This is a genomic window from Janthinobacterium saanense, assembly GCF_014200675.1.
Classification (GTDB): Bacteria; Pseudomonadota; Gammaproteobacteria; order Burkholderiales; family Burkholderiaceae_D; genus Janthinobacterium.
In genome coordinates, this window is the sequence record NZ_JACHCI010000016.1 from 57,310 (window position 1) to 114,980 (window position 57,671).

Here is a 57,671-nt window from a genome sequence, read left to right on the forward strand (position 1 = left end):
TCAGTGCGCCGATCAAGGCGCCCGAACGCGTCTTGCGCCCGCCCATGATGACGGCCAGCAGGAACAAGATCGTCAGCTCGAAGTTGTAGGTATTGGGCGAGATATACTCTTCCGAATACGCATACAGGCTGCCGGCCAGGCCCGCAAAGCCGGCGCTGATGACGAAGGCGTACACCTTGTAGCGGTACACGGACACACCCATGCAGTCGGACGCGATCGGGCTGTCGCGCAAGGCTTCGAAAGCGCGCCCCAGGTTCGATTTCAAGATACGGTGGACGATGATCAGCGAGATCACCATCAGTGCGGCCACCATATAGTAGTACTCGACCTCGCTCAATTGATGGCCGAACATGAGGGGTTTATTGATCTTGATACCCATCGGCCCTTCCGTCAAAAAGCTCATCTCGTTGATCAGTATCTGCACGATGGTGCCAAAAGCCAGGGTGACCATCGCCAGGTACGGGCCCGTCACGCGCAGGGCTGGCAGGGCCAGGATGGCGCCGAACAGCGCCGCGCCGGCGATACTGGCCGGTATCGCCAGCCAGAAAGGCAAGCCCAGTTTGAATACCAGCACGCCGGTGGCGTAGGAACCAATGCCGAACAGGCCCGCGTGGCCCAGCGACACCTGCCCCGTGTAGCCGACCACGATATCGAGACCGAACAGCAGAATCGCGTAAATCAAAATGGTTTCGGCCAGGTGAATGTAATACGGATTCGGAATGACGATGGGGTATAGCAGCAGCGCGGCCAGTCCCGCCGCGCTCAGGACCAGCATGGTGATTTTCTTGTTCATCTATCCCTCAGACTTTCTTGATCGCGGCTTTGCCGAACAGGCCGGACGGCTTGATGGCCAGCACCAGCAGCAGAAGCAGCAGTCCTGGCACTTCCTTGTAGCCAGTGGAAATGTAATAGCCGGTGGTGGTCTCGGCGATACCCAGGATCAGACCGCCGACGATGGCGCCCACGCCCGAAGTCAGGCCGCCGATAATCGCCACCGCAAAGGCTTTCAAGCCCAGCGAGGCGCCCATGGTGGCGCCCGTCAGGGTCAGCGGCGCCACCAGCACGCCGGCGAAAGCGGCCGTGGCCGACGACAAGGCGTAGGAAAACGTGATCACCCTGCCCGTGTTGATTCCCATCAGGCCGGCCGCATCGCGGTCATTCGCGGTGGCGACGACGGCCTTGCCATAGATCGATTTGCGGTTGAAGATTTCCACCGCCAGCATGATGGCCAGCGCGCCGACGACCACCGCCACCTGCATCGGCTGCACATTGGCGCCGAAGATGGTGAACGGTGCGGCAGACAGCGGCGAGGGGAAGGTCAGGTCATCCTTGCCCCAGATGTTTTCCGCCACATTTTTAAAGATGATGGCCAGCGCGATGGTCGACATGATCCAGCCGAATTCGGACTTGATCTTGATGGCGGGCCGCACGCCTATCCATTCGACGAACATGCCCTGCAAGGCGCCGAAGGCGATCACCAGGGGGATCATCAGCAGATAACCCATGTACGGGCCGCCGTGGATGGTGCCCACCAGCGAGAGGCCCACCAGGGCGCCCAGCATCAGGGATTCGCCCTGGCCAAAATTGAGGGTGCCCGAAGTGGCGAAGGTCAGCTGGTAACCGAAGGCGATGACGGCATAGATCATGCCCAGCGCGATGCCGCTGAAGACTAGCTGCAGGAAGATTTCCATGATATTCCCCGATAGACGAAGATAAGACAATGGCCAGCAAGGCTGGCCATTTCGCAACTAAAGACTTTCGCCGGGCTTACTTGGCGAGGATGACCTTGCCATCCTTGACTTCGCCGAACACGGTCAGGTCGGCCGTGATGGCTTCATGGTTGGCCTTGCTGAAAGGCTTGTTGTAGGTGGTGACGGCGCCATCGACCTTTTCGCTGAGGTTTTCCAGCGCGGCGCGCACTTTCGGGCCGTCCGTGCCGCCCGCCTGCTTGATGGCCGCGGCCAGCAGGTAGACCGAGTCATAACCCTGCGCGGCCGACACGGCCGACGGCATGCGTCCGCCCGACGGTTTATACGCCGCCACGTAGGCGTCGATGAAGGCCTTGCGCTTGGGCGTGCTGGCGTCCTGGATGAAGGTTTGCGGCATGCGCGTGCCGTCGCCATTCTTGCCCGCATTGTCGATAAAGTTACCCATGGCCAGGGTCCAGCTGCCGATCAGCGGCACTTTCCAGCCCAGTTTTTCCATGCCGTTGGCGATCTGCGCCAGTTCCGGGCCTATGCCATAGGTGAGCACTACTTCGGCGCCCGCCTGCTTGGCTTTCAAGAGCTGGGCCGTCATGTCGACGTCCTTGATATTGTATTTTTCAACGGCGACCGGCTTGATGCCTTTGGCATCCAAGGCTTTTTCCAGGTCGGCGCGGCCCAGCTGGCCATAATTGGTGGAGTCGGCCAGGATCGCCACTTTCTTGAAGTTACGCCGCGTGACGGCTTCTTCGACGATCATGTGCGACTGGATCTGGTCACTGGCCGCGTTGCGGAAGATGTAATTGTCCGGCTGGTCGGCAAATTGTTTGGTAATGATCGAGCCGGTCGCCACGTTGTTGATCACGGGGATCTTGGCTTCCTGATAAAAACGCTGCGAGGCCAGGGCCACGCCGGTATTGATGTAACCCACGGTGGCGGCGACTTTTTCCTTGTTGATCAATTCCTGCGCAATCTGCACGCCGCGCTCGTTCTTGGCTTCGTCGTCGCGTTCGATCAGCAACAGCGAACGACCCATGACGCCGCCCTTGGCATTGATTTCAGCTACCGCCAGCTTGACGCCGTCGCGCATGGACACGCCCATGGGCGCGGAACCGCCCGTGAAGGGGCCGGACACGCCGATCTTGATGGGGTCGGCTGCAAAAGCGACTTGAGAGAAACCCAAAACCAAACTTGCCACGAGCAACTTCTGTTTGAAATTCATTGTCATCTCCTGTGATACAACGTTTTTAGTCCTACTTATTTTTATAGTCGTACGCTGGATAACCGCCCCATCGATAAATCATTGTAGGTTAGTAAACATGCACCAGCAACAACTACATATGACGCGGCGCAGCATGCATAAAAAAGCCTGATTGCTTGCTCAAACGTCAGTTTTCTGTAAGGAAAATATGGGTGGAATTGCTGCGGCATGCGCTGATATTGTGGTGAAAAGCAGCGCCAGGTGCAAGCAAACCGGGCAATCGACCGGGCACTGATCTGGCGCAAATCCATCGCTGGCCAGCATGCTAAGTTCGGCAAGGCCGGCGCCCATACGCAGGCCATTCCAGCCACCCCACCGCATGGAGGCGATATGCAGCGCCCGTCGAGATTTACCCTTCCCACCTTGCTGCTGGCCGTCCTGCTGCTGGGCGGCTGCACGAATCTGGCGCCGGTGCGCACCTTCGCCGAGCAGACGCAAAAACTGTCGGCCAGTTTCGATCCCATGCTGGCCGGCACACTCAATAGCTGCACCGACAACGCCATGCGCAAGCGGCTGATCATGAGCGAGCGCTTCGATGCGCAGGCCAGCGAACAGGCGGCGCAGGCCGATTGCCTACCGATTGCCCAGGCCAGCATCCCGATCGCCAGGCTGAACGATGTATTGCTGCGCTATGCACAAACCCTGGCGCAAGTGGCGGACGACAAGCTGCCCGTGCACAAGCAGGAATTCACGGCGCTCGGCGATGCGCTGGGGGGCTTGACGCAGCCCGGCGGCGATACACCGCTGCTCGATGCCGGCAAGTTAAGCAAGGTGGTCAAGCTGAGCGAACACCTGAGCCGCCTGGCCACGCAGCGCCTGCAAAAATCGGCCTTGCGCGAATTGCTCGATGAACAGGAAGCCGTGACCATCGTCAGCAATGCGCTCAAGGAATATGCGCAGCGCAGCTACCGCGCCGGCTTGCAGGATGAATTGCGCGACCTGCAACTGCTGCGTAGCGCCGTCGATGGCGCCGCGCCGCGCGAACCGCTGGCCGCCAACTACATCCGCACCCGGCTCTACCTGGAAAGCCGGCAATTGCAGGAGCGGCAGAAAATCGTCGCCAGCTATGTGCGCGCCGTCGATTCGCTGCAAGCGGGCATCGCCAGTTTGCGGGCCAACCTGGACAGCCTGCAAGCGCCGGAACTGCAGCAGCAGCTGGCGCAGTTTACCGAGCACGTCGATGCGCTGCAGCAGCAAGCCGTCTTTTACGCCCCCGCCCGCTGGTGAAGTCGTACTATAAAAGGAGAACAGCATGGCCCAACTGACTGCATTGACGAAGGACCAGGCATACGCGATTGCCGACAGCCTGGCACAGGCATCGAGCCTGGTGCTGGAATTGCGTATCCGCGAACGCCCTTCACTGGCGCCCGCAGACCAGGACTTATTGGAACAATATGAAAACCATCTGGACCAGATGGTAGCCCTGTTTCGCGCCTACGGCATCAGCCTGATCGCCGAAGGGGCAGAACAGGCGCGCAGCGATATCGAGGGCGCCATCGCCAAGGGCAAGGCCCAGCTCAAGCGCATCGCCGACGTGAAAGCTGCCATCGGCGCCGCGGCCAAACTGGTCGACCTGGGCGCGGCCATTTTGTCGCGCGACCCGCTTGCCATCGGCGAGGCGGCCGCCAGCTTGCGCGCCAAGCCGGAGAAGGAAGACTAGCTTAGGGTTCGGGTTGGCGGTGCGTCATCGCATGCTCCGCCATTTTCAGAAATAGCGCAGCCTGCTCCTCATTGTGCACATAGCCCATGCGTCCTTCACCCAGGGCGACGGATTTCTGCTGCAGCGCTTCCGGGTATTCAGCCTCGCAGGCGGCATCGAGCCAGTAGCGGGCCTGTGCTGCATCGCTGTCAAACAGCATGTTCGCCACGATGAACATGGCGGGCACCACTTGCCGCTGCGCGGCCAGGATGAGCCAGCGCAGCGCAGCCGCCTGGTCTTGCGGGCCACCCATGCCGTTCTTGACCATCAGACCCAGGTAATAGGCGGCAGGACCGCTGCCCTGCCCGGCCGCCTCGGTGAACAGCAGGCGCGCCTGCGGCTGCTGCGCCGATGCGCCACGCATCAGGGCCTTCGCTTGCACCAGCTGCGCGGCAGGGTCGCCAGCCGCCAGCGCTGCCGCCAGCAGCCACGCCGCCGCCATCATTTCGACAGGTCGACCTGATACAGCGCAAAACCCTTGCCTGCGCCGTCGTCGGCCTGCAGCTGGGTCACGTTATCGATGCCAGCATCCTTCGCCAGGGCGATCACGTTGGGCGCCGAGTGGAATACCACCGGGCCTTTGGTGATGGCTTTGGCGAAGCGCCAGCTGCGCGCCGAACCGTTTTTCACGCGCGTCAGGTTTTTCTCTTTGCTGACATAGGCGATCAGGATTTCGCGGTTGTTGTCCGGCGAGGCGACTATCGTCTTGCTGCCATCGAGGCCAGGGAAATTACCACCGCCGCTGGCCCGGTAGTTATTCGTCGCGATCAAAAATTCCTGCTTGGCATCGACCGGCTTGCCCTGGTAAGTCAGGCCCTTGATGCGCTGGCCGGGCGGCTGCGTCACGTCGATCTGGTAGCTGACATCGGCACTGCTGATGGCGTCGAAGTTATAGCTGGGATGGGCCGCGTTGATCAATTCCTGCGCTTCAAGCTTGTTAGGGTCGATGGTATTGAAGCGGCGTGCCGACTGTTCCAGCCAGGCTGTCAATTCTGCGCCCGTCATCTTCACGCCATACAGGGCGTTCGGATACAGATACAGGTCGGCCGCGTTATTGAGGGCCACGCTGCCCGCCTTGACGTCCGTGTAATCGGATACACCGGCCGAACCGCTCTTGAAGGGCGACGACATCGACAGCACCGGCAAGCTGGCGTATTGCGGCAAATTGGCCTTGACGTAGGCCGCCAGGTAAGCGCCCTGCGCCTGGTTCACCACTTCGATGGCGCTGACATCGCCCACGTCGGCAAAATAGGTGTTCATGCGGAAGTCCGTCACGCCCACCGGTGTCTGCACATACTGGATGGTCGCTGCATGTTCCTCGGCCACCAGCGCGGCAAGCTCCGCATCGGGCGCCACATAGCTTTTGTCTGCATTCTGGATGCCGCGCGCTTCCACCGTGGTGCGGTTCTTGTCGACGATCCACTGCTTGCCGTCATATTGCAGGTGCAAGCCGATCACGCCCAGGTGCTTGCCCCACAAATTGGCCATCACGGTCGGCACGCCATTGACCAGGCCCTTTACCTTGTCGACGCCGGGCAGATTAAATTGCGGCACCGTGCTGGCCGCGTTCGGGAACAGCTGGTGCGAGTGGCCGATCAGCATGGCGTCCACGCCGGGCACCTGCGACAGATAGTAGTTACCGTTTTCCATGGTCGGTGAATACGGGCTGTTATCGAGGCCGCCGTGCGAAATCGCCACCACCAGGTCGGCGCCCCTGGCGCGCATCTCGGGAATGTATTTTTCTGCCGTCTCGCGCACGCCCTGGGTGTAGACGCGCCCTTCCAGCCAGCGCTTGTCCCAGGACAGGATGGTCGGCGGCGTGAAGCCGATGATGCCCACCTTGATGGTGGCCGCTACCTGCTTGCCATCGGGGCCGGTAGCCGTGATCTGCTTGTCGATGATGTGGTAAGGAGCGAACAGCGGCTTGCCGCTCTTGACGCTAACCACATTGGCCAGCACTTGCGGGAAGTGAGGGCCGGCGCAGCGCGGCTTGGCTGGATCGACGCTGTCGACGTCAAACTGGCTGCCCGTCACCTGGCTCAGATACGCCAGGCCGTAATTGAATTCATGGTTGCCGATGCCGCCGCCATCAACCTTCAACAGGTTCAAGGCCTTGTAGACAGCCAAGGTCTGGTCGCAGGCCACCGGTTTGACCAGCGCCTGGTAATCGGCCAGCGCCGTGCCCTGGATGGTGTCGCCGTTATCGAGCAGGAGGTTATTCGGGAACTCGGCACGCGCCTGCGCGATCACGGTCGCCGTGCGTTCCAGGCCGATCGACGGCTCGGCCTGGAGCTTGTAATAGTCATAACTTAATACATTCGCGTGCAAGTCCGTCGTCTCCAGCAAAGCCAGCGTGGCGCTGCTGCCGGCTTGTGGCTGGGCTAAGCCTGTCGCGGCGGGCGGCAAGGCGCCGCAACCGGCCAGCAGCAGCGGTAACAGGGCGAGACGAGGAAGTTGGCGCATGATGGTTCCCTATGGAAAGACAATATCGCCAGCATCATACGCAGCACGGCAGCCGCCATCAAGCCATAAAATATTGTCGTAAATACCTCAAAACAGTGATTTTATTCTCCCGTGCGGCAGTGTTTCATTGCTGCCGCCATCAGAAACGGCCCATGCTCGCGTATAATTCAGGGTTTGATTTCACCATAGAAGACCAGAATATTATGGAAGCCGAACGCATCAACGCCATCTCCGCCCTGCTCTCCGACCTCACGGTCCGCGAAGCCGAACTTCGGAGGTATCTTTGACTTCACTGTCAAGTCGGAGAAACTAGAGCAAGTCAACGAAGAGCTGGAAGATCCTACCGTCTGGAACGATCCCAAGCGCGCCCAGGACCTCGGCAAAGAGAAGAAGGCGCTGGAAGCCATCGTCTTTACCTTGACCAAGGCTGACGCCGACCTGCGCGACACCAAGGACCTGTTTGCCATGGCCCGCGAAGAAAGCGACGACGAGACGCTCGAAGCGATCGAGCAGGACGTGCAGGAAATCCGCAAGGTCATCGAAAGCATGGAATTTCGCCGGATGTTCAACAATCCGATGGACCCGAACAACTGCTTTATCGACATCCAGGCCGGCGCCGGTGGTACGGAAGCCCAGGACTGGGCCTCGATGCTGCTGCGCCAATACCTGCGCTATTGCGAACGCAAGGGCTTCAAGGTTGAAATCCTGGAGCAGTCCGACGGCGAGGTAGCCGGCATCAAGACCGCCACGCTGAAAGTCGAGGGCGATCACGCCTATGGCTTCCTGCGCACGGAAACGGGCGTGCACCGCCTGGTGCGCAAGTCGCCATTCGACTCGGCCAACGGCCGCCACACCTCGTTTACGTCGCTGTTCGTGTACCCGGAAGTCGATGATTCGATCGAGATCGACGTCAACCCGGCCGATATCCGCGTCGATACCTACCGCGCGTCGGGCGCCGGTGGTCAGCACATCAATAAAACCGACTCCGCAGTCCGCATGACCCACGGACCAACCGGCATCGTGGTGCAGTGCCAGAACGACCGTTCGCAGCACCGCAACCGCGCCGAAGCGATGGAAATGCTGAAGGCCAAACTGTACGAACATGAGCTGCGCAAGCGCATGAGCGAGCAGCAAAAGCTGGAAGACTCGAAAACCGACGTGGGCTGGGGCCACCAGATCCGTTCCTACGTGCTGGACCAGTCCCGCATCAAGGACTTGCGTACCGGCTTCGAGACGGGCAACACCAAGGGCGTACTCGATGGCGACATCGACGAGTTCATCTCCGCCTCGCTCAAGCAAGGCGTATAAGAGCTGCCGGCTCCGTGCGCTGTTCGCCGCAGCGCACGGCCATGCCTTAACACTGCGCGGTAAAACGGCGCATTAACACTGAATTAATCACCAAAGACAGACCCCATCATGACTACGGATATCCAAGAACAAGCCGCCGCCCCCGATGAAAACAAGATCATCGCCGAGCGCCGCGTCAAGCTGGCCGCACTGCGCGAACAAGGCATTGCCTTCCCCAACGATTTCCGCCCTGAGCACAAGGCGGCCGATCTGCACGCACAATACGACAGCAAGACGCGCGAAGAGCTGGAAGAGCATCCCGTAGCCGTGGTGCTGGCTGGCCGCATGATGCTGAAGCGCGAAGCCGGCAAGAAAGCCGCTTTCGCCACCCTGCAAGACGCCTCCGGCCCGAAAGCCGATGGCCGCATCCAGATCTACGCCACGCTGGACCTGACGGGTATAGCCGCCATGGCCGCGCTGCACCACTATGACCTGGGCGATATCCTGGGCGTAACCGGCACGCTGTTCAAGACCAAGACCGACGAACTGACCATCAAGGTCACGGAACTGCGCTTGATCACCAAGTCGCTGCGCCCGCTGCCGGACAAATTCCACGGCCTGGCCGACCAGGAAACCAAGTACCGCCAGCGCTACGTCGACCTGATCATGAGCGAAGAGACGCGCCGCACCTTCAAGGCGCGTACCGCCGCCATCTCGTCGATCCGCCGCTTCATGGAAAAGAACGAGTTCATGGAAGTCGAAACGCCGATGCTGCACACGATTCCAGGCGGCGCCGCGGCAAAACCATTCATCACCCACCACAATGCGCTGGACATGCAGATGTTCCTGCGTATCGCGCCCGAGCTGTACCTGAAGCGCCTGGTGGTGGGCGGCTTCGACCGCGTGTTCGAGATCAACCGCAACTTCCGCAACGAAGGCGTGTCGATCCGTCACAACCCTGAATTCACGATGATGGAATTCTACGCGGCCTACACCGATTACAAATGGCTGATGGACTTCACCGAAGCGGTGATCCGCCAGGCCGCCATTGATGCGCACGGCACCGCCACCCTGACCTACGGCGGCCGCGAGCTGGACCTGGCAAAACCGTTCCACCGCCTGACCATCGTCGGCGCGATCAACAAGTACGCCCCGCACTACACGAACGAGCAATTGCACGATGCGGAATTCATCAAGGCCGAGCTGAAGAAATTCGGCGTCAAGCCATTCGCCACCGCCGGCCTGGGCGCGCTGCAACTGGCGCTGTTCGAAGAAACCGCTGAAGCGCAGCTGTGGGAACCAACCTACATCATCGACTACCCGGTCGAAGTGTCGCCACTGGCGCGCGCTTCCGACACGGTGGCCGGCATTACCGAGCGCTTCGAGCTGTTCATGGTCGGCCGCGAGATCGCCAACGGCTTCTCCGAGTTGAACGACGCAGAAGACCAGTCGGCCCGCTTCCTGGCGCAAGTCGCCGCCAAGGACGCCGGCGATGAAGAAGCCATGTTCTACGACGCAGACTACATCCGCGCCCTGGAATACGGCATGCCCCCAGCCGGCGGCTGCGGTATCGGCATCGACCGCTTGATGATGATCATCACGGATTCGCCGAATATCCGTGACGTCTTGCTGTTCCCGCATCTGCGCCGCGAAGAGTAATCACGGACGCAAGCTGATAAAAAGCCGCCTGATCTCGCGATCTGGCGGCTTTTTTTATCCAATGACACGCCCCGGAGTAAGCTGGCACTTTTTCGCTGAAGACTCAAGGAACATCAACTTCTGGGGGCTGATTCGTCGGCGCAGCCTGATCCCTCCATGGATGCGGGGTACGACGCCGTCGCAGGAATGATTGCAACACCGGCCTGCTTTTGATAAATTCAACGAGACGTTTTTTTTGCTCCGGACGAAGTGTGCTTGCCTCTATCATTTCCGGCCAGTGCTCCAGTGCACGAGCACAAACATCGCTGATGACAGCACGCAACGCTGGCTCGGACAAGCCGAGTGCATCACAAAATCCACGAAGGGACGCTGGATCGAGCATGTGGTGTTTTTTCATCCCGGCACTAAAAGCGAGCGCGTGCCCGCGACCGCCCATGTAGACGCTGTAGGCAACAATATCGTAAGCTGGCGAGAGTTCAATACGCCTGCCCGGGAAATGCAACACACCAATGTTTTTCAAATGGAAATCATAGTTTCCGACGAGCTCAGAAACTGCGATACGCCGCAGCAGTTCTTTCACCGCTGACATCCCCAGCCCATCGACCGCAAGCATCACCGATGCGATGTCGGCGTAGGTACCACCAGTGTATTTTCTGGCTGGATCGACAGAGAGAATTTGGGCAAAGTCTTCTGCGTGGAGCCGGCCAGGACGATCGCGGTCAAAACGTTCAACAGCGAGAAACTGATCGGTGTCACCCAGATCGTACCAATGGCTTGCATCGATTAGTTCAAGCGGCTGCAATGTGGCCGTACACGCATTGACTCCAGCAGCGGTGGCCAGACGAAGCGACAACTCTTCTACTTGAGGGAGCAAGTCAAACTGAGACGTTGGCAACTTCCCAATGACGTGTCCGCTATCGAGATTACGCGCTGCAACAAAACGCCCGCCCTTTTTAAGCAGTGCTATCTTGGGTTGCATACCCGAGATACTGACGCCATCCTCAAGTGGATCATCAACAACACTCACCTCTATTGATTCCTTGTTCTGTGTGACCAGTTGGGCAGTCAAATGGCCGTCGCGTGCCGGCAACGCATATACATTACCAGGCAAGTCGCCACCGCAAGCGGCCAGGATCTCGAAATGGTCATTCGGATCGCAATTTCGCTCGGCGACAATATGGTCGCGTAGCCCCCCTTCGGGTAACAAGTTCTGAAAGAAGGCAGGCAATTTTCCTTCGCCAAGCGAGTTGAGGACAGGATTGAGCGAATCGAAGAAAAAAGCACGCTGCTGTGCTGGATCTCCTGCCAGCATTGACAGCGATAAAAGCGGAGCTTGGGCGTCATTTGCGTAAGCCTCGTCTACCGCGAACCGAATGATGTCTCCGTAACGAAACAAATGGCCCCCGCGAAGGTCGCCGATCAAAATCTCCAACACGCTAATTCTCATTGACACCCTCCTTAAAACTTGGGCCCGACATACCTGCTTACCGGCTCAGAGAACTTGTCCAGGATATCGGATCGTGTACCACCCCGATCACTTGCAAGGTCCGGTGTTTTGCTTTGGCCCCGCAACGCCTTGCTGACGAGAGATTCAACCGCCCCGCTCCGCTCCCTCTGCTGAACTGACTTCGCAACGCCAGCGGGAACCAGCGCCAGTTCCAGGCCTAACTCCTGTGCGACAGCAAGAACCGTTGACAGCCGGGAGTCATTTTGACCATTGAGCAGGCCGCGCAGCGTTACCTGAGTCAAGCCAGTACGCTTGGCCATCTCCTCAAGTTTAAGATCACGCTGGAGACGCTCGCTTCTAAAAAATTCACCAATTTCACTAATAGTTTTCATAGGATAGTTTTCTATCTAAATTCCTCATAAAGATACTATACTATCTTTTTCGCCATATGCAAGAGATAGATAAATATCTTTTATTCAAATTTAGATAGAATAGTATCCTTAATATGATCAAGAACTCACTACGTCGCCAGCCAGTGAGTTTTTACTGAATCGACCTGCAAGCCTCGCGCCGACAAGCAAAATGCTGCGCAATCGGTGCGCATCGACAAGCAGGACGGCCGCACACGGCCTTGAAATACAAAACGCCCGATGCAGCGCATCGGGCGTTTATGCAGTAAATAATACTATCAGGCTGTTTTATCACTGGACACTGCCTCAGTGCTTCGGCGCCTCGACGTTTATTGAATGACGGTATAACAAGGCACATACGCCGTGCCCGCCAGCTTCATCCTGTGCTGCGCCACGAACGACGCCAGCAGCTTGTCCATCGGGCCCATGATGGCCTTGTCGCCGTGGATTTCGAAGTTGCCGTGTTCTTCGATCGAGCGGATGCCGTCATCCTTGACGTTGCCGGCTACCACGCCCGAGAAAGCGCGGCGCAGCTGAGCGGCCAGCAAGTGCGTGGCCTGGTCTTTGTGCAGGCTCAGGTTGCGCATGTTTTCATGCGTGGGCTTGAACGGCTTCTGGAATTCATGGTCGATCTTCAGCAGCCAATTGAAATAATAGGCATCGCTGTGGGCCTTGCGGAATTCGCGTACCTGCTTGATCCCTTCGAGCATTTCGCGCGCCACCAGTTCCGGATCATCGATGATGATTTTATAGCGCTGCTGCGCTTCCGGGCCCAGCGTGTCGCTGATGAACTGGTTGATCTGCACAAAGTAGTCGCGCGAGGTTTCCGGTCCCGTGAAGATCAGCGGAAAAGGGATTTCCGCATTGTCCGGGTGCAGCAGGATGCCGAGGATGTACAGGATTTCCTCGGCCGTGCCCGCGCCGCCAGGGAACACCACGATGCCGTGGCCGGCGCGCACGAACGCTTCCAGCCGCTTTTCGATGTCCGGCATGATGACCAGGTCATTGACGATGGGATTCGGCGATTCGGCCGCGATGATGCCCGGCTCGGTGATGCCCAGGTAGCGGCCATTGTGCAGGCGCTGCTTGGCGTGGCCGATGGTGGCGCCCTTCATCGGGCCTTTCATGGCGCCCGGGCCGCAGCCGGTGCAGATATCGAGGCCGCGCAAGCCCAGCTGGTAACCGACCTCTTTCGAGTAATTGTATTCGGCCCGGTTGATCGAGTGGCCGCCCCAGCACACCACCAGGTTGGGGTTCAGCTGGGTTTGCAGCACATTCGCATTGCGCAGGATGTGGAACACGGCGTCAGTCACGCCTTCCGTGCTTTGCAAGTCGAATTTCGGGTTGCCCGTCACTTCGTCGCTGACGAAGATGATGTCGCGCAGCACGGCAAACAGGTGTTCATGGATGCCCTTGATCATTTTGCCATCGACAAAGGCGATGGCGGGCGCGCCCTTGATGTCGAGCTTGATGCCGCGTTCGCGCTGGATGATGGATACATCGAACGATTGATACCGTTCCAGCAAGGCGCGCCCGTCATCGACGGTGCTGCCGCAATTGAGTACCGCCAGTGCGCAGCGGCGGAAGGTGTTATAGAGGCCGCCCTGGCTGGTGTCGAGCAATTTGTTGACTTCGGTCTTGGAGAGCACGTCCAGGCGGCCCTCGGGAGAAACCAGAGTATCGATAACGTCGTGTTCCATAATGCGAAAAATCCCTTAAAAAATCGATCCTCGGATGTGTTGCAGCACCAATATACGACAAGTCGGCATGCTTGTGCTTGGCGGCATGGAAATCGCTGATCCCGCTCCCGGCATGCAAACCGGTTTGACTGATGCTTGGCCAATACTCAACTGATGCTTAACTAATATGAAACGGTCATTCTTGCTAATGCGAATGGAAATCTTCGCATAGCGCAATTTGTAGATTAGAATGCGTCCCTATTGGAATTCCTGTACCTGCAGCGCTTCACGAGAGAGCCCACTGTACAGGCGAGATTCCATATGTTTGTTTTATCGATTCACTATAATAATTTTCAGGAGGAACCGCATGAGCGGTGCGACTACGCCCAACAAGGAAGCCGTTATTCCCGAGTTCAAGCAGATTATGGGCCATCCAGGCCCATTGTGGATGTTGTTCATGACTGAATTCTGGGAACGCTTCGCGTTCTACGGAGTTCGCTGGGCGCTGGTACTGTACATCGTGGCCCAGTTCCATGGCGGCGATGCTTCGGGAGAGGCTGCGGCCACCCTGACCTACGGTTCCTTCCTCGCGCTGGTGTATGCCGGCGCCCTGTTCGGCGGCTATATCGCCGACCGTATCATCGGCTACCAGCGCTCCATCTTGCTGGGCGCCACCTTCATGGCTGCCGGCCTGTTCTGCATCGCCGTACCAAACCAGGATATCTTCAACCTGGGCCTGGCAACGATGATCGTCGGCAACGGCATGTTCAAGCCGAACATCTCGACCATGGTCGGCAAGCTGTATGCGGCTGCCGATCAGCGCCGTGACAGTGGCTTCACGATCTTCTACATGGGTATCAATATGGGCGCTCTGGTCGCGCCAGTGATCACCCAATGGCTGGCCGAATCGATCTTCGGCACCAACTCCATGCCTTCCTACAAGATGGTATTCATCGCTTCCGGCTTCGGCATGCTGATCAGCCTGGTCTGGTTCTTCATCGGCCGCCGCGCCCTGAAAGGCATCGGCACGCCAGAAATCGGCGCCGAAGGCCCTAAACGCGTCATCTGGGTGGCCCTGGGCTGCCTGTGCGTGATCCCGCTGATGTACTTCCTGCTGACCGTCGGCGCTGAAACGCTGCAAGTCATCCTGACCGCGCTGTTCCTGATCCTGGCAGTGATGCTGGTCATCGAAGGTGTGCGCGATGGCAAAGTGGCACGTGACAAAGTCATCGCCATGCTGCTGATCTTTGCCTTCAACATCCTGTTCTGGATGTTCTTCGAACAGGCAGGCAGCTCGTTTACCTTCCTGGCTGAAAACATCGTCAACCGCGACCTGGGCTTCTGGATCTTCCCGACCGCCTACTTCCAGACCGTCAACTCGATCGCCATCATCATCCTGGCCCCCGTGATTGCGGCCATCTGGGTGTTCCTGGCGCGCCACAACGTCAATCCTTCGATCCCGCGCAAATTCGGCCTGGGCTTGCTGGGGAATGCATTGGCCTTCGGCTTGCTGATCTTTGCACTGTCGAGCCTGGTTGGCGCCGACAACAAGATCCCGTTCTGGACCCTGGCAACCGTGTACGTGCTGCAATCGGTCGGCGAGCTGTGCCTGTCGCCTATCGGCCTGTCGATGGTCACCAAGCTGGCGCCAGTACGCCTGGTTGGCCTGGGCATGGGCGGCTGGTTTCTGTCCACCGGTATCGGCAACAACCTGTCGGGCATCTTCGCCAGCTACGTCAGCGGCAAGAGCGGCATGTCGGTGCAATCGGCGCTGTCCGGCTACACCTTCGGCTTCTGGTCCCTGCTGGGCGCCGGCGTGATCCTTTTCCTGATCGCACCGCTGATCAACAAACTGATGCATGGCGTGAAGTAATCTCCTTGCTCAGACAAAAACGGCGGCCTGCGGGCCGCCGTTTTTCATTGTGCACACAGTTTTTCGCTGAGCGGGCGTTACAATACCGCCATGGCCGATGGCCACTCCACCAACCACAGCAAAGATTTCCATGTCCAGTATCTCCACCACCACGCCCCTCTCCGACGACGAATACGCCGAACTCGACACCCTGCTGGCCGCACCTGCCCTGGCCGGCCGCGCCATGGATGTGTCGATGCTGGAAGGTTTTCTGACCGCCGTGGCCCTGAGCCCGAACGCCATCGCACCCGCCTCATGGCTGCCCTGGGTCTGGGACAAGGCTGCCGGCAAGGCAGCGCCGGAAGCCGGCGAGGATACCGAACGCGCAAGCGTGCTGGCGCAGCGCCACCACGCCTATATGGTCGAATGGCTGGCCAAGGACCCGGACAGTTTCGAGCCCATCTACGAATGCGGCCCGGAATGGAGCGTACCTGCCTGGTGCGCAGGCTTCCTTCTGGGTACGACCCTGGACAAGCCGCAATGGGCAGCCCTGGGCGTGAGCCACCCGCACTACCTGGCGCCGTTCCAGCACCTGGCGACGGCCAGCGAACTCGATGATGAAGCGGCGGAAAAAGCCATGGATGGCGTGACCCCGTCCGTGATCGCCATCAACGCGGCCTGGGCCCGCCAGCGCCACCTGAAGCAAAGCCATTCAGGCGCCACGGTGCTGCGCGAAGTACCTAAAACGGGCCGCAACGATCCTTGCCACTGCGGCAGCGGCAGGAAGTACAAGAAATGCTGCGCCGACGCCGACGCAGCAACTGCGGCAAATTAAGGTAGCCCATCCTTGCGCCAGTTGCTGACGACACTGCTCCGCTTCCTGCTGCGCCACGCGCTGCAGTTCGCGCTGTTCATCGTCATCCTGCTGGCCGGGCGCTTGCTGCTGGCCGAATGGCGTGCCTACAGCGCCAGCAGCGCAAGCATCGCCACCTTGCGCCAGGCTTCCGCCGCGGCCGATGAGCAAGGTTTGAGCCTGGGCCAGGCGGCCACGGCCCGCATCAAGGCCCTGCAGCAAACCTCGCAAGCGGCGATTGTCACCCGCCTGGCCGAAGTACAGGCGCAATTACGCGCGCTACGCAAGCTACAGCAGCCGTCGCTGTTCACCCTCCCCCTGCCCGATGCGGCCATGCTGGCCCGGCACGCACAGGAAGAAGCGACGCGGCGCATCGAGATCGAAGTGCTGGTCCAGGAAGCGCAATATCTGAGCGCCTTGCAGGCTGCGCTCGAAAATGAAGATGGACGTTTGACCCTGGCCCGCCTGCATGGCGAACATGTGCTGGCCTATGCTGCCCTGCAAGCCAAGCTGCAGCAGCAACAGCAGGTGGAAGCGGCCCACCCGGTGGCTGCCCGCCTGCCCGGCAGTGTCGCCTATATGCGCATGGCGCAACTGGAAGCAGAGGAAGTACGCCTGCGCGAAAACAACCTTGTCGCCTGGCGCACCTATCAAAAGCAAGAAGCACGCACCAGCCATGCGCCCCGCCCCGGCCCGTTCGCCATCGATAACAAGGCGCTGACGGCGGCATTGGCGCCCTTGCAGGCAGCGATTGCCGACGGCGAGGTCCAGCAGGCGAAGAGTTGGATAGGCCGCTGGTCTGGCCCCGTCAAGGATGTGGCGCCCACGGCCGCCCTGCTGGTGCTGTCCGCCATCGCGCTGCCCGTCGCCATCAAGGCCTGTTTTTACTTCATGCTGGCGCCCCTGGCTGCACGTTTCAAGCCGCTGTCCATCGCCCGCGAATTACAGGTCGATGGCGCCAGCCTGCCCTTGCGCGCGGACGGCCAGTCGCGCATTTCCGGCGTTTCGCAAGCGTGGACCTTGGCACCCGGCGACGAAATGCTGATACACCCCGACTACCTGCAATCGTCACCCGTCAGTACGCAGAAAAACACGCAGTGGCTGCTGGACTGGCGCTTTCCCTTCACCAGCCTGGCCTCTGGCATGGTGGCGCTGACGCGCATCCGCAGCAAGAGCGAAGCCTCCATCACCATCTCTGCCAGCGACGATCCGCTCAGCGAAATCGCCATCCTGGAACTGCCCTCGGGCGCCGCCCTCGTGTTCCAGCCGCGCGGCCTGGTCGGCGTCATCCAGCGGCAAGACCAGCCAGTCGCCATTTCCAGCCACTGGCGCCTGGGCAGCCTGCATGCCTGGCTGACCTTGCAACTGCGCTTCATCGTCTTTCGCGGCCCCGCCACCCTGATCGTGCGCGGCTGCCGTGGCGTGCGTCTGGAGCGGGCCGGCCAGGGACGGGCCATCAGCCAGTCCGCCACCCTGGGCTTTTCCACAGACGTGCTGTATTCAACCATGCGCAGCGAAACCTTCATCCCCTATCTGCGCAACCAGCAGGCACTGCTCAACGACCGCTTCGATGGCGACGGCGTCTACCTGTACGAAGAAACCCCGCGCCACGGCAAGCAGCCGGGCAAGGTGGGCAACTGGTTCGAGGGCGCCACCGACGCCGTTCTCAAGGTATTTGGCATTTAAATAAATCACACCCCTAACAGGAAACAGGCATGACAGACACAGCTACTTCACACATCGACGAGCGCTTCGGCACCCTGGTACTGGTACCCGCCATGAACAGCTATGCAGGCACGGCCAACTGGCAAGATACGGTGATCGACCTGCACTGCTCGCTCGACGACGCGCCATCGCTGCAGCAGGTGCTGCCCGTGGCGCACGCGCTGTGGCAGGATCAGGCCGCATGGCAAGACCAGCTGCACACGGGCGCCATCGCGCGGCTGCTGGAGCTGAAGAACAGCAGCTGGCTCGAGGAAGACGAGCAGCCGCTGTCGGCCGCCGATTTTGCCGCCCGCATCACGCTGCTGTCGGTCACCGTCTACGCCGGCGGCGGCTTTGAGTTTCTGTACCACGACGGCGACCTGTTCTGGGGCCACGTGATTGAAGTGAGCGGCAGCCTGGAAAACGGCGTCACGCATGCGGATATACTGGGCTAGGAAAAGCTGCAAAAAGCTGGCCGCTAGGCCGCAACCGAGTGCACCACCGACAGCCACTCGCCCGGCTGCAGCTTTGCCGCCGCCTCGCGCGTGGCCAGCACGCTGCCGGGGTCCAGGTCGGAGCGGTTCAACTTGTAGGCGTCGGCAAAATCATCGGCATCGAATGCCTGCCCCGCCTTGACGTAATATTTGAAGCCGACGAAGGCGTCGGGATCGGTAACGACGGCGTATTCTAGCGTGACGCTATGCATGGCGGGCCTCGACGACTATGGTGATACCTCATTATGCGTCAATTCCTGCGGCAACGATGCACAAACGGGCCTGGCGGGCGATGTCAGCGGCAGACATCGCTTGCGGCAAGTCAACAGCTTGCCGGCCTGCCAGCGCTACAGTAACCTGATCCGCCAACCAAGCGACTCCATTGCCGCCATGCGCAACCTGCTCCGCACAATCAAGCATACCCTGGCCTTGCCAGCCAGGCTGACGCCAGCGGCACGCAAGGAGGGCCGGTCGGACCGGCGCGGACTGCCAGACTTTGATCCCGGACCGGCCGCCGTCATCGAAGCCTGCACCGCCTGGCTGGGTGTGGCGCAAGACCATTCGGCGTCGGCGGACGGCGGCGTGGCCCGCGATTACAGCCTGCTGACAGGCTGGGCCAGCTCCTACCCCGAAACCACGGGCTACATCATCCCCACCATGATCGCCATGGCGCAGCGCACGGGCGACGAGGCGCTGCATGCGCGCGCGCGCCGCATGCTCGACTGGTGCCTGGCGATCCAGTTCGACAATGGCGGTTTCCAGGGCGGGAAGATCGACTCCACGCCGCGCGTGGCAGTCACCTTCAATACGGGCCAGGTCCTGCTGGGCCTGGCGGCTGGCGTGGCCGCGTATGGCGCCAGCTACGCGAGCGCGCTGCACCGCGCGGCCAGCTGGCTGCGCGACAGCCAGGATGCCGATGGCTGCTGGCGCCAGCATCCGACACCGTTCGCCCAGGCCGGCGAGAAAGCCTACGAAACGCATGTGGCGTGGGGCCTGTTCGAAGCGGAGCGCGCCGCACCGGGCCACGGTTATGGCGCGGCAGGCCTGCGCCAGGTCGGCTGGGCGCTGGGCAAGCAGCAGCCGAATGGCTGGTTCGCATCGAACTGCCTGGACAACCCCGCCCTGCCCTTGACCCATACCATAGGCTACGTCTTGCGCGGCTTGCTCGAAGCGCACCGGTTTTCGGCGCGCACAGATCTGCTGGACGCCGCCGTGCGCACCGGTTCCAGCATCGCCAACGCGGTGGCGGCCGATGGCTATCTGCCTGGCCGCCTTGGCCCGGAGTTCCTGCCGGGAGCTGATTACGCCTGCCTCACTGGCTCCGCGCAAAACGCGCACTGCCTGTTGCTGCTGTATCGGCTGACGGGCGAGCGCCGCTATCTCGACGCGGGACGCCGCTTGAACCGTTACGTGCGGCGCACCATCGCCGTCAACGGCCCTGAGCACGTGCGCGGCGGCGTCAAGGGCTCGTTTCCTGTCGATGGCGATTACGGAACCTGGGCTTACCTGAACTGGGCCGCCAAGTTCTGCATCGATGCGAATCAGCTGGAACTGGAAATACGCGATGCTTGACCGGGCAAAGCGCACCATCAACGGCGCACTGGAAATGTGGCGCCGCGTCGCCAGCGCCAGCCAGGTGCGCCAAACCGGGCGCCATGTGACGCGCGCCGAACTGGCGGCCGGCCTGGCGCGGCTGGGCGTGGCCGCCGGCGACACGCTGTTCATCCATTCGTCGCTGAAAAGCCTGGGCTACGTCGAAGGCGGTCCGCTGGCGGTAATCCGCGCCCTGCAGGACGCCGTCGGCCCGCAAGGCAGCCTGCTGCTGCCCACCTATTACCTTCCCGGCGGCACCGTGCGCGCCACCTGTGCCATGACAGACTATGTGTTCGACCCGCGCCGCCATGGCACGCATATGGGCCGCCTGCCCGAAGCCTTCCTGGCCAGCGGCGCCATCCAGCGCAGCATCCACCCCACGCATTCCGTCTCCGCCTGGGGACGCCATGCCGCCCACCTCACCGAAGGACATCACCGCGCGCCCTCGATCTTTGGCGCCGGCTCGCCCTGGCAGCGTTTTATCGAGTGCGAGCATGCCAAAGTGCTGGGCCTGGGCCTTTCCATGGGCCCGGTGACGTTTTACCATGCGCTGGAAGACGCCATGGGCGATGCTTTCCCCGTCCCTGTCTGGGAAGACAAAACAGCGCTGCTGGCTTGCCTGGACCATGACGGCAAGCGCTGGGAGGTGCCCGTGCGTCCCTTCGATCCCCTGGTTGCACAGCGCCGCATCGACCAGCCCGGCCGCGCTGACTTGCGCGACTATTTTCAACGCGAGTTTGACGCCGCCGGCCTGCGCGTCAACGCACAAGTGGGCGATGCGGCATCGTGGTGCATACCGGCCCAGGCGTTTTTCGATCATTTGCGCCGGCTGGCGGACGAGCATGTGACGATTTACGCCACTGCAGCGCAACTGGCGGCGCGGCCCATCGCGCACCATAAAAAAAACCGCCCGGTGTGATACGGGCGGTTTTCATGAAGCGACGTCCAGCATCAAGCCTGCGGGCTATCAGCCTTCTTCTCGCGCGACACAACATACAGCAGCACGATAATGGCCGCATACGGCAGCAAAGACAATGCATCCGAATGCAGGCCCGCGTAGAACGGGTTGCCGTGTTCAGCCCAGTCATTCATCATCTGGTCGAAGTGCGTCAGCACGCCGGCCGTAATCGCAATGATGATGCCGGCCAGCGCGCCGCCGGCGATGTAGCCGGAAGCGAGCAGCACGCCCGAGCTGCGGTCGCCCGCCAGCTGGCGCTCTTCTTCATTGAGCTTGGCGTTGTGTTCCAGCTTGTTGTTGCGGCGGTCAGCCAGCCAGCGCACCAGGCCACCGATAAAGATCGGCAAGGTGGACGACAGCGGCAGGTACACGCCCACCGAAAACGCCAGCGAAGGAATGCCGGCCATTTCCAGCACCACGGCTATCATTACGCCAAACAGCACCAGGGTCCACGGCAGTTGCTGGTCGAGGATGCCCTTGATGATGTAGGACATCAGCACGGCCTTCGGTGCATCGTACTTCTTGACTTCCGAGCCATCCGGACGCTTGTTGTAATGGCCGTTGATACCCGGATCGACCAGGTAAGCCAGCTGGCCATCATCCTTGACGAAGTATTTGCCGGCAGGGCCGCCCACGGTGTCGGTTTTTTGCCAGACTTTATAGGTGTTGTGGTCGGTGTCCGCTTGCGGGCCTTGCAGCTGGCCCGTGACCGTCAGCTTGGACGCATCGACGGTCAAGCCAGGCGCCACTTGGGCGGCCGGCACATAGACGGTGCTCGCGTCGTTCAGCTTCAGCAAAATCGGACCGAGGATCAGCGCCGACGACAAGGCGCCCGCCAGAATCGCGTACTGCTGCAGGCGCGGCGTGGAACCTACCAGGTAACCGGTCTTCAAGTCTTGCGAGGTGGTGCCGGCATTACTGGCGGCGATACACACGATGGCGCCCACCGACAGGGCGGTGACGTAGTAGCGGCCACCGGTCCAGCCCATGATCAGGAAGATCAAACAGGTAAACAACAAGGTGGCCACGGCCATGCCCGAGATCGGGTTCGACGAGGAACCGATTTCACCGGTCAGGCGCGAAGACACCGTGGCGAACAGAAAGCCGAACACCAGGATCAGCAGCGCGCCCAGCAGATTCATGTGCAGCGGCGCGGCGAAGGTGATCACGGCGATAATCGCCAGGCAGCCGATGACGACCCACTTCATGGGAATGTCCTGCTCCGTGCGCAAGGTCGAATTGGCCTTGCTGCCCTTGCCCATGCCGGCCAGTCCTGCCGCCAGGCTGCGCCAGATCATCGGCATGGCGCGCACCAGCGAAATCAAACCACCGGCAGCCACGGCGCCCGCACCGATATACAGCACATAGGCGCTGCGCACGTCGTCGGCGCCCATTTCGCTGATCAATTTGGTACCGGGCGAGAGCACGGTAGTCAGGCTGTCGCCGAAGAACTTGATCATCGGGATCAGCAGCAGATACGACAGCACGCCGCCGGCCGCCATGGTGGCGGCGATGCGCGGGCCGATGATGTAGCCCACGCCCAGCAATTCAGGAGAAATCTCGGCGCCGATCGAGCCTCCCTTCAGCGGCGCGGCAAATTCCACGCCCGGCGTATCGCGCCAGCCCTTGAACGAGATATTGAATACCTTGTACAGCAGGCCCACGGCAAAACCGCCGAAGATGATCTTGGCGCGTTTCTTGGCATCCTTGGCGGCGGCCGAGTCCTGGTCTATGCTTTCACCGGCGGCGATGCGCGATTCTGCCGTGGCGGCAGCCTTCAGCACTTCGGCGCAGGCCGTACCTTCAGGGAATTTGAGTTCCTTGTGCTGGTCCACGATCATGGTGCGGCGCATCGGTATCATCATCAAAATACCGAGCAAGCCGCCGAGTATACCGACCAGCATGACGCGCGAGATTTCCAGGTCGAAGCCGAGGATCAGGATGGCGGGCATGGTCACGCCCAGACCGAAGGCCAGCGACTCGCCAGCCGAACCGGCCGTCTGCGTGATGCTGTTTTCCAGGATCGACGAATCCTTGCCGCCCACCTTCTTGGCCAGCCCGAACAGGGTGATGGCAATCACGGCGACCGGAATGGACGCGCTGACGGTCAGGCCTACCTTCAGTACCAGGTAGAGCGAAGAAGCGCCGAAGACCATCCCCAGGATGACGCCCATGACCAAGGCGCGGAAAGTCATTTCCGGCAGCTGTGCCTCAGCCGGGATATATGGCTTCACCACGCTCGGTGTTGCATCTTTTGCCATGGATATTCCTTATGTATTAATAAATCAAAACAGCCCGGATTGGTGTCCGGGCTATTTTCTTGAAGCCGAGACTATCGCACAGGAGCGTTTCGATGAAAAGGTTTTTTGCGCCACCGCTGCCCCTGGCAGCCCTTCGGCAGCCTTGACAGATAGCGCTGACAAGCTGGCAACTGGCTGGGAGCGGTCACGGCATTGGTCTATAATCGCTGCCATCGTGCACCGCACGCCAACGTGAGAAATGTCTTGACTGCTTCCCGATCCGGATTCCCCTGGCCTTCGCGCCGCGCCCTGGTGCGCAGCGCCATCCTGGCCATTTGCGCCGCGCTGGCCGCTGGCGCCCTGCTGGCCGGCTACCTGTTCCTGTATGTGAAACCGCGCCTGCCTGCGCTCGACGTGATCACCGATTACCAGCCGAAGATACCGCTGCGCGTGTACACGGCCGACCATGTGCTGATCGGCGAATTCGGCGAGGAACACCGCGACTTCGTGCCCATCGCGCAAGTGCCCGAGATGATGAAGAAAGCGCTGCTGGCCATCGAGGACAGCCGCTTCTATGAACACAACGGCATCGACTTCGTGCGCGCAGCCGGCGCCGTGATGTCCAATCTGCGCCACGGCTTCGGCCACGGCGGCGGCTCGACCATCACCATGCAGGTGGCGCGTAACTTCTTCCTGACGCGCGACAAGGTCGCTTCGCGCAAGCTCAATGAAATCATGCTGGCCCTGAAGATCGAGGCAGCGCTGTCGAAAGACCAGATTCTCGAGCTGTATATGAACCAGATGTACCTGGGCCAGCGCTCGTTCGGTTTCGCCAGCGCGGCGCAGACCTATTTCGGCAAGCCGCTCGGCAGCCTGTCGATCGCGGAAATGGCCATGCTGGCCGGCCTGCCGCAAAACCCGGCGCGCCATAATCCGATCAGTAATCCGAAAAAAGCCCATGCGCGCCAGCGGCTGGTATTGAAACGCATGCGCGAACTCGATTACATCACCGAAGGCCAGTACCAGCAGGCGCTGGCGCAGCCGCTGCGCATCAACAGCCGTGGCAGCCAGGGTTTCGATACGCATGCCGAATACGTGGCCGAACTGGCGCGCCAGGCCGTGTACGCGAAGTACAAGGAAGACAGCTACACCAAGGGTATCAGCGTCTACACGACGATTTTGAAGGCTGACCAGGATGCCGCGTATGAATCGACCCGCCGCAACGTGATCGCCTACGACCAGCGCCACGGCTACCGTGGCCCGGAAACCTTTGTCGACCTGCCAGCCGACCAGGAAACGCGCGACGACGCCATCGACGCGGCGCTGCAGCGGCGTCCCGACAGCGACGGCTTGATCGCCGCGGTCGTCACCGACGTCGCCACTGGCAAAGTGGTGGCCGATACCGGCGATGGCGATCCCAAGACCATCACCGGCGACGGCTTGCGCTTCGCAGCCGCCGCCCTGTCGTCCAAGGCAGGCAGCGGCATCAAGCTGCGTCCGGGCGCAGTGATCCGCCTGTCCAAGGATGGCAAGGGCAACTGGTCCATCACGCAAGTGCCGCTGGTGGCCGCCGCCTTCGTCTCGCTGGATGCAGAAACAGGCGCCTACCACGCCATGGTGGGCGGCTTCGATTACAACCTGCAAAAGTTCAACCACGTGACCCAGGCCTGGCGCCAGCCCGGTTCGGCCATGAAGCCCTTCGTGTATTCGGCGGCGCTGGAAAAAGGCTTTTCGCCAGCCACCCTGATCAACGACGTGCCGCTGCAAATGCAGGCCGGCGGCAAGGTCTGGGCGCCGCAGAATGATGACTTCAAGTTCGACGGCCCGATCACCATGCGCTACGCGCTGGCGCAGTCGAAGAACGTGGCCTCGGTGCGCATCCTGCGCGCTTTGGGCGTGCCCTATGTGCACGAGTTCATTGAAAAATTCGGCTTCGACCCGGCCCGCCAGCCGAACAACCTGACCATGGCGCTCGGTACCGGCTCCGTCACGCCAGTGCAGATGGCAGGCGCTTACGCGCTGTTTGCCAACGGCGGCCACCAGGTCGAACCGTACCTGATTGACCGCATCGTCGACGCCAAGGGCGCCATCCTGCTGCAAACCAAGCCGCCAGCGCCCAACGACGACAAGACCCTGGCCCTCGATCCACGCAATGCCTATGTGATGGACAGCATGCTGCGCGAAGTCACGCGCACGGGTACCGGCTCCATCGTCACCAAAAAACTGGGCCGCAACGATATCGCCGGCAAGACCGGCACCACCAGCGACGCCGTCGATGGCTGGTTCGCCGGCTACAGCGGCGGCATCGTGGCGGTGGCATGGATGGGCTACGACGATCCGAAGTCCCTGGGCGGACGCGAATTCGGCGCCACCCTGGCCCTGCCGATCTGGCTCGACTATATGCACACGGCCCTGGCGACACGCCCCGAGCAGACACGCGCCGTGCCGGCCGGCCTGAGCCTGGTCGATGGCGAATGGCTGTACGACGAATTCATCGACATGGGCGCCGTCAAGACGCTGGACATGGATACCGAAACGCCTACCGACCCGGCCGCCGTGCCCGACACGGTGCCGCCAGCTGAAACCCCGCAGACGAATTAAGCGGGGCAGATAACAAAACACTGGCGCTTGCCGGTGTTTGTTCTTTAGCCTTTCAGTTTTTAGCCCGATACGCCGAGATAACCGCGCACCGTCCTCACCACGCTCTCGGCAAAATCATCCACATTCACTTTCGCTGCGCGGTACTTCCAGCGCTTTACATACCAGTCCTGGAACAGGGCCAGGCAGTGCGATGACAACAGGGTAGGATCGCCCAACGGACGTGGTTCGATTTCGGCGATGGTGGTGGCGATCAGGGTTTGTACATACAGTTCCGAGTTCTTGGCCATGCTGCGCTGCTCTACCTGCAGCACGCGCGAGTCCATGTAGACGAAGTAAAACCAGGGCTGCAAGACTTCGGACAGGTAGATCGACGAGCGTATCATCGCCTCTAACCGGTCCAGCGGCGACTTCACGTCGACAAACATCTGCGGCAAGGCTTGCGTGGCGTGGCGCACCACGTCCTCGATCATTTCGGCCAGCTGGTCCTTGCTGGCGATATAGCCGTACAAGCCGCCCATCGACAAGCCCGTTTCGCGGCACAGGTCGCGCAAGCTCATGGCACGAAAACCCACGTCATTGGCCAGGCGGAAAGTGGCGCCGAAGATGCGCTCCAGGTTTTCCAGCGCCGGCTTGCGGCGCTTGACGCCGATGCGGCCCGCGTGGCGGTCGAGGATGTATTCCCAGATATTTTCGCCATTCAGGGGCGACATCTGCTGAAACTGTTCAAAGTTGAAATGGGTCGACAAGGGCAATCCTGGAAACGGGGTGACGGCGGCAGCGCAATACCAATTCAGTATAAATACTGGCCGCGAGCGAGCGGTATACCGCCTGATTTCGCGGCTGATTATAGCTCAGGAAAACAACATTTTAACTTTTTAACCACGCAATTTCATGCAAGTAGTGCTACATTTTAAAAACCGAGCGCTCGTTATTTTAACTATTTGACATCACCAACCACATCGTCCGAATGCGGCTGTGACTGTCACAGGCTCCGGTATTTGCTGCAGTTTCGACATTTCCACTATTTCACAATAACGGAGACAAAATGAAGAACCGCTTCTGGCTAGCCCTTTCCTCCCTGATCCTCTCTTTCACCATCGGCTTGCTGCCATCGACGGCTTCGGCCGCCGGCTATACGCAGACCAGATATCCCATCGTGCTGGTGCATGGCCTGTTCGGCTTTGACAAGCTGGGGCCCGTCGACTATTTTTACGGCATTCCCGACGCCCTGCGCAGCGGCGGCGCGCAAGTCTATGTGACCACCATTTCGGCCGCCAACAGCACCGAAGTGCGCGGCGAACAATTGCTGACGCAGGTGCGGCAGATCCTGGCCGCCACGGGCGCAGCCAAGGTCAACCTGATCGGCCATAGCCACGGCGGCCCCACGGCGCGCTACGTGGCTTCCGTGCGGCCCGACCTGGTCGCTTCCGTGACCACCGTGGCCGGCGTCAACAAGGGTTCGAAAGTGGCCGACATCCTCACCGGCGCACCGAATACCAGCGCTGCGATCGGCGATGCGCTGGCCAGCCTGATCGGCATCCTGTCGGGTAACAAGGGCTTGCCGCAAAACGCGGGCGCCTCGCTGGCATCGCTGTCGACAGCTGGCTCGCTGGCCTTCAACAGCCGCCATCCACAAGGCGTGCCCACCACGGCCTGCGGCGAAGGCGCTTACCAGGAACGGGGCGTGTATTACTTTTCCTGGAGCGGCGCGCAGCCCTACACGAATGTGCTCGACATCGGCGACCCTGCCCTGGCCACTATCAGCCTGGCCTTCGGCGGCGCCAAGAATGATGGCCTGGTCAGCAGCTGCTCCAGCCACCTGGGCAAGGTGATCCGCGACGATTACGCCATGAACCACCTCGATGAAGTCAACCAGCTGGTCGGCATCGTCAACCTGTTCGAAACCAATCCCGTCACCGTGTTCCGCCAACACGCCAACCGCCTGCAAGGCATCGGCTTGTAAGGAGACGGCCATGCGCACAAACACGCAACGAGTCGGGATAGGCGCGCTGGTGCTGGTATTGGCAGGCCTGGCTTATTTTCAGCTGCGGCAGGAAGCGCCCCCGCCGCCCGTGGAAAAGGCAGAACCCGATCTGTTCGCGTTTGTGCGCTCGATGGAAGGCACGCGGCCCGACGGAAACCTGACGGTGGCTGCCGGCGAGCAGCTGGTGGTCGACGCGGAGCTGGGCCATCTGTTCGATTACTACCTGGCGGGCCTGGGCGAAAAACCGCTGGCCGCGATCCGCGCCCAGATAGAACTGGAACTGGATAAGCGCCTGGCGCCCGCCCCGGCGCGCGAGGCGAAACGCCTGCTGGGCGCCTACCTGGCCTACAAGCAGGCGCTGGTCGGCGCCGAACAGACTTTGCCGAAATTGAATGACATGGCGCAGGCGGCCAGCGCGCGGCTGCTCGCCATGCGCCAGCTGCGCGCCACTTATTTTACGCCGCAAGAAAGCGCCGGCCTGTTCGGCGCCAGCGACGCCTATGACGACGATGCCGTGGCGCGCATGGCCATTTTGAGTGACAAGAGTTTGAGCGAGGCCCAGCAAAGTGAGCGGCTGGCAGCGCTGGACGCCCGCATGCCGCCAGGGCTGAAAGCGGAACGCGATGCGCCGCTGAAGGTCGTCAAGCTGGAAGATGCAGTGCAGGCGCTGCGCACGCAAGGTGCTGGCGAGAATGAAGTCTACCGCCTGCGCGCAGCCACCTTCACGCCGGAAGCGGCGGCCCGCCTGGCGGAGCTGGACCGCGAAGAATCGCAATGGCAGCAGCGCATCGTGCTGTACCAGGCAGAAAAAGCCCGGCTGGGCCAGGATGGCGAGGCGCTGCAAAGACTGCGCGAGACCAGCTTTACGCCCGATGAGCAGCGCAGGCTGGGAGCGTATGAATAATTACACTGGCAGCGCCGGCTCCGGTGCTGCCCGGTTCGCGCCGAACACCAGCCAGCTGGCCAGGGCCATGCCCCAGGCGCTCAAGCCGCCATACAGCATGACCCAGCCAAAACCATGCGCCAGCGCCATGCTGGCCATCTCGGCGGATACCCCCAACCCTGCGGCAACCTGCCCTGCAGTCAAGGCCAGGGCCAGGTGACGCAGGTGCGCGGCATCGGCCAGCGCCGGATACTGCTCACGCAGCGAAGACAGAATGCCTTGCAAGAGAATAAAGCCCATCAGCGCAATATTGATTGACAGGCTGATCATGCGGGCACTGATGTCGATGCTCGACGCCATGCCGGCGCGCTCGGGCGGCACCGCGCCGGTGGTGGTGTTGGTGACGGGCGTATTGGTCAGGCCCAGTCCAATGCCAGCCAGCAGGCAGCCCGGCAGCATGGTCAGCCAGCTGGCGTGCGCGGCGCTGCTGCCCCAGTACATCAGCAAAAAGCCCAGGCCTATCGTGAACAGCCCGGCCGGAACCACCGTGTCGGGACGATAGCGCAAGGCCAGGCGCTCGCCCAGTGGCGGTACCAGCAGGGTCGGCAAGGTGTAGGCCAACAGCGCCGCACCCGTGCCCACGCTGGCGTAACCGAGTCCATTGCTGAAGTACAGCGGCAAATACATCATGCACGGCCAGAAGCTGAAATTCATGCCCGCAGAACCGAGCAAGGCGCCCGAAAAGCGGCGGATGCGGAACACGGAAAAATCCATCATCGGCTCGCTGCTGCGCCGCTGCACCAGCACGAACAGCATGCAACTGGCCAGCGCCGCAGCCAGGCTGGCGATCACCATGCTGTCGCCAAAACCCGTGGCTGCACCCTGGGTAATGCCCCAGGCCAGGCCAAACACGGCCAGCGACAAGGTGGCGATGCCCGCCACGTCAAGCTTGCGCTGTTGCGTATCGCGCGATTCGACCACGCCGGCGATCACCAGCGCCAGCGACAGCACGGCCAGCGGCGCGTGCACCAGGAAGACCCACTGCCAGTTGGACAAGGCCACGATGGCCGCACCGATGATGGGACCAAAACCCAGGCCGATGCCGAACACGATGCCCCAGGCACTGAAGGCCTTGCCGCGTGCAGCGCCCGACGGGAAATGCTGCGACAGCACCGCCACCTGGCAAATCAGCATGGCGCCGCCAGCCATGCCTTGTAAAAAGCGGCCGGCGATCAACATACTGCTACTACTGGCCAAGCCACACAGCAGCGAAGTGATGCCGAACAGCGCCAGGCTGATGAGGAAAACGCGCTTGCGCCCGTAGCGGTCAGCCAGGGTGCCGGTAGCCATCAGCACGCCGGTGCAGGCGATGGTGTAGGCATTCATGATCCATTGCAAATCCTTGAAGCCGCCATGCAGGACGGCTTCGAGCGTCGGCAAAATCACGGGGACGCTGGAGATTTCCAGGCCAAACATGAGCGAGGCCAGGCAGACGGCGGCCAGGGTGAAAATAGCCTTCTGTGAAGAAGAGCGGGGAGTATGCAGCATCAAGACTTACCTATGGGCGTTATTGGCTGACCATTGTGCGAGCAAGGCTTTAATAATAAAAATGATTTAATTTTGTATAATTCATTCATTTTCATCATGAATGGCGCCATGGACTTCGATCCTGCCTTGCTACGCGCCTTTGTCGCCGTCAAAGAAACCGGCGGATTTACGCGCGCGACCGAAAAACTCCATGTGAGCCAGTCTGCAGTCAGCCATCAGATACGCCGGCTGGAAGAGCTGGCCGGGACAACGCTGCTGGTGCGCACCACGCGCAATGTAAACCTGACCGAAGATGGCGAGGAATTCCTGCGCCATGCCGAACAGATTTTGCGGGCGCACGATGCACTGGGGCGGCGCTTCCAGCGCGCGAACATCGCCGGCGCCGTGCGCTTCGGCGTGCCTGAAAATTTCATGGATGAGCGCTTGCCGCTGCTGCTGACCCGCTTTGCGCAGCTGTTTCCCGCCGTGCGGCTCGATGTCACGGTTGGCACCTATCTTGAGCTGCGCACGCAGGTCGATGCCGGCGCGCTCGATATGGCGGTGCTCATGTCCCTGCCAACAGGCCCGCAGCGGGACCAGTATGAGGGCACGGTGCTGCGGCACACCCGCTTTGTCTGGGCGGCAGCGCCCACGTTGCAATTTACCGGCGACGGCCCGCTGCCAATGGCCTTCGCACCGTCGCCCTGTTTGCACCGGCAAGTCGGGGTCGCGGCCCTGGAAGAAGCCGGCGTGGCATGGCGCATGGCGTTTACCTCGCCCAGCCAGCAAGGCTTGCGGGCCGCGGTGCTGGCAGGCTTCGCCATGACGGCGCTGCCGCAAGGCGACCTGGAAGCAAACATGGTCGTCGTCGATAGCCAATATGGCTTGCCGCCGCTGCCTGCAGCCGCCTTTAGCCTGATCTGCAACAGCAAGGGCCAGGCGCCAGCGGCCATCGCATTGGCCCAGCTGTTGGCGCAATAATCACAACACGCGCAACTCTTCCAGCAAGGCCAGCGCTTCGAGCAGGTCGGCACTGGCGTGGCCCTGCGTGAAAGCGCCGTGGATACCCGCCAGCAGCGCATGCGCATGGCGCGCTTCACCCTGGCTGGCCATCAGGCGCGCCAGGCTGGTGGCGCAGCGCAGTTGCCAGCCCAGCGCGCCCTGCTCGCGCGCCAGCTGCAAAGCCTCTTCCAGTTGTCCGCGCACGCGGGCCAGGCCTGCGCCATCGCCCGGCTCCAGCGCCAGCCAGTCGCGGTGGGCGGCGCGGCGCAGCACTTCGGGTGCGCTCCATGGCGCCTGGCCATTGCGCGCGCGCCGCAGCGCCGCTCCATCGACGGGTGCATCGTGCAAGGTCACCATCACGTCGGCCTGCAGCGGCCAGCCCACGGGCACCGGCCAGGCAAAGGTCACCGGCTCGCGCACGCTGTCGAGCAGGCGCTGATAATTCTCGCCCCAGCTGCTCCAGTACAGCAAGCCATACCGGGCGCCGTGCTCGCGCAGCAGATAGACCCAGGCGCGCGCCAGCACATGCTGGCCACACCACAGGGCGACGGGGATGGCGCCAAAGGCCAAGGCCAGGCAGAGCGACACGCCGTTATGGTCAATGCCCACCATCACCGCTTCGCGCGCGACCGTCAAGGCTTCGTCGCTCTGGCCCATCAACCACAGCGAGCGGCACAGATTGCCGCGCATGCAAACCTGGTAATCGGCCAGCAGCGCACTGTTGAAACCCGTGTGGCCGGCGCCCTGCGGATGCGCCAGTACGGCGCGCGCCAGTGCCGCCGCTGCCGCGTGGCGGCCCAGCATATGTTCGCTGGCCGAGGCCATGCGCGCGTGGATCAGCAGCATGGTGGGATCGTCCTTGCCATCGCACAGGGCGCCAAACTGGTCGGCAAAAGCGGCGGCGCCAAAGAAATCGGCCAGCGCCATGCTGACGATCCACATGCCGCACACCGCCTCGGCGCGGCGCTGCACGCTAGTGATGGACATGGCCAGCACATAGCCGCGCTGGAAGGCGACCACCACTTCCTCGGTGACGCCCATCGTATGCATCAGCAAGTGGCCCAGGGTGGTACGCAGCTGCACTTCGGCTTCCACATCGTCGATACCGTTCAGTTCCATGTATTTCAAAGCCAGCCGCACGCGGCTGCGGTATTCATCCATCAGCGACAGTTGGTAAAACAGCGTTTGGGCCGCGATGGTCAGGCGTATGCCCAGGCGCACATCGCCATCCTCGTCAAAGGCCCAGTCGATGGCCGAGCGCAGATCGTCCACGTGGCAGCAGTAACGCGTGCTCCAGGTGTCGGCCGCCATGCTTTCCCAGTCGTCCGCGATGGTGTCAGCCAGGCCAGCGCAATGGCGCGCATAGCGCAGCGACACATCCGGCCAGGCGCTGCTGTCGGCCAGGCGCTGCGCCGCATAGGCGCGCGTGGTGTCGAGCAGGCGGTAATGCGCCTGGCGACAGCAAAATTCGATGCTGAGCAGCGACTTGGCGGCCAGGTCCGCCACCGTGTCCGCCACGTCGCGCCCCACCACGGCGGCCGCCGACTCAAGCCGGAAGCGGCTCTTGAAGACGCTCAACGCCAGCAGCACGCTGCGCTCTTCCTCGTCCAGCAAGCCATAGCTCCAGTCGAGGGTGGCGCGCAAGGTCTGGTGGCGCAGCGGCGAATTGCGCGGACCGCGCGTGAGCAAACGCAGGCGGTCATGCAACTGGCGCTGCAGTTCATGCAGGCCGAAGTGGCCCACGCGTCCGGCCGCCAGTTCCAGCGCCAGCGGGATGCCATCGAGACGGCGGCAGATGTCGGTGACCACGGCCACGTCGGCGTCTGCCAGCACGAAGCCATCCACCACGGCGGCGCAGCGTTCGCAAAACAGCTGCACGGCCGCGAAATGGCGGGCTGCCAGCGCGTCGGGCAAGACATCGGCCGGCGGCAGTTCCAGCGCCGGCAAGCGCTGCAAGTGTTCGCTCGAGATGCGCAGCGGCTCGCGGCTGGTGGCCAGCAGGTGCAGCAGCGGCGCGCCTTTCAGCAGCGCATCGGCCAGCGCAGCGGCGGCGGCGATCACATGTTCGCAGTTATCGAGCACGATCAGCATGTGGCGGTGCTGCAGATAAGCCAGCAGCGCAGGCATGGGCTCGTGGGCCGGCACGGCCACGCCCAGCGCCGTGGCCAGCGCCAGCGGCACCAGATGGCCCTCGGCCAGCGGCGCCAGGTCGACGAAGCAGACGCCATCGGTGTAGCGGCGCAGCACCCGCGCGGCCAGCGCGATGGCCACCGTGGTCTTGCCGATGCCGCCAGGACCGACGATGCACATCAGGCGCAATTGCAGCAGATTGGCCGCCATCGCCTGCACGGCCTCGCCACGCCCCACCATGCGCGTCAATACCACGGGCAAGTTATGCTGCGGTTCGACTTGCACGCCGGGCGCGGCCTCCACCGGCGCGGCCAGCGACAGCGGCGCCAGGAAACCGTAGCCGCGGCCGGGGATGGTGGTAATGTAGCGCTGCCCGTCGCGGCCATCGCCCAGCACCTTGCGCAAGGCGGCCAGATGCACGCGCAAGGTAGCGTCATCGACCACGGCGTTGGGCCAGACGGTGGCCAGCAACTCCTGTTTGTCGACGATCTCGCCCGCCCGTTCCAGCAAGGCCAGCAGCAAATCCATGGCCCGGCTGCCCAGGCGCAGCGCACGTTCGCCGTCGAACAGCACGCGCTCGAGCGGCAATAGGCGAAACGGGCCAAAGACATAGGCCGGGACGGTGCTGTTCATAGTTCTTGCGCGGAAAAGGTGATTAAAGCAAGGGTGATTAAAGCAAGGTAATTAAAGCTTGCGGGATGCAGGCAGAATGCAAGCGAGCTGGACTAGGAACTATATACTACCGGCTAGTACCGGCATTCTACCGAGCATCCGCTCTGGCTTACATGGCGCCATGTATGCGGAGCTGTTACATGGCCCTTTACATGACATCCGCGAGCGCCGGCCGCCCTTCAGCCAACAAGGCGGCAACAGCGGTGGCCGGTGCCGGCCGGTGCAGGTAAAAGCCCTGCACCTGCTGGCAACCGAGGCGGCGCAAATGGGCCAGCTGCTCGTCGCTTTCCACCCCTTCGGCCACCACTTGCAGCCCCAAGCCCCGCGCCAGCGCAATGGTGGAGGCGACGATCATCGCATCATTGCGGTCGATGGCGATATCGCGGATAAAGGAACGGTCTATCTTCAGCGTGTGTATCGGTAGCATCTTGATATGACTGAGGCCAGAATAGCCGGTGCCATAGTCATCGAGCGAAATGGTCAGGCCCAGCGCGCGCAGACGGCGCAATACAGTCTTGGCCTGCGATATATCGTCGATGAAGCAGCTTTCTGTCACTTCCAGTTCCAGCAAGCCTGGCGCGATGGCATGGTGCGCCAAAGCGCGCATCACCGTTTCCGGCAGCAGCGGGTCGCGCAACTGCTTGGCCGAGATATTGATGGCAACCGGATACAGCGGTAATCCGGCCGACCGCCATTGCGACAGCTGGCGGCAGACGGCGGCGATGCTCCAGTTCCCCAGCGCCACGATGGCGTCCGTTTCCTCGGCCAGGCCGATGAATTCATTCGGGAAGATCAAGCCATGCTGCGGATGGTCCCAGCGCAGCAGCGCTTCCAGGCCCACGATGCGCAGCTGCACCGTGTCGAATTTGCCCTGGTAATGAAAGCAGAATTCGTTGTCGCGCATGGCCGTGCCAAAGCGCCCCTGCAATTCCAGGCTGCGTGCCGACGACAGGTTCAAGGCCATGTCATGGAAACGGAAACCATCGCGCCCGCCCGCCTTGGCGGCCGACAAGGCGCTGTCCGCGCTCGACAGCAAGGCGTCAACACTCTGGCCGTCGCGCGGATACAGGGCGATGCCGATGCTGGCCGTGGCGCTGATCTCGTGGCCGACGATGGCGGTGAAAGGCTGGCGCAGCGCCGCCAGCACGGCCGAGGCGATGGTGGCCACGCGCTCTTCCGACGCCACTTCACTGAGCAGCACGACGAATTCATCGCCGCCCAGGCGCGCCAGCACGTCGTATTCACGCAGCACCTGCTGCAAACGCTGCGCTACCGCATGCAGCAGCGCGTCGCCGGCCAGATAACCAAGGCGTTCGTTAACTTGCTTGAAACGGTCGAGGTCGAGATACAGCAGCGCATAGTGATTGCGGCTGCGGCGCGCATGCAGCAGCTTGCCGCTGGCGCTTTCATAAAAGCGGCGGCGGCTGGCCACGCCCGTCAGGGCATCGTGCGCGGCCAGCTGGTCGGCGCGGCTTTTCTCCTGCGCCAGTTGCAGGCTCAGGGTGATTTGCTCGCCTTCCGCCTGGCGGCGCTGCCACTGCAAACGGCGGCGCGCGGCCAGCAGGATGGCGCCGCCCAGCGCCAGCAGGGCCAGCGACAGCAAGCCAGCCTGCGTCAGATGGCGGCGGCGCACGCCGGCCAGGGCCGCCAGCACCAGCGCCTGGTCCTGGCTGACGCGCACCAGCAAACCGTGGCGGGCGACCAGGCGCTGCTCCAGCAAGAGCGGCATGGCGTGGACCGCCTGGCTTTTCGGCGCCATGGTCGGCACGCCGTTTTCCATGGCCGCCAGCAGCTCGCCACGGTGATTGATGATTTCGATGCGGTCGCGCGCCTTGCTGCTGATGTCGCGGTAAGGGCGCAGGAAAAATGACAGATCAGGCGGCAGCTCGGGCGCGGCGCCGAGCGCATCGTCGAGATGCGCGCCCAGGATGGTCGCCACATCATGGTTTTCGATGCGGGCGCGGTCCAGCGCCTGCTGTGCCTCATCGTCGAGACGGATGGCGGTATAGATCCAGATGCATAACAGCAGACAGATCGTCAGGATGGCGCACAGGACGCTCCAGGCACGGCTGCCACGCCAGACGGCGGCCAGCCACGCCAGGACCAGGGCCAGGCGGGGCGGCCGCGGCGGCACGTCCACAGTTGCGCGCAGCACCACTCAGGCCACTAAGCAGGCAGGCGCAGCATGGCCGGCGCAGCCGGGACAGCAGCGCGCGGCAGCGTGGCCGGCGACTGGCGCAAGCGGAATACGCTGACGATCTGCAGCAGCTTGACTGCTTCGCCTTCCAGCGACTGCGAAGCTGCCGCCCCCTCTTCCACCAGCGAGGCATTTTGCTGCGTCACCTGGTCCATCTGCACCACTGCCTGGCTGATCTGGGCGATACCCGTGCTTTGTTCGGCGCTGGCGGCCGTGATGTCGGCCACCATTTCGCTGACACGGCTGACGGCCTGCACCACTTCCTGCATGGTGGCGCCAGCTTGCGCCACCAGTGCCGCCCCGGCATCGACCTGCTGCGTCGAGCTGGCGATCAGGGCGCGGATATCGCGCGCCGCCGATGCCGAGCGCTGGGCCAGGTTGCGCACTTCCGTGGCGACTACCGCAAAACCACGTCCCTGCTCACCGGCGCGCGCCGCTTCCACGGCCGCATTCAAGGCCAAAATATTCGTCTGGAAGGCCAGCATGTCGATCACGCCGATGATGTCGGCAATTTGCGCCGACGACGTGCTGATCGCTTCCATCGTATGGATCACCTGCCCCACCGCCTGGCCGCCCCTGGTGGCGATCTGCGCGGCGTTGACGGCCAGCGCACTGGCCTGGCGCGCATTGTCGACGTTTTGCTGCACGGTGGAACTCAGTTCTTCCATGGCCGATGCCGTCTGCTCCAGCGAGCTGGCCTGTTCTTCCGTGCGGGCCGACAAATCGACATTGCCGACCGCGATCTGGGTCGACGCGGTGGCGATGGTATCGGTACCGGAACGCACCTGCTGCACGATGTCGAGCAGATTGCCATTCATGATCGATAGCGCATCGAGCAGCTTGCCTGTTTCGTCATGACGATGCTGGCCGAACGACGACGTCAGATCGCCGGCAGCCACCGTCTGCGCCACGCCCAGTGCATATTGCAGCGGTCCGACGATGCTGCGCGTGACCAGCCAGGCGGTGACGATGGAAAAAACGATGGCCAGTGCGCTCAGCGCCAGCATCATGTTGCGCGCTTCGATATATTCCTCGCCCACTTCGACGCCCGCCACTTCCATCCGTTCATGCTGATGCGCGATCAGCGCTTCGAGCGCCGCCATATAGCGCATCTGGTCGTCGCGCACTTCGCCCAGCAGCATGCTGGTGGCCTCGTCGCGCGCGCCCTCGTCGAGCAAGGCCAGCACCTTGTCGCGGCCCGCATTGAAGGTAGCGCGGGCCTGCGTCACGGCCAGCAGCGATGCGCGGCCTTTTTCCGACTGGATGATGCGGTCGAGCTGGGCCAGGCGCTGTTCCGTATCGGCGCCCGCCTTGGCGATGGATTCGCGCTCGCGCGCCAGGTACTGCGGCTCCGTCATCAGCAGTAAATTGCGCGAGGAACGGGCAATCACGTTGAGATTCTTGATGATGTCATTGGCCAGCACGGTCTTCGGGTATTTGTCCTCGACGACGTCGCGCATGCGCGTATCGAGGCCGGACAGGCGCAGCATGCCCAATGCAGCAGTTGCCAACAATAACGCGGTCAAAAAAGCAAACGACCAGCGCAAGCGCGTTCCAATATTCATATCTGCTAACTTCATTCGCATCCTTCAATGTAGTGCATCGATCATGTGCGCCAGGCCGTCATACGGAAGCTGACGACAATGGCTGGCGCAGCCTGCAACCATGGAAGGCCGGGCGCGACAGGCAAACAGGATCAGCCGGGATGCGGCAAAAAGCAGCAAGGCGGGAGCGCGGGGCCGGTGCGGCATCACACCCGCTCCCGACGCATACGTGCTACAAGAACAAGTGTGAGTTATCTGTCAGGCAATGTCTCGTTAAGATTTGCAAAGTTTTGCTTAGGCGACAAACCAGCCATTTTTATAACACTGGTATTTTTGATAAAAAAGTGGTCTGTAACTGGCATTGCTTCAGGAAAGTTTCCGGCCCCGCCATATAAAACGGCCGCACAGGGCGGCCGCAGCACTGTCTGATGATGCAAATTTTACAATATCAAAACACTTCCCATTCGTCTTCCTGCTGATTCTTGCGCGGCGTGGGCACCACGCGCAGCGACGGACGCACCTTGACAGGTGGCGCAGCATGGACGGGGGTAGCCCGCGCACGCTTGAAGGCTTGGAGGGGCACCGGTGCCGGCGCCTTCCCGTCAAGCTTGAAGACACTGACCACCGCTGCCAGCTGGCCGGCCTGTTCCTGCAGCGATTCCGCCGCCGCCGCCGATTCCTCCACCAGCGCCGCGTTCCGCTGCGTCACCTGGTCCATCTGGCTGATCGCCTGGTTGATCTGGTCGATGCCCGAGCTTTGTTCCTGCGTGGCCAGGGTGATTTCGGCCATGATATCGGTCACGCGCTGCACGCTGGCGACGATATCGGCCATGGTGCCGCCCGCCTCGGCCACCAGTTTGCTGCCCTCGTCCACCGCCTCGACCGAGTCGCCGATCAGGGTCTTGATTTCCCTGGCAGCGGCCGCTGAACGCTGCGCCAGATTGCGCACCTCGCTCGCCACCACCGCAAAACCGCGTCCCTGCTCGCCGGCGCGCGCCGCTTCCACGGCGGCATTCAGGGCCAGGATATTGGTCTGGAAGGCGATGCCATCGATCACGCTGATGATGTCGACGATCTTGCGCGAAGAATCATTGATGGCGTTCATCGTCTGCACCACCTTGCCCACCACGTCGCCGCCCTTGACGGCCACGCTGGACGCGCTGCGCGCCAGTTGATTCGCCTGCCGCGCATTGTCGGCATTCTGGCGCACGGTGGAAGTGAGCTCTTCCATCGACGACGCCGTCTCTTCCAGCGAACTGGCTTGCTCTTCCGTGCGTGTAGACAGGTCGAGGTTGCCGCTGGCGATCTGCGACGAGGCCGTGGCGATGGTGTCCGTGCCGCTGCGCACCTGGCCAACGATATGCACCAGGCTGGCGTTCATGTCTTTCAGCGATTGCAGCAATTGCCCCGTTTCTTCTGTCGTCGTCACATCGATGCGGCTGCTCAGGTCGCCGGCGGCCACCGTCTGCGCCACTTGCACGGCGGCATTGATGGGACGGGTAATCGCACGCGTGATGTAGGTGGCGCAAGCGATGCCCAGCGCAGCGGCCAGCAGGGCCATGACCAGCATCAGGCTTTCCGAACGGGTGACGGTAGCCGCGCCATCGGCCACGCTGGTGTCAGCCACGCCCTTGTTGAGCTTGATAATCTCGTTCAAGGTGGCCTCCACTTTGCCGAACGGTCCACGCGAGTCCAGGTATTGCTTGTAGAAATCGACAAACAGCGCCTTCTGCTGCTGTTCATCGTGCTGGCTTGCCAGCGCATTCAAGGTGGCGCCCACCTTGTCGTCATCGTTCTTCCAGACAGTCCATTCATCCTGAAAACGTTTCCACAGCACCACTTCCTCATCCGTCTGCGGCAAGGCCTCGTACAGCTTGCGGCCCTGTTCGATATTGCTCCAGGCGCGCTCGCGCAGGCGCAGCGCCTGGGCAAACTGCTCTTGTGACTGGTAATTGTTTTCATAGATGGCGGCCGTCAGGGTCGCCGCCGCCACCGCCGTCTCGCCTTCATTCATCATCAGCAAGCCCTGTATGGATGGCAAACGCACCACGCCGATTTCATTGACGGCCGTGCCCACCTTGGCGATGCCGGCATAACCGCTGGCGCCCACCACCAGCAAGGCCAGCATCATGATGGCGACCAGGGTCGCCAATTTCCATTTGATCAATAAATTTTTAAACATGGCGAGCTCCTTATAAAGCATGGCAACAATGGACAATCTCGCTGCTGGCCTGTGCTTGCGGCACAGCGGACGTGGGTGATAAAGAAGGTGGCGGGAATGGGACATGGATTTCGTTACAATTGCTTAGATTTGCTATTTGCCAGCATAGAGGAAAACCAGCGTTTTGACTGATACATGGTTGATACAAAACAAGATTTTTTTCCTGCCATGGCTTTTCCCGCCAAAACTGCCCCGAAAATGCGGCCATGCCGGGCATTCCGCTATTGGCTGCAGAGTTAATAGTCGTATAAGATGGCCAGCAAGCAAACAATGAAAACCTTGATAAACATGGCTTATCCTATCGAACACAAACTGGTGATCGGCGTCGCTTCGAGCGCGCTGTTTGACTTGTCCGAATCGCACCAGATCTATCTCGATAGCGGCCCCGAGGAATACCGCAAATACCAGGAAGCGCATATCGACAAGATCTTGCCGCGCGGCGTGGCGTTTCCCTTCATCCGCCGCTTCCTGAACATCAACAAGCACTATGTCCGGCAGTCACCGGTAGAAGTGGTGCTGTTTTCGCGCAATTCGCCGGAAACGGGCTTGCGGGTCATGCATTCCATCGCCCATTACGGACTCGACATCTCGCGCGCCGCCTTCATGACGGGCAAGCCGCCCTACCCTTATTTGCCGGCCTTCAACGCCTCGCTGTTTCTCAGCGCAAACGAAGAAGACGTGCGCAGCGCGCTGGCCTGCAATTCCCCGGCCGGCCTGGTACTGCCCTCGCGCACGGAAGACGATGAAAGCGATGAAGAATTGCGCGTCGCCTTCGACTTTGACGGCGTGATCGCCGACGATGAAGCCGAAGCCGTGTTCAAGCGCAATAATGACTTGAATGAATTCCACGCCCATGAAACCTTGCACATGGGCACACCGCACCGGCCCGGACCGCTGGCCGGCCTGTTCCAGAAGCTGGCGACCATGCAAAGGCTGGAAGAAAAAGCGCAGCGGCGCGATCCTGATTACAAGAAGATCTTGCGCATCGCCATCATCACGGCGCGCAACGCCCCTTCGCACGAACGAGTGGTGACGACCTTGAAAAGCTGGGGCGTGGCGGCGGACGAAACGTTTTTCCTGGGCGGCATGGACAAGTCGCGCGTGCTGGAAGTGTTCAAGCCGCACATCTTCTTTGACGACCAGCTGAGCCACTTGAAATCGGTGGGCGGCAACATTCCCATGGTGCACGTGCCGTTTGGCGTGGCCAATGTGCTGCGCCCATAAAAAAGGCCATGTAAAAACATAGCCATCAAAAACCGGCGCACCGAAGGGGTACGCTGCGCCGGCCTGGTTCGCTTGATTGCGCGACTTAGTTAAGCCGCTTACTGCACCAGCACCGCATTCATCGACGCGGCGTTGGCCGTTGGGCCGAAACCGTTGAGGATGTGGGTGATCTCGCCCACGCCGCCCAGCGAGACGGTGGTCATATTGTGCAGCATCCCACCATTCAGGCCCGATGCCGGAATCTCAAAGGCATTGTGCAGCTTGATATTGGGATTGACGTTGAAGTAGCAATACACGCCCACGCCCCATGCTTCGTGGCTAGTCACGTGATCGGCCACCTTGTAGGAAGCATAGCCATTTTTGTTGCCATCCATCCACTGGGCTTGCGTCGGCACATCATACGGCGCTTCGCTCTGGTAGAAATACACCTTGCCGCGCTCGCCATTCCACAGGGTCTGGTATTTCTGATAGTGCTCGACGGCCAGGCCATAGATGAGGACATCGCTGCCGTTGACGATCAGGCCATAGTCGGCAGGGTTGATCGTCCAGCCATGCGTGACTGCACCTTCTATGCCATGGTCGGCGCGCCAGATCCACAGATTGTCACCGATCACATCATGGCTGTTGATGCGCACGCTGATGGTGGCCTTGCCCTGCGAGGCGCCGCCGACACGCGCGAAGACGTCAAACAGTACGGTAGGATTGGCGATGTGGCGGGTATTGCTGCCAACCGGTCCGACATCGAGCAGCACCGGCGAATTGCTCACGCCAGCATCGAACAGCACGCCGGCAATCGATACGCCGTCGACATCGGCCACCGTCATGGCAGCCTTGCCGGTGGTCGGGATGATGGTGGCCAGGCCCAGGCCCAGCACCACAGTGTTGGCGTTGTTGACACGCACGGTATCGGTCAGATTATAAACGCCTGGGGTCAGCAGCAAATGCTTGCCCTGCGCCAGCGCCGCGTTGATGGTGGCCGCCGTGTCGACATTGGCCTTGGCGATATGGAACTGGCTGATCGGCAAGGATACGCCAGGGCCGGCGCCATTGGTCCAGGTGATACCCTGGCTATTGCTGCGCAGCGCAGGCACGAAGACGCTGTAATTACCCGCCGCATCGACGGTCAGGAAGGGTTTTTCACGCACTTTCGGCGTTTGCGCAATCGTCGTGTTCGGTGGATTGGGGAAACTGGCCACCGGTGAATTCACGTTACCGACGAAAACCATATTCCACACGGCACTGGCCCAGTGATTCCATTGCGAGTTGCGCGCCAGCCATTGCTGCTGGCTTTGCGAATTGACTTCGCCATCGACCAGGGTATCGGACATGAAGCCACCGCTGGACCAGCCGCCATTGTCGGCCAGCGCCAGGTTGCCCTTGACGTGCATGCGGCGCATCGGCGCTGCTTGCGACACGGCCCACATGCTGGTGCCGCCGCTAGGCGTGAGCGAAATGTTTTCTACCGAACGCCAGAAGTTTTGCGTGGCGTTGCCGTTGAACCAGGATGCATCGACCTGTATCGTGCCATTGATATGCGTGTCGTCCGGGCGCGGACCCAGGCCGGCCACGTGGGTATAAAAGCCCACGTTGACGTAGGTGGATGGGTAATTGCCTGGTTTAAACAGCAAGGCATAGCGATTCGTGCCAAACTGGTTGGTACGCTGCTGGCTGTAGACCTGGTCCACTTGCGCCTGGATCGTCGCTGCGCTCATGCCAGGATCGAAGATCTTCACGTTCGGGCCGAAGTCCGGCGCCGTGCCGCCGCCACCTGTCGCCGGCGTCAGTTGCCATTGCTGCCCTGCACTGCCATTGCTGGTGAAAATTTGCACCGGCGTGCCATTGGCGGTGCCCGCATTGCTCACGTGCAGCGCCTTGCCACTGTTTTGATTGATCAAAGTGTAGGTACCGCTGGCATTGGCGTTGATCTGCCATTGCTGCGCGCCCGTGCCATTGCTGGTGTAAATGCCGACCGGGCTGCTATCGGGCGTGGCGGCGCCCAGCACGTCAAGCGCCTTGCCACCGTTCTGGTTCAGCAAGGTGTACGTGCCATTGGCATTGCTGATGATTTGCCACTGTTGCGCGGCCGAGCCATTGGCCGTGGAAATTTCCGTGATGGCACCGTCGTTGGAAGCGCCATTGGCTGGCTGCAGCGCCTTGCCGCTATTCGGATTGACCAGGGTATAGACGGTGCCTGGCGTGATGGCCGCCAGCGCTGCGTCGCCTGAATTGGCCACGCTCTGGGCCAGCAGCTTGCTACTCTGTCCCCCTTCTCCCTGGCCGCCGCACGCGGCCAGCATTCCACCCAGCGCAAAGAACGCCAGGAACTTGCTGATAGTCGTTTTCAAAAGTGTCTCCTCATCGAATGAAGTGGAAAAATACTTGCTGCCATCCTCCCTGTCAGGCCAGGAGGTAAGTTACCGCCACGGAAGCGATCGCTCGTCCCGTGAAGATTCTGTGCAATGAAAACGACAGCCCGGCAAAGCCGGAGATGATCAGATCACGACCTGAGAACAAGGTATCGCGGTCTGTGGAAGCGCTTCCAGTCGCATGCCAAAAAAATTCCAGCGTGTGGAATAGTGGCTAGGGTCTGTGACCTGGCTGGTTGCGGCCCAGGCGCGCAAGGCGCGGTCTCTGGGTAATGATTATTTTTATGCTATGTGGCAACTTTACGCCACGAATTTGCGTCTGTCTAGTGAAAAAAACATTTTTTAAAAAGCAATCCCTTTACTGTGTGAACGCAACTCCCGACAAACGCGGCATGGCTTGCCAAGTACTATAATGATGATTGTCGCTGCGCTGCCGAACCGGCTGGCGCGCACCTCCACCCCATTACTCTGTCATCGCCTGCATGTCATTTGACTTAAAACACTCGTTTCCCAAAGCCGGCAACCGTTTTGCCTTGCCGGCCTTATATGGTTCCTCCGACGCCTGGGCGCTGGCCAACGCCGCGCTGGAACTGAAATCGCAAGGCCGCATGCTGGCCGTGGTGGTGGCGCAGGCCAGCGATGGCCAGCGCCTGCTCGATGAAATACCGTGGTTTGGCGGCAAGCAGCTGCGCTGCCATTTGCTGCCCGACTGGGAAACACTGCCCTACGACGCCTTCTCGCCGCACCAGGACCTGGTCTCCGAACGCCTGGCCACCCTGCACGAAATCGGCAACCGCCAATGCGATGTGCTGATCGTGCCGGCCACCACGGCGCTGGTGCGCCTGGCCCCGCCTTCCTTCCTGGCCGCCTACACCTTCTTCTTCAAGAAGGGCGAGACGCTGGATGAAGCCCGCCTGAAGTCGCAGCTGACCCTGGCCGGCTACAGCCATGTATCGCAAGTGATGTCGCCCGGCGAATACTCGGTGCGCGGCGGCCTGCTCGACCTGTTCCCGATGGGCTCAGCCCTGCCCTACCGGCTCGACCTGTTCGGCGACACGATCGAAAGCATACGCACCTTTGACGCCGACACCCAGCGCTCGCTGTACCCCGTGCATGAAGTGCGCTTGCTGCCGGGGCGCGAATTCCCCATGGACGACGCGGCCCGCACCACCTTCCGCAGCCGCTGGCGCGAACAGTTCGAAGGCGACCCGTCGCGCTCGGTAGTCTACAAGGACATCAGCAGCGGCATCGCCTCGGCCGGCATCGAGTATTACCTGCCGCTGTTTTTCGAAGAAACGGCCACCCTGTACGACTACTTGCCGCCAGACGCCGCGCTGGCGCTGGTGGGCGACATTGACGCCGCCATAGGCCGCTTCTGGACCGATACGCAATCGCGCTACCGCTTCCTGAAAGCCGACCGCGAACGCCCTATTTTGGCGCCCGAAGCGCTGTTCCTCAGCGACGAACAATTCTTCAGCCTGGCCAAGCCCTATCCGCGCCTGGCGATTGCCACGTCCAACGATGCGCTGGCCTCCGAGTTGTCGGCGCCTATCCCCAACGTGGCCGTGAATCGCCGCGCCGACGATCCGCTGGCCAAGCTGCGCAGCTATCTGCTGCAGCCGGGCCGCCGCGTGATGATCTGCGCCGAATCGAACGGCCGCCGCGAAACCCTGCAGCAGTATTTCGCCGAATACGATTTGCAGCTGGCGCCCGTCGAAGGCCATCAGGGCTTTTTGCAATCCGATGCCAAGCTGGTGCTGGGCGTGGCGCCGCTGCATGCCGGTTTCGAGCTGTACACGGCCGATGGCAAGCTCGCCTTCATCACCGAAACGGAGCTGTATGCCGGTTCGGGCCGCCGCGTGGGCACCAAAAAACAGGAAGGCGTGACGCAGGTCGAATCGATGGTGCGCGACCTGTCGGAGCTGAAAATCGGCGACCCGGTGGTGCACATCAATCACGGTATCGGCCGCTACATGGGCCTGACCAGCATGGACCTGGGCGAAGGCGAAACCGAATTTTTGCACCTGGAATACGCCAAGGACACCAAGCTGTATGTGCCCGTGTCGCAGCTGCACGTGATTTCGCGCTACTCGGGCGCTTCGCCCGAAGACGCGCCGCTGCATTCGCTCGGTTCGGGCCAGTGGGAAAAAGCCAAGAAGCGCGCCTTTGATCAGGTGCGCGATACGGCCGCTGAACTGCTCAACCTGTATGCGCGCCGCGCGCTGCGCCAGGGCCATTCCTTCGAATATTCATCACACGATTACGAACGCTTCGCCGACAGCTTCGGTTTCGATGAAACGCCGGACCAGGCCGAGGCTATCCGCAATGTCATCAAGGACATGACGTCCGGCAAACCGATGGACCGCCTGGTGTGCGGCGACGTCGGTTTCGGCAAGACCGAAGTCGCCTTGCGCGCCGCCTTCATCGCCGTGATGGGCGGCAAGCAGGTGGCGATCCTGGCGCCCACCACCCTCTTGGCCGAACAGCATGCGCAAACCTTTGCCGACCGTTTTGCAGACTGGCCCGTGCGCATCGCCGAACTGTCGCGCTTTCGCAGCGGCAAGGAAATCACGCAGGCGTTCAAGGGCATGGCCGACGGCACGCTCGACATCATCATCGGCACGCACAAGCTGCTGTCCGACGACGTGAAGTTTACCCGCCTGGGCCTGGTCATCATCGACGAAGAACACCGCTTTGGCGTGCGCCAGAAAGAAGCGCTGAAAGCCCTGCGCGCGGAAGTCGATGTGCTGACCCTGACGGCTACGCCGATCCCGCGTACCCTGGGCATGGCGCTGGAAGGCTTGCGCGATTTCTCGATTATCGCCACCGCGCCGCAAAAACGCCTGGCCATCAAGACGTTTGTGCGCAGCGAAGGCGAAGCCATCATCCGCGAAGCCTGTCTGCGCGAGCTGAAACGGGGCGGCCAGATCTACTTCCTGCACAATGAAGTGGACACCATCCAGAACCGCCTGGCCATGCTGACGGAGCTGCTGCCCGAGGCGCGCATCGCCGTGGCCCACGGCCAGATGCACGAGCGCGACCTGGAAAAAGTCATGCGCGACTTCGTGGCGCAGCGCTTTAACATTTTGCTGTGCACCACCATCATTGAAACCGGTATCGACGTGCCGACCGCGAACACCATCATCATGCACCGCGCCGACAAGTTCGGCCTGGCGCAATTGCACCAGCTGCGCGGCCGCGTGGGCCGTTCGCATCACCAGGCTTACGCCTATTTGCTGGTACACGACGTGCAGGGCTTGAGCAAGCTGGCGCAGCGCCGGCTGGACGCGATCCAGCAGATGGAAGAACTGGGCAGCGGCTTTTACCTGGCCATGCACGACCTGGAAATCCGCGGCGCCGGCGAAGTGCTGGGCGAGAGCCAGTCGGGCGAGATGACGGAAATCGGCTTCCAGCTGTATTCGGACATGCTCAACGAAGCGGTGCGTTCGCTCAAGGCGGGCAAGGAACCGGACCTGGCGGCGCCGCTGGCGTCCACCACCGAAATCAACCTGCACGTGCCGGCCCTGCTGCCGGCCGACTTCTGCGGCGATGTGCACGAGCGCCTGTCGATCTACAAACGGCTGGCCAACTGCGCCACGCAAGACAAGATCGACGATATTCAGGAAGAGCTGATCGACCGCTTCGGCAAGCTGCCCGACGCCGTCAAGGCGCTGATCGAAACGCATCGTTTGCGCATCGCTGCCAAGACCGTGGGTATCGTCAAGATAGACGTGCATGGCGAAGCGGCTACGCTGCAATTCATGCCCAAGCCGCCTATCGATCCGCTGCGCATTATCGAACTGATCCAGAAAAACCGCCATATCAAGCTGCATGGACAGGACAAGCTGAAGATCAGCGCCGCCATGCCGGACCTGGCCGCGCGCGTCACGCAGATCAAGACCACCATCAAACAGTTGACCGTGTAAACTATCGCAACTATCTACGCCAGGCTGACTAATGACCAATACGACTTCCATCACCATGAATCTGATCTTGCAGGGTCTCGACGGCGACATGGCCAGGCTCGAGCGCATCGCCGCGCTGGCCGCGCCCACGCACATCACGCGCCTGGGCCCCAACGCCGTGCGCTGCGAAAAAATCGCCTACTCGCCAGCGCTGCGCCCCACCATCGAAGTGGCAGCCCACGCGGCCCAGCTGGACGCCACCTATATGATGGGCCAGCGCGAACTGGCCGAATTCAAACTGCTGGCGATGGATATGGATTCGACCCTGATCACCATCGAATGCATCGATGAAATCGCCGACATGCAAGGCTTGAAGCCACAGGTGGCGGCGATTACGGAAGCGGCCATGCGCGGCGAACTCGATTTTTCCGCCAGCCTGAAGCAGCGTGTGGCCCTGCTCGAAGGCCTGGACGCCTCTGCCCTGCAGCGCGTCTATGACGAACGGCTGCAACTGTCGCCGGGCGCCGAGAAAATGCTGGCGGCGGTGCAGGCGGCCGGCCTGAAAACGCTGCTGGTCTCGGGCGGTTTTACCTTCTTTACGGAACGCCTGAAGCAGCGTTTGAACCTGGACTACACGCACGCCAATACCCTGGAAATCCTGGACGGCAAGCTGACCGGCAAAGTCCTGGGCGGCATCGTCGACGCCGAAGAAAAGCAGCGCACGGTGGAACGCGTGTGCGAAGAGCTGGGCATCTCGCCATCGCAAGCCATCGTCATGGGCGACGGCGCCAACGACTTGAAAATGATGGGCATCGCCGGCCTGTCAGTCGCCTTCCGCGCCAAGCCCGTGGTGCGTTCGCAGGCCGACGTAGCACTGAACTTTGTCGGCCTCGATGGCATCCTGACGATTCTCAATTAAACCGCTACAGCTGCCATAACAGTAGTGGCAGCAGTCCCCACCAAGCCAGCACCAGCAGCCATTGCAGCGCCGCCAGCAAGGCGATCCAGTCAAACTTTTCTACCCCATGCGCCTGCTGGCGGCCACGCCAGCAACGGGCCAGGCCGAAGGCCATGGCCAGCGGCAGCGCACCCGTGACGATCGCCAGCAGCACGCTGGCCATCGTCACGTCACCCAGGCGTAAAAAGGACTGGAACACGAAGAACGGCACTGGCAGCAGCAGCGCCAGCACGGACAGCAGCGGCGCAAACAGCTGGTCGCTGCGTTTGAGCTTGCGCCGCACGGCGCGCCACAGGCCCATCAGCAGCAAGTACAGCAAGCCGGCCACGCCCAGCGCCGCACTGCCCCACAAGACCAGCATGCGCAGCATCGACGCCCGTTCATACGTATGCAAGCCATCGCTGAACATATAGCGGCCATCGGCCTGCATCAGCACATGCGATGGCGCGCTGCGGTCGCTGGCGCGGAACAGCAGGCCGCCCAGCGGTTCCAATTCCTTCGGCTGGCCCTGGAAGGGAATCAGGTAGAGATCATCGCCATCCCATTTCAGGCGCACGAAACCGAAGACCGTATCGACCCAGGCCATGCTGCTCATGGCGCCTGGCGATGGCAGGTACACGCCCTCCCAGTTTTCCACCGTGGGGGCCGGCTTGCCCGATGGCGCCGGTCCGCGCAGCGGCAGTTCCAGGTCGCGCATCAGGAGTCGGTTGAAGCGTTCATAATCGGCTATTTCGCTATCGGTATTGAAGGCCACGAAGAAGGCGCTTTTCTGTTCGGGATACACGCACAGCATGGCGCGGAAACCCACCGTCGTGCCGGGGTGGCAAGCGCCCAGTACATTGTGGCGATCGCGCGTGGCCAGCGCCAGGCCATGGCCCGCTTCCAGCCCTGCCAGCGCCGCCTGTGTTCCCACAGGATTGGATAACGCCGCCATCAGCGGCGCGGCGATGAAAGGGCTACCGTGCAGCTGTCCGTCGCCCATCAGGAATTGCGCCAGCTTGCCCATGTCGCCCGCCGTGGTGGTGAACTGGCCAGCCGGCCGCAGATACATGGGCACGGCCGTTTGCGTGATGCCACGCTCAAAGTGGCCCATGGCCAGGCGCGGATCGGCCTGCGGACCCGCTTGCGTGACAAAGGCAAAAGTACTGTCAGCCATGCCCAGCGGCTGCAGCACTTGGGTATCCAGGTAGCGCTCATAGGGCTGGCCGGTGATTTTTTCGATCACCATGCCCAGCAAACCATAGCCCATGTTCGAATAGGCATAGCGGCTGCCCGGGCGCGCATGCACGCGCAGCAGGTTGCTGCCATGGGCAAAGGCCTCGGCCAGCGGGGTATCAGGCAAGGGCTGGCTACTGAACGCTTGCCAGAAGCGCAGGTCATCGAGGCCCGCCGTATGCGCCAGCAAATGGCGCATGCGCACCGGATCGCTGGCTTGCCAGGGATTTTTCAGCGCCAGCTGGGGCAGTATCTGGTCCAGGGGAGTATCGAGCGTGAGCTTGCCCTCGCTGACCAGGTGCAGCACGCCCAGCGCCAGCACCACCTTGGCGACCGAACCTACCTGGACACGCGTATCGGCCTGCATGGGCAAGCCGCTGGCGGCATTTTTCAGGCCGGCGGCGCCCGTGACGATGTTGCCATCGGGCTGCAGCTCGGTCCAGACGGCGCCCGTCAAGCCCTCTTCCTTCAGCCCTGCCGTGATATCGCCGGCCAGGCTGGACTTCGCTTGCTGGGCATATGCTGCGGGCACAGCCAATGCGCATAGCAGGCTTGCGGCCTGCAATACGCGGCGAAAGCGCCCTTGCAGCGGGCTTGCATCTTGTTCGGTTTTCAGCACTGCCACCTCTTTCATCCGTGACTGGCTACGCAAGCTTGCATGGCTTGCTACAATTAAAACTCCAGCAAGCAAGGAGCGACCATGTCACAACAGATTATTTTGGAAAACAACGTCAACCAGGCCAAGACCCTGGCCTGGTGCTTATACCTGATCCATGGCGCCAGCTTCCTGTTCTCGCTGGGCGCCTTTTCCTTCATCCCGCTGATCATCAATTATGTGAAACGGGGCGAGACGGCTGGCACTTTTGTGTACAGCCATCACAGCTGGCAAATCCGGTCCTTCTGGTGGTACGTCGCCTGGGTCGTGGTGGGCGCCATCCTGTGGGTGACCTTGATCGGCATCCCGGCCGCCATCGTCGTCTGGGGTATCGCCTGGTTGTGGAAAGCCTACCGGCTGCTACGCGGCTTCATCGACTTGAACAGCAATACCGCCATGCCGCAGTAAGCCATCATGCCAGTGCGGCGAACGCCTGTTGTATATCCGCGATCAGGTCTTGCGGGTCTTCCAGGCCCACGTTCAGCCGCACCAGCTGCCCGGCTTGCCGCCAGCCCTTGCGCATGACGGCGACCGGATATGGCATCACCAGACTGTTGGCGCCGCCCCAGCTATAACCGATCTTGAACAGTTTCAAGGCGTCGACAAATCGGTCGGTCTGCTGCTCCGTATAGCGCGCATCGAACAGCACCGAAAACAGGCCGCCCGCGCCCGTGAAATCGCGCTGCCAGAGGGCGTGGCCAGGGCAGTCTTCGAACGCCGGATGCAGCACCGTGGCGATTTCTGGGCGGCCCTTCAGCCATGACGCCACCGCGCGCGCACCCGCATCGTGGGCGTCGAAGCGCAGCTTCATGGTGGGCAAGCCACGCAGCACCAGGTAGGCGTCGTCCGCCCCCACGCCCATGCCCAGACGCATGTGCGCCAGCGCCAGGCGCTCGTGCAGCGCCCGCTCGCGCGTAATGAGCGCGCCCATCAGCACGTCCGAGCCGCCCGACTGGTATTTCGTCAGCGCCTGCATGATGATATCCACACCCAGGTCAAAGCCGCGCAGGGCCAGGCCTGCCGACCAGGTATTGTCCAGCGCCACCAGCACGCCGCGACCATGGGCGGCGGCGCAAATGGCGGGCAAGTCCGGCACTTCCATCGTCACGGAACCCGGCGCTTCGGTCCAGATCAGTTTTGTATTCGGCTGTATCAGGGCGGCGATGCCGGCGCCGATCAGCGGATCGTAATAGCGGGCCGTGATGCCAAAATCGTGCGCCAGCCAGCGCCCCAGTTCGCGGTTCGGGTTGTAGACGTTTTCCGGTAACAGAACGTCATCACCGCTTTTCAAGAGGGCGAAATCGGCCATGGCGATGGCCGCCAGGCCCGATGGCGCCAGCAGGCAGTGATTGCCCCCTTCGATCGCCGCCAGCCGCGCCTCCAAAGTAAAAGTGGTGGGCGTGCCATGCAAGCCATAGGTGTAGGCGTTTTTATCTTTCCACTCGCCCGAGCGCATCGCCGCCACGTTCTTGAACAGCACGGTCGATGCGTGGTGTATCGCGTTGGGAAAGGCGGCAAAGCCTGGCGGCGCCTGGTAATCGCTGTGGATCAGCGCCGTCTGCGGAGATTTTTTCTGGGTCATGGCGTCGTCGCAAAATAAAAAAGGCGGACCGCATAGTGCTGGTCCGCCTTGATTGTAAGGGCTTTGGCCCTTTGATGCCGTACGACTGTTACACGCCCTTACATACCTTTACTCGGCGGCGCCCCACAGGTCATGCGCGTCGGACGAGGTAATCTTGACATCGACGAATTCGCCCACGACCAGCTTGCGGTGCGGCTCGTATGGCGGCTTGACGTAGACAACGCCATCGATTTCCGGCGCGTCGGCGGCCGAGCGGCCCACGCCGCCGGTGCGGGTGATTTCATCGATCAGCACGCGCACGGTCTTGCCGACCTTGGCTTGCAAACGTTTTTTCGAGATTTCTTCCTGCAGCAGCATCACGCGGCCACGGCGCTCTTCGCGCAGCTCTTCCGGCACCGGATTGGCGATCTCGTTGGCGGTCGCGCCTTCGACTGGCGAATAGGCGAAGCAGCCCAGGCGGTCGATCTGCGCTTCCTTGAGGAAGTCCAGCAGGTATTCGAATTCCGCTTCCGTCTCGCCCGGGAAACCGGCGATGAAGGTGGACCGGATGGTCAGGTCCGGGTTAATCGCGCGCCAGGCCTGGATGCGGTCCAGGTTTTTCTCGCCGCTGGCCGGGCGCTTCATGCGCTTCAGCACATCGGGGTGGGCGTGCTGCATCGGGATGTCGAGGTAAGGCAGGATATGGCCGCCGCTCATCATCGGGATGATCTGGTCCACGTGCGGGTAAGGATAAACGTAATGCAGACGCACCCAGGCGCCGTAGGACTTGGCCAGCTCGCCCAGCGCTTCGGTCAGCTGCGTCATATGGGTTTTCACAGGACGGCCATTCCAGAAGCCGGAACGGAATTTCACGTCCACGCCATAGGCCGAGGTGTCTTGCGAAATCACCAGCAATTCCTTGACGCCCGACTTGAACAGATTTTCCGCTTCCATCATCAATTCGGCGATAGGACGCGACACCAGGTCGCCACGCATCGACGGGATGATGCAGAAACTGCAGCGGTGGTTGCAGCCTTCCGAGATTTTCAGGTAGGCGTAGTGTTTCGGCGTCAGCTTGATGCCTTGCGGCGGCAGCAGGTCAAGGAAAGGCGCATGCGGCTTCGGCAGGTATTTATGCACCGAATCCATCACTTCGCCCAGCGCATGCGGGCCGGTCACGGCCAGCACTTTCGGGTGCACCTTCATGATGATGTCGTCGCCAGCCGCATCTTTCTTGGCGCCCAGGCAGCCGGTCACGATGACCTTGCCGTTTTCGGCCAGCGCTTCGCCGATGGCGTCCAGCGACTCTTGCACGGCGGCGTCGATGAAGCCGCAGGTATTGACGATGACCAGGTCGGCGCCATCATACGATTTCGCCGTTTCATAGCCTTCGGCGCGCAGTTGCGTGAGGATTTGTTCGGAATCGACCAGCGCTTTCGGGCAGCCGAGGGAGACAAAGCCTACTTTTGGTGCAGCGCCGGGAATGGCGGCGACAGGCTCGGATTTGACGACAGGAATACGGGAGATCGAATGCATGATAGGTTGCCAGGAAAATTTTGACCAATCGAACATTGTACATTATTCTGCGCGCATGATCCGTGCTACGATCCGGATAAGTAAGCCCAAGGCCTGGTCTGTCGCATTCCAAGCCGATTTGACCGCAAAAATGATAGCAATAACCACCACAGGAGAACCGACTACGTGGCAACACTGAAAGACGTCGCAGTGCTCGCCGGCGTAGGCATGTCGACCGCCTCGCGCGCCATTTCCGGCGCCGGCCCCGTATCGGCCGATGCCCTGGCGCGCGTGCAGGCGGCCATCAAGCAACTCAATTTCCGCCCCTCGTCGATCGGCCGTTCGCTGTCGGCCAAGTCGCTGGGCATGATAGGCATCTTCGCGCCCTCCTTCTTTGGCGCTTATTACGGCACCATCCTGAAGCAGACCGACATTGAACTGCGCGCGCTGCGCCGCCATGTGGTGGTGGCCACCGGCTGCGGCGACGGCACGCCGCGCGATGAAGCCATCGAGGCAGTCAAGTTTTTGATCGGGCGCGATTGCGACGGCATCGTCGTGCTGGGCCACGACCTGCACGATGACGACCTGGTGCAGCTGCACCGCATGCATCCGAAGATGGCCTTCCTGAACCGGCGCCATGCAGAACTGGCGCAGGCGTCGTTCTGCCCCGACCATTACCAGGGCGGCGCGCTGGCCGCGCGCACCCTGCTCGAAGCGGATCACCGCCAGCTGGCCGTGGTCTCGGGGCCGCCCGAAACGTCAGACAACCAAAGCCGCATGCAGGGATTTTTTGATGAACTGGCGCGCCATGGCGTCGCCAGGCCAGATGTGCCGCTGATCAGCTCGGACTTTTCGCGCGAAGGCGGCTACGCTTCCACCCAGGCGCTGCTCGACGACGGCAAACCGTTCACGGGGCTGTTCTGCGCCAACGACGAAATGGCCGTCGGCGCCATGTCATGCCTGCACCGCGCCGGCATCCGCGTGCCCGATGATGTATCGGTGGTCGGCTACGACGATGACTATTCGGCCGCCTTCACGGCGCCTGGCCTGACCTCCGTCCACATTCCCATCCAGGAACTGACGCAGAACGCCGTGCGCTGGCTGCTGAACCAGTGCTACGGCACCAGCTACACCATCGAACGCGACTTCCCTGTGACGATTACCCTGCGCGCCTCGGTAGCGAAGCGGCAAGGAATCTAGACTACAAGCGAATTACAGGCGCAGTTCGCTGACGCCATCGAACAGCGAGGCCTGCGCCGTGCGTATCGAGAACGTGGTGTGGCCCGCATCGATCACATCCTGCTCCTGCGCCACGCTGGCGATCTGGTTGCCGTGGAAATCCATCCACACTACCTTGTGATTGCCCATCGCCTCGACCAGTGAAATGCCAGCTTGATACGGCAAGCCCTGGCCGACGCTGATATCTTCCGGCCGCACGCCCAGCACGCAGGTCTGCCCTTCGGTGGGCGCCTGCTTGAAGGCATAGGCGCTCACGTCCAGGGTCACACTGCCGCTGCGGAAGGCGATGCCGCCCGCCTCGTGGTGCAAGGTGCCACGGAACAGATTCATGCCGGGTGAACCGAGGAAGGTGGCCACGAATAGATTGGCAGGTTCGCGGTAGATGGCGGCCGGCGTGTCGAACTGCTGGATCACGCCGCCCTTCATCACGGCCATGCGCTGGGCCAGGGTCATCGCTTCAACCTGGTCATGCGTGACATAGATCATGGTCGCGCCCAGCTGCTGGTGCAGCTGCTTGAGTTCGCGCCGCAGTTCCGTGCGCAGCTTGGCGTCCAGGTTCGACAGCGGTTCATCGAACAGGAACACGTCGGCCTGGCGCACGATGGCGCGGCCGATGGCCACGCGCTGCCGCTGGCCGCCCGACAGCTCGGCCGGTTTGCGCTTCAACAGCGGCTGCAGCTGCAGCATGTCGGCCGCGCGCGCCACGCGGCGCTCCACCTCGGCCTTCGGCGTGCCGCTGATGCGCAGGCCGAAGGACATATTGCGCTCCACATTCATGGTCGGATACAGCGCATAGGACTGGAACACCATGGCGATGCGCCGGTCTTTCGGATCGGCCCAGGTCATGTCCTGGCCGCTGATTTCTATATTGCCGCCACTGACGTCGATCAGGCCGGCGATGGTGTGCAGCAGGGTCGATTTGCCGCAGCCCGAAGGCCCCAGCAAAACCACGAATTCACCGGCCTGCACGTCGAGATTCAAGGCGTCGATGATGGTATTGCCGCCCAGCTGGATCTGAAGATTACGTATCGCTACATTAGACATAATTACCCTTGTTAGCCCTTGACCGCGCCGGAGGCGATACCGCGCACGAACCAGCGGCCGGAAATGAAATACAGACCCAGCGGCACCATCGAGGTCAGAATGGTGGCCGCCATGTTCACGTTGTACAGGCGTTCGCCCGTGGTCGTGTTGATGATGTTATTGAGCTGCACCGTCATCGGCAAATGTTCGGAGCCGGCAAACACCAGGCCGAACAGGAAGTCATTCCAGATCCCCGTGACCTGCATGATGGCCGCCACCACGATGATGGGGGTGGACATGGGCAGCATCAATTGCAGGAAAATGCGCCAGAAACCGCCGCCATCGATGCGCGCCGCCTTGAACAGTTCCTGCGGCAGCGCCGCGTAGTAATTGCGGAACAGCAGGGTCATCACGGGCATGCCGAAGATCGTGTGGATCAGGATAATGCCCGGCAAGGAGCTGAACAGATTGGCCATTGCCAGCAGCCGCACCAGCGGATACACCATCACCTGTACCGGCACGAAGGCGCCCATCATCAGCACGGCGAACAGCAGGTTGGCGCCGCGCGGCCGCCAGAACGACAGCGCATAGCCATTCACGGCGCCCACCGCGATCGACAAGATGGTGCTGGGCACCACGATGTAGACCGAATTCCAGAAGCCGCCACGGATACCGTTGCATTCGAGCCCCGTGCAGGCGGACTGCCAGGCCATGCTCCATGGCTCCAGCGTGGCGTGCACGGGCAGCGCGAACAAGGTGCCCAGGCGGATTTCTTCCATCGGCTTGACGGAGGTGATCAGCATCACATACAGCGGCAGCAGGAAGAACAGCGCTGCGCACAGCAAAAAGGCATATATGCCCAGCCGGGCCGGCGTCAGACGCGAGCGGCGGCGGACCGCCGGATTGATTACAGCGGCAGTCATCGCGCCACCTTGCCCTTGCTGGCGCGGTTGCGCACAAAATAGATGGGAACGACGATGGCCAGCACCGTGGTCAGCAAGACCACCGAAGCGGCCGAGGCCAGGCCGATATTGGCCCGTCCGAACAGATAATCCATGATGAACTTGGCCGGTACTTCACTGGCCGTACCCGGACCACCCTGCGTCATGGCGACCACCGCGTCATACACCTTGACGACCATCACGAACAGCAGCACGAAGGCGGTCGAAATCGACGGCCCCAGCATCGGCAGTACGATGCTGACGTACACGCGCCAGCGCGGGATGCCGTCGATGCGGGCAGCTTTCCACATTTCTTCGTCGATGCCGCGCAGGCCGGACAGCATCAGCGCCATCACCAGGCCGGAAGCCTGCCACACGGTGGCGATCACCACCGTGTAGATGGCCATGTCCTGGTCGATGATCCAGTCGAAGCGCGCATGCTCGAAACCGAGCTTGTGCAGCACCTCCTGGATGCCCAGCTCAGGATTGAGCATCCATTGCCAGACCAGGCCAGTGGCCACGAAGGACATCGCATACGGATACAGGAAGACGGTACGCAGCACGCCTTCGGCGGCCACCTTCTGGTCGATGAAGACGGCCAGCAGGAAACCGAGCACCAGGCAGGCGGCGATGAACAGCACGCCGTAGATCAGCAGATTATGCAGCGACAGCAGCCAGCGCTCGTTATTAAAGAGGCGGACATACTGCGCGGCGCCGACAAAATCGTCGGCCGGAAAAGTGCGCGAACTGCTGACCGACACGCGCAGGGTCCACAGCATCGTTCCCAGATAGGCGAACAATACCGTGAGCGCCATCGGCAGCAGCGCGATATTGGCGGCCAGCGAAAAGCGTCGCCGCTTCGCCGGCTTGTTGACATGACTCATACCGTCTCCCGTGAATTGCGGCGCTTACTCTTTCAAGGCGCTGGCAAACGCCTTTTGCGCATCTTCGGCGGACTGGTTCTTGTTCCAGTAATTGGTCAGCACGTCCTGCAGGGCACCGTTGG

At 61.6% G+C, this 57,671-nt stretch carries 46 protein-coding genes and 1 pseudogene (2 of these 47 only partly in view); 22 read left to right on the top strand and 25 right to left on the bottom strand.

Annotated elements, in window-relative coordinates:
• The 3 genes from HDE72_RS19855 to HDE72_RS19865 all read right to left on the bottom strand — a co-directional run.
• On the bottom strand, positions 1 to 793 hold the start of the coding sequence (locus HDE72_RS19855) for a branched-chain amino acid ABC transporter ATP-binding protein/permease (RefSeq protein ID WP_183744297.1). The gene continues 1,151 nt to the left of window position 1, outside the view; only the first 793 of its 1,944 coding nucleotides appear in the window; it begins with the start codon at positions 791 to 793; its stop codon lies beyond the left edge, outside the window.
• A gap of 7 nt (positions 794 to 800) precedes the next feature.
• Positions 801 to 1,691 (bottom strand): branched-chain amino acid ABC transporter permease, encoded by an 891-nt coding sequence (locus tag HDE72_RS19860; protein ID WP_183677458.1) that lies wholly within the window; start codon positions 1,689 to 1,691, stop codon positions 801 to 803.
• A gap of 76 nt (positions 1,692 to 1,767) precedes the next feature.
• The gene (locus tag HDE72_RS19865; RefSeq protein WP_183744300.1) at positions 1,768 to 2,925 is read right to left on the bottom strand and encodes an ABC transporter substrate-binding protein; all 1,158 of its coding nucleotides are present in this window, start codon (positions 2,923 to 2,925) and stop codon (positions 1,768 to 1,770) included.
• Positions 2,926 to 3,165: 240 nt separating this feature from the next.
• Here HDE72_RS19865 and HDE72_RS19870 point away from each other — a divergent pair, with 240 nt between their 5' ends.
• Together HDE72_RS19870 and HDE72_RS19875 are read left to right on the top strand one after the other, a co-directional pair.
• On the top strand, positions 3,166 to 4,191 hold the full coding sequence (locus HDE72_RS19870; protein WP_183744303.1) for a hypothetical protein: 1,026 nt from the start codon (positions 3,166 to 3,168) through the stop codon (positions 4,189 to 4,191).
• Positions 4,192 to 4,216: 25 nt separating this feature from the next.
• A complete protein-coding gene (locus tag HDE72_RS19875) occupies positions 4,217 to 4,624 on the top strand; it encodes a hypothetical protein (protein ID WP_183744306.1) in 408 nt (135 codons plus the stop codon).
• A gap of 1 nt (position 4,625) precedes the next feature.
• On the opposite strand, the gene HDE72_RS19880 is transcribed toward HDE72_RS19875, so the two are convergent.
• Positions 4,626 to 5,108, bottom strand: a complete 483-nt coding sequence (locus HDE72_RS19880; protein ID WP_183744309.1) for a tetratricopeptide repeat protein — start codon at positions 5,106 to 5,108, stop codon at positions 4,626 to 4,628.
• Positions 5,105 to 7,126 carry a bifunctional 2',3'-cyclic-nucleotide 2'-phosphodiesterase/3'-nucleotidase gene (locus HDE72_RS19885; RefSeq protein WP_183744313.1) on the bottom strand — a complete coding sequence of 674 codons (2,022 nt, stop codon included), beginning with the start codon at positions 7,124 to 7,126 and terminating at the stop codon, positions 5,105 to 5,107. Before HDE72_RS19885 ends, HDE72_RS19880 begins: the two co-directional genes overlap by 4 nt.
• Before the next feature lie 11 nt (positions 7,127 to 7,137).
• Between HDE72_RS19885 and HDE72_RS19890 the strand changes: the two genes are divergently transcribed.
• The 3 genes from HDE72_RS19890 to lysS all read left to right on the top strand — a co-directional run bounded on the left by HDE72_RS19890 (position 7,138) and on the right by lysS (position 10,072).
• Complete coding sequence (locus tag HDE72_RS19890; RefSeq protein WP_183744630.1) at positions 7,138 to 7,413, top strand: hypothetical protein; 276 nt, start codon at positions 7,138 to 7,140, stop codon at positions 7,411 to 7,413.
• Positions 7,330 to 8,434, top strand: a protein-coding gene (gene prfB, locus HDE72_RS19895; RefSeq protein ID WP_183744572.1) for a peptide chain release factor 2 whose coding sequence is annotated in 2 segments (ribosomal slippage) — positions 7,330 to 7,410 and positions 7,412 to 8,434 — 1,104 coding nt in all. Because the reading frame shifts where the segments join, the coding sequence is not laid out codon by codon here. Before HDE72_RS19890 ends, prfB begins: the two co-directional genes overlap by 84 nt.
• Positions 8,435 to 8,542: 108 nt before the next feature.
• A complete protein-coding gene (gene lysS, locus HDE72_RS19900; RefSeq protein ID WP_183744317.1) occupies positions 8,543 to 10,072 on the top strand; it encodes a lysine--tRNA ligase in 1,530 nt (509 codons plus the stop codon).
• Between the two features lie 103 nt (positions 10,073 to 10,175).
• On the opposite strand, the gene HDE72_RS19905 is transcribed toward lysS, so the two are convergent.
• Complete coding sequence (locus HDE72_RS19905; RefSeq protein ID WP_183744320.1) at positions 10,176 to 11,519, bottom strand: type II toxin-antitoxin system HipA family toxin; 1,344 nt, start codon at positions 11,517 to 11,519, stop codon at positions 10,176 to 10,178.
• A gap of 11 nt (positions 11,520 to 11,530) precedes the next feature.
• Positions 11,531 to 11,911 (bottom strand): helix-turn-helix domain-containing protein, encoded by a 381-nt coding sequence (locus HDE72_RS19910; RefSeq protein ID WP_183744323.1) that lies wholly within the window; start codon positions 11,909 to 11,911, stop codon positions 11,531 to 11,533.
• 145 nt (positions 11,912 to 12,056) lie between these two features.
• Here HDE72_RS19910 and HDE72_RS28100 point away from each other — a divergent pair.
• Positions 12,057 to 12,198 (top strand): annotated as a pseudogene (locus HDE72_RS28100) (IS3 family transposase); the annotation flags it as partial.
• Positions 12,199 to 12,258: 60 nt separating this feature from the next.
• On the opposite strand, the gene ppnN reads toward HDE72_RS28100, so the two are convergent.
• Positions 12,259 to 13,629, bottom strand: a complete 1,371-nt coding sequence (ppnN, locus tag HDE72_RS19915; RefSeq protein ID WP_183744326.1) for a nucleotide 5'-monophosphate nucleosidase PpnN — start codon at positions 13,627 to 13,629, stop codon at positions 12,259 to 12,261.
• A 346-nt stretch (positions 13,630 to 13,975) separates the two neighbouring features.
• Between ppnN and HDE72_RS19920 the strand changes: the two genes are divergently transcribed.
• Positions 13,976 to 15,481: a peptide MFS transporter gene (locus tag HDE72_RS19920; RefSeq protein WP_183744330.1), complete on the top strand. Its 1,506-nt coding sequence runs from the start codon at positions 13,976 to 13,978 to the stop codon at positions 15,479 to 15,481.
• A gap of 9 nt (positions 15,482 to 15,490) precedes the next feature.
• Here HDE72_RS19920 and HDE72_RS27840 read toward each other — a convergent pair whose 3' ends face one another.
• Complete coding sequence (locus HDE72_RS27840; protein ID WP_260176816.1) at positions 15,491 to 15,613, bottom strand: hypothetical protein; 123 nt, start codon at positions 15,611 to 15,613, stop codon at positions 15,491 to 15,493.
• On the opposite strand from HDE72_RS27840, the gene HDE72_RS19925 reads away from it, so the two are divergent.
• The 3 genes from HDE72_RS19925 to HDE72_RS19935 are packed head-to-tail and all read left to right on the top strand — an operon-like array spanning position 15,612 to position 18,472.
• On the top strand, positions 15,612 to 16,295 hold the full coding sequence (locus tag HDE72_RS19925; RefSeq protein WP_183744333.1) for a UPF0149 family protein: 684 nt from the start codon (positions 15,612 to 15,614) through the stop codon (positions 16,293 to 16,295). The genes HDE72_RS27840 and HDE72_RS19925 overlap by 2 nt on opposite strands.
• A gap of 12 nt (positions 16,296 to 16,307) precedes the next feature.
• Entirely contained in the window at positions 16,308 to 17,999 is a 1,692-nt protein-coding gene (locus HDE72_RS19930) for a hypothetical protein (protein WP_183744335.1), read from the top strand.
• 29 nt (positions 18,000 to 18,028) lie between these two features.
• Positions 18,029 to 18,472 carry a DUF2262 domain-containing protein gene (locus HDE72_RS19935; RefSeq protein ID WP_183744338.1) on the top strand — a complete coding sequence of 148 codons (444 nt, stop codon included), beginning with the start codon at positions 18,029 to 18,031 and terminating at the stop codon, positions 18,470 to 18,472.
• Between the two features lie 23 nt (positions 18,473 to 18,495).
• Here HDE72_RS19935 and HDE72_RS19940 read toward each other — a convergent pair whose 3' ends face one another.
• Positions 18,496 to 18,723 (bottom strand): hypothetical protein, encoded by a 228-nt coding sequence (locus HDE72_RS19940; protein WP_183744341.1) that lies wholly within the window; start codon positions 18,721 to 18,723, stop codon positions 18,496 to 18,498.
• Here HDE72_RS19940 and HDE72_RS19945 point away from each other — a divergent pair.
• Both HDE72_RS19945 and HDE72_RS19950 read left to right on the top strand, forming a co-directional pair.
• On the top strand, positions 18,722 to 20,083 hold the full coding sequence (locus HDE72_RS19945; RefSeq protein WP_183744344.1) for a prenyltransferase/squalene oxidase repeat-containing protein: 1,362 nt from the start codon (positions 18,722 to 18,724) through the stop codon (positions 20,081 to 20,083). The genes HDE72_RS19940 and HDE72_RS19945 overlap by 2 nt on opposite strands.
• Entirely contained in the window at positions 20,076 to 21,023 is a 948-nt protein-coding gene (locus tag HDE72_RS19950) for an AAC(3) family N-acetyltransferase (protein ID WP_183744347.1), read from the top strand. Before HDE72_RS19945 ends, HDE72_RS19950 begins: the two co-directional genes overlap by 8 nt.
• A gap of 32 nt (positions 21,024 to 21,055) precedes the next feature.
• Here the strand turns inward: HDE72_RS19950 and HDE72_RS19955 are convergent, their stop codons facing one another.
• Positions 21,056 to 23,257 carry an OPT family oligopeptide transporter gene (locus tag HDE72_RS19955; RefSeq protein WP_260176817.1) on the bottom strand — a complete coding sequence of 734 codons (2,202 nt, stop codon included), beginning with the start codon at positions 23,255 to 23,257 and terminating at the stop codon, positions 21,056 to 21,058.
• Here HDE72_RS19955 and HDE72_RS19960 point away from each other — a divergent pair.
• Entirely contained in the window at positions 23,235 to 23,558 is a 324-nt protein-coding gene (locus HDE72_RS19960; protein ID WP_183744633.1) for a hypothetical protein, read from the top strand. The two genes, HDE72_RS19955 and HDE72_RS19960, sit on opposite strands and share 23 nt — an antisense overlap.
• Before the next feature lie 8 nt (positions 23,559 to 23,566).
• On the top strand, positions 23,567 to 25,903 hold the full coding sequence (locus HDE72_RS19965) for a penicillin-binding protein 1A (protein ID WP_183744353.1): 2,337 nt from the start codon (positions 23,567 to 23,569) through the stop codon (positions 25,901 to 25,903).
• A gap of 59 nt (positions 25,904 to 25,962) precedes the next feature.
• On the opposite strand, the gene HDE72_RS19970 is transcribed toward HDE72_RS19965, so the two are convergent.
• On the bottom strand, positions 25,963 to 26,649 hold the full coding sequence (locus HDE72_RS19970) for a TetR/AcrR family transcriptional regulator (protein WP_260176818.1): 687 nt from the start codon (positions 26,647 to 26,649) through the stop codon (positions 25,963 to 25,965).
• A 299-nt stretch (positions 26,650 to 26,948) separates the two neighbouring features.
• On the opposite strand from HDE72_RS19970, the gene HDE72_RS19975 reads away from it, so the two are divergent.
• A complete protein-coding gene (locus HDE72_RS19975; protein WP_183744355.1) occupies positions 26,949 to 27,866 on the top strand; it encodes a lipase family alpha/beta hydrolase in 918 nt (305 codons plus the stop codon).
• A 10-nt stretch (positions 27,867 to 27,876) separates the two neighbouring features.
• Entirely contained in the window at positions 27,877 to 28,791 is a 915-nt protein-coding gene (locus HDE72_RS19980) for a lipase secretion chaperone (protein WP_183744358.1), read from the top strand.
• Here the strand turns inward: HDE72_RS19980 and HDE72_RS19985 are convergent, their stop codons facing one another.
• Positions 28,792 to 30,318, bottom strand: coding sequence for an MFS transporter (locus tag HDE72_RS19985; RefSeq protein ID WP_183744361.1), 1,527 nt, complete (start codon positions 30,316 to 30,318; stop codon positions 28,792 to 28,794). It abuts the gene before it with no gap.
• A gap of 108 nt (positions 30,319 to 30,426) precedes the next feature.
• Between HDE72_RS19985 and HDE72_RS19990 the strand changes: the two genes are divergently transcribed.
• Positions 30,427 to 31,278 carry a LysR substrate-binding domain-containing protein gene (locus HDE72_RS19990; protein WP_183744578.1) on the top strand — a complete coding sequence of 284 codons (852 nt, stop codon included), beginning with the start codon at positions 30,427 to 30,429 and terminating at the stop codon, positions 31,276 to 31,278.
• On the opposite strand, the gene HDE72_RS19995 is transcribed toward HDE72_RS19990, so the two are convergent.
• The 4 genes from HDE72_RS19995 to HDE72_RS20010 all read right to left on the bottom strand — a co-directional run bounded on the left by HDE72_RS19995 (position 31,279) and on the right by HDE72_RS20010 (position 40,024).
• Positions 31,279 to 34,062, bottom strand: a complete 2,784-nt coding sequence (locus tag HDE72_RS19995; RefSeq protein ID WP_183744364.1) for an ATP-binding protein — start codon at positions 34,060 to 34,062, stop codon at positions 31,279 to 31,281.
• Between the two features lie 187 nt (positions 34,063 to 34,249).
• Positions 34,250 to 36,256 carry a putative bifunctional diguanylate cyclase/phosphodiesterase gene (locus HDE72_RS20000; RefSeq protein WP_311735259.1) on the bottom strand — a complete coding sequence of 669 codons (2,007 nt, stop codon included), beginning with the start codon at positions 36,254 to 36,256 and terminating at the stop codon, positions 34,250 to 34,252.
• Positions 36,257 to 36,267: 11 nt separating this feature from the next.
• Positions 36,268 to 37,878: a methyl-accepting chemotaxis protein gene (locus HDE72_RS28015; protein WP_183744368.1), complete on the bottom strand. Its 1,611-nt coding sequence runs from the start codon at positions 37,876 to 37,878 to the stop codon at positions 36,268 to 36,270.
• A gap of 412 nt (positions 37,879 to 38,290) precedes the next feature.
• Positions 38,291 to 40,024 carry a methyl-accepting chemotaxis protein gene (locus tag HDE72_RS20010; protein WP_183744371.1) on the bottom strand — a complete coding sequence of 578 codons (1,734 nt, stop codon included), beginning with the start codon at positions 40,022 to 40,024 and terminating at the stop codon, positions 38,291 to 38,293.
• A gap of 327 nt (positions 40,025 to 40,351) precedes the next feature.
• Between HDE72_RS20010 and HDE72_RS20015 the strand changes: the two genes are divergently transcribed.
• Complete coding sequence (locus HDE72_RS20015; RefSeq protein ID WP_183744584.1) at positions 40,352 to 41,287, top strand: 5'-nucleotidase; 936 nt, start codon at positions 40,352 to 40,354, stop codon at positions 41,285 to 41,287.
• Positions 41,288 to 41,385: 98 nt separating this feature from the next.
• Here the strand turns inward: HDE72_RS20015 and HDE72_RS20020 are convergent, their stop codons facing one another.
• Positions 41,386 to 43,632 carry an RICIN domain-containing protein gene (locus HDE72_RS20020; RefSeq protein ID WP_221291330.1) on the bottom strand — a complete coding sequence of 749 codons (2,247 nt, stop codon included), beginning with the start codon at positions 43,630 to 43,632 and terminating at the stop codon, positions 41,386 to 41,388.
• Between the two features lie 503 nt (positions 43,633 to 44,135).
• Here HDE72_RS20020 and mfd point away from each other — a divergent pair.
• Positions 44,136 to 47,579 (top strand): transcription-repair coupling factor, encoded by a 3,444-nt coding sequence (gene mfd, locus HDE72_RS20025; protein ID WP_183744375.1) that lies wholly within the window; start codon positions 44,136 to 44,138, stop codon positions 47,577 to 47,579.
• 55 nt (positions 47,580 to 47,634) lie between these two features.
• A complete protein-coding gene (gene serB / locus HDE72_RS20030) occupies positions 47,635 to 48,477 on the top strand; it encodes a phosphoserine phosphatase SerB (protein ID WP_183744591.1) in 843 nt (280 codons plus the stop codon).
• A gap of 4 nt (positions 48,478 to 48,481) precedes the next feature.
• Here serB and HDE72_RS20035 read toward each other — a convergent pair whose 3' ends face one another.
• A complete protein-coding gene (locus HDE72_RS20035; protein WP_183744378.1) occupies positions 48,482 to 50,350 on the bottom strand; it encodes a serine hydrolase domain-containing protein in 1,869 nt (622 codons plus the stop codon).
• Between the two features lie 81 nt (positions 50,351 to 50,431).
• On the opposite strand from HDE72_RS20035, the gene HDE72_RS20040 reads away from it, so the two are divergent.
• On the top strand, positions 50,432 to 50,794 hold the full coding sequence (locus HDE72_RS20040; protein WP_183744381.1) for a DUF4870 family protein: 363 nt from the start codon (positions 50,432 to 50,434) through the stop codon (positions 50,792 to 50,794).
• A gap of 4 nt (positions 50,795 to 50,798) precedes the next feature.
• Here the strand turns inward: HDE72_RS20040 and HDE72_RS20045 are convergent, their stop codons facing one another.
• Both HDE72_RS20045 and rimO read right to left on the bottom strand, forming a co-directional pair.
• Complete coding sequence (locus HDE72_RS20045) at positions 50,799 to 51,968, bottom strand: cystathionine beta-lyase (protein WP_183744384.1); 1,170 nt, start codon at positions 51,966 to 51,968, stop codon at positions 50,799 to 50,801.
• A 108-nt stretch (positions 51,969 to 52,076) separates the two neighbouring features.
• Positions 52,077 to 53,483 carry a 30S ribosomal protein S12 methylthiotransferase RimO gene (gene rimO / locus HDE72_RS20050; protein ID WP_221291331.1) on the bottom strand — a complete coding sequence of 469 codons (1,407 nt, stop codon included), beginning with the start codon at positions 53,481 to 53,483 and terminating at the stop codon, positions 52,077 to 52,079.
• A gap of 165 nt (positions 53,484 to 53,648) precedes the next feature.
• Between rimO and HDE72_RS20055 the strand changes: the two genes are divergently transcribed.
• The gene (locus tag HDE72_RS20055; protein ID WP_183744387.1) at positions 53,649 to 54,662 is read left to right on the top strand and encodes a LacI family DNA-binding transcriptional regulator; all 1,014 of its coding nucleotides are present in this window, start codon (positions 53,649 to 53,651) and stop codon (positions 54,660 to 54,662) included.
• A gap of 12 nt (positions 54,663 to 54,674) precedes the next feature.
• On the opposite strand, the gene HDE72_RS20060 is transcribed toward HDE72_RS20055, so the two are convergent.
• The 4 genes in view from HDE72_RS20060 to HDE72_RS20075 are tightly spaced (at most 24 nt apart) and all read right to left on the bottom strand, a layout consistent with a single transcriptional unit that may run on beyond the window.
• Positions 54,675 to 55,745 carry an ABC transporter ATP-binding protein gene (locus HDE72_RS20060; RefSeq protein ID WP_183744389.1) on the bottom strand — a complete coding sequence of 357 codons (1,071 nt, stop codon included), beginning with the start codon at positions 55,743 to 55,745 and terminating at the stop codon, positions 54,675 to 54,677.
• An 11-nt stretch (positions 55,746 to 55,756) separates the two neighbouring features.
• On the bottom strand, positions 55,757 to 56,647 hold the full coding sequence (locus tag HDE72_RS20065) for a carbohydrate ABC transporter permease (RefSeq protein WP_183744392.1): 891 nt from the start codon (positions 56,645 to 56,647) through the stop codon (positions 55,757 to 55,759).
• Positions 56,644 to 57,549 carry a carbohydrate ABC transporter permease gene (locus HDE72_RS20070; protein WP_183744395.1) on the bottom strand — a complete coding sequence of 302 codons (906 nt, stop codon included), beginning with the start codon at positions 57,547 to 57,549 and terminating at the stop codon, positions 56,644 to 56,646. Before HDE72_RS20070 ends, HDE72_RS20065 begins: the two co-directional genes overlap by 4 nt.
• 24 nt (positions 57,550 to 57,573) lie before the next feature.
• Positions 57,574 to 57,671, bottom strand: partial view of an ABC transporter substrate-binding protein gene (locus HDE72_RS20075; protein ID WP_183744597.1) — the end only. It continues 1,096 nt past the right edge of the window; 98 of the gene's 1,194 nt are visible here — the last part of the coding sequence; the start codon falls outside the window, past its right edge; the stop codon is at positions 57,574 to 57,576.

What these genes read in the sequence shown, in the direction of transcription:
- HDE72_RS19860 (WP_183677458.1), bottom strand. Translation starts at nt 1,691, where the DNA reads ATGGAAATCTTCCTGCAGCTAGTCTTCAGCGGCATCGCGCTGGGCATG.
- HDE72_RS19865 (WP_183744300.1), bottom strand. Translation starts at nt 2,925, where the DNA reads ATGAATTTCAAACAGAAGTTGCTCGTGGCAAGTTTGGTTTTGGGTTTC.
- HDE72_RS19875 (WP_183744306.1), top strand. Translation starts at nt 4,217, where the DNA reads ATGGCCCAACTGACTGCATTGACGAAGGACCAGGCATACGCGATTGCC.
- HDE72_RS19880 (WP_183744309.1), bottom strand. Translation starts at nt 5,108, where the DNA reads ATGATGGCGGCGGCGTGGCTGCTGGCGGCAGCGCTGGCGGCTGGCGAC.
- HDE72_RS19885 (WP_183744313.1), bottom strand. Translation starts at nt 7,126, where the DNA reads ATGCGCCAACTTCCTCGTCTCGCCCTGTTACCGCTGCTGCTGGCCGGT.
- HDE72_RS19890 (WP_183744630.1), top strand. Translation starts at nt 7,138, where the DNA reads ATGGAAAGACAATATCGCCAGCATCATACGCAGCACGGCAGCCGCCAT.
- lysS (WP_183744317.1), top strand. Translation starts at nt 8,543, where the DNA reads ATGACTACGGATATCCAAGAACAAGCCGCCGCCCCCGATGAAAACAAG.
- HDE72_RS19905 (WP_183744320.1), bottom strand. Translation starts at nt 11,519, where the DNA reads ATGAGAATTAGCGTGTTGGAGATTTTGATCGGCGACCTTCGCGGGGGC.
- HDE72_RS19910 (WP_183744323.1), bottom strand. Translation starts at nt 11,911, where the DNA reads ATGAAAACTATTAGTGAAATTGGTGAATTTTTTAGAAGCGAGCGTCTC.
- ppnN (WP_183744326.1), bottom strand. Translation starts at nt 13,629, where the DNA reads ATGGAACACGACGTTATCGATACTCTGGTTTCTCCCGAGGGCCGCCTG.
- HDE72_RS19920 (WP_183744330.1), top strand. Translation starts at nt 13,976, where the DNA reads ATGAGCGGTGCGACTACGCCCAACAAGGAAGCCGTTATTCCCGAGTTC.
- HDE72_RS19925 (WP_183744333.1), top strand. Translation starts at nt 15,612, where the DNA reads ATGTCCAGTATCTCCACCACCACGCCCCTCTCCGACGACGAATACGCC.
- HDE72_RS27840 (WP_260176816.1), bottom strand. Translation starts at nt 15,613, where the DNA reads ATGGAAATCTTTGCTGTGGTTGGTGGAGTGGCCATCGGCCATGGCGGT.
- HDE72_RS19935 (WP_183744338.1), top strand. Translation starts at nt 18,029, where the DNA reads ATGACAGACACAGCTACTTCACACATCGACGAGCGCTTCGGCACCCTG.
- HDE72_RS19945 (WP_183744344.1), top strand. Translation starts at nt 18,722, where the DNA reads ATGGCGGGCCTCGACGACTATGGTGATACCTCATTATGCGTCAATTCC.
- HDE72_RS19940 (WP_183744341.1), bottom strand. Translation starts at nt 18,723, where the DNA reads ATGCATAGCGTCACGCTAGAATACGCCGTCGTTACCGATCCCGACGCC.
- HDE72_RS19950 (WP_183744347.1), top strand. Translation starts at nt 20,076, where the DNA reads ATGCTTGACCGGGCAAAGCGCACCATCAACGGCGCACTGGAAATGTGG.
- HDE72_RS19960 (WP_183744633.1), top strand. Translation starts at nt 23,235, where the DNA reads ATGACCAAGGCGCGGAAAGTCATTTCCGGCAGCTGTGCCTCAGCCGGG.
- HDE72_RS19955 (WP_260176817.1), bottom strand. Translation starts at nt 23,257, where the DNA reads ATGACTTTCCGCGCCTTGGTCATGGGCGTCATCCTGGGGATGGTCTTC.
- HDE72_RS19975 (WP_183744355.1), top strand. Translation starts at nt 26,949, where the DNA reads ATGAAGAACCGCTTCTGGCTAGCCCTTTCCTCCCTGATCCTCTCTTTC.
- HDE72_RS19980 (WP_183744358.1), top strand. Translation starts at nt 27,877, where the DNA reads ATGCGCACAAACACGCAACGAGTCGGGATAGGCGCGCTGGTGCTGGTA.
- HDE72_RS19985 (WP_183744361.1), bottom strand. Translation starts at nt 30,318, where the DNA reads ATGCTGCATACTCCCCGCTCTTCTTCACAGAAGGCTATTTTCACCCTG.
- HDE72_RS19990 (WP_183744578.1), top strand. Translation starts at nt 30,427, where the DNA reads ATGGACTTCGATCCTGCCTTGCTACGCGCCTTTGTCGCCGTCAAAGAA.
- HDE72_RS19995 (WP_183744364.1), bottom strand. Translation starts at nt 34,062, where the DNA reads ATGAACAGCACCGTCCCGGCCTATGTCTTTGGCCCGTTTCGCCTATTG.
- HDE72_RS28015 (WP_183744368.1), bottom strand. Translation starts at nt 37,878, where the DNA reads ATGAAGTTAGCAGATATGAATATTGGAACGCGCTTGCGCTGGTCGTTT.
- HDE72_RS20010 (WP_183744371.1), bottom strand. Translation starts at nt 40,024, where the DNA reads ATGTTTAAAAATTTATTGATCAAATGGAAATTGGCGACCCTGGTCGCC.
- HDE72_RS20015 (WP_183744584.1), top strand. Translation starts at nt 40,352, where the DNA reads ATGGCTTATCCTATCGAACACAAACTGGTGATCGGCGTCGCTTCGAGC.
- mfd (WP_183744375.1), top strand. Translation starts at nt 44,136, where the DNA reads ATGTCATTTGACTTAAAACACTCGTTTCCCAAAGCCGGCAACCGTTTT.
- serB (WP_183744591.1), top strand. Translation starts at nt 47,635, where the DNA reads ATGAATCTGATCTTGCAGGGTCTCGACGGCGACATGGCCAGGCTCGAG.
- HDE72_RS20040 (WP_183744381.1), top strand. Translation starts at nt 50,432, where the DNA reads ATGTCACAACAGATTATTTTGGAAAACAACGTCAACCAGGCCAAGACC.
- HDE72_RS20045 (WP_183744384.1), bottom strand. Translation starts at nt 51,968, where the DNA reads ATGACCCAGAAAAAATCTCCGCAGACGGCGCTGATCCACAGCGATTAC.
- rimO (WP_221291331.1), bottom strand. Translation starts at nt 53,483, where the DNA reads ATGCATTCGATCTCCCGTATTCCTGTCGTCAAATCCGAGCCTGTCGCC.
- HDE72_RS20060 (WP_183744389.1), bottom strand. Translation starts at nt 55,745, where the DNA reads ATGTCTAATGTAGCGATACGTAATCTTCAGATCCAGCTGGGCGGCAAT.
- HDE72_RS20065 (WP_183744392.1), bottom strand. Translation starts at nt 56,647, where the DNA reads ATGACTGCCGCTGTAATCAATCCGGCGGTCCGCCGCCGCTCGCGTCTG.
- HDE72_RS20070 (WP_183744395.1), bottom strand. Translation starts at nt 57,549, where the DNA reads ATGAGTCATGTCAACAAGCCGGCGAAGCGGCGACGCTTTTCGCTGGCC.